The organism is Flavobacterium sp. IB48 (assembly GCF_016405855.1).
GTDB lineage: Bacteria > Bacteroidota > Bacteroidia > Flavobacteriales > Flavobacteriaceae > Flavobacterium > Flavobacterium ginsengisoli.
In genome coordinates, this window is the sequence record NZ_JAEFCA010000005.1 from 288,358 (window position 1) to 346,028 (window position 57,671).

A 57,671-nucleotide genomic window follows, 5' to 3' on the forward strand; every position below is an offset into this window, starting at 1 on the left:
TGGTTTTGATTAAAAAACTAATCGAAAAGGCTGATATTATGACGCATAATTTCAGACCTGGAGTGATGGAAAAAATCGGTTTAGATTTTGAAAATACCCTTTCTATAAATCCACAAATTATTTACGGAACCATTACAGGTTACGGAAATGAAGGACCGTGGGCAAAAAAACCGGGACAAGATTTATTGTTACAATCGCTTTCAGGTTTAAGCTGGTTAAGCGGACGCAAAAGCCAAGGCCCAGTCCCTTTTGGTTTGGCTGTAGCCGATTTAATGTGCGGAAATCATTTTGTACAAGGAATTTTAGCGGCGCTTCTAAAAAGAGCTAAAACCAAAAAAGGCGTTTTGGTAGAAGTGAGTTTATTAGAATCTATTTTGGATGTGCAATTTGAAGCGATTACTTCTTTCTTAAATGATGGCGGTCAATTGCCTGAACGTGGCGATATTAAAGGAAGTGCACATGCTTTTTTAAGTGCTCCGTACGGAGTTTACCAAACACAAGACGGCTTTTTGTCCCTTGCTATGGGCGATTTACTTTTTATTGGAAAAACGCTAGGTTTAGATTTAAGTGCTTTTGCAGATAAACATCTTTGGTTTGAAAAACGCGACGAAATCAGAACGATTTTGAGTGAAAGAATTCAAACCCAAACTTCTGATTATTGGATTGAAATCTTGCAGAAAGAAGGCATTTGGTGTGGAAAAGTTTTCAATTACGAAGAACTCGATAATCAGCCTTTTGTAAATGAATTGCAGCTGAAACAAACGGTAAAAAATACCGAAGGCGAAACTTTGGTTACCACCAGAAGTCCGATTCAGTTAGATGGTGAAATTTTATTAAGTGAAAAAGCAGCTCCAAAAGTAGGTCAAGATAATTTAGCGATACATAAAGAGTTTATTCAAAAATAAGCTAAAATTTATTATTCATCGGCTTAGATTAAAATCTGCCTAATCTGCTTTAATCTAAATAAATCTGCGTGAAAAAATCTATACACAAAAAAGTATTTCACGCAGATTTAAAAAGATTTCAGCAGATCAAATTAGATTTTAATTGTTGAATGAAAACGATTAAACAAATAACCGATTAAACGGTTAAACGAATAAAAAAATGAAACCATTAGAAGATTATTTAATTGTAGATTTCAGTCAGTTTCTTTCGGGTCCGTCGGCGAGTTTGCGCTTGGCAGATTTGGGTGCTCGTGTAATCAAAATTGAAAAACCGGGAACGGGAGATATCTGCCGTACTTTATATACTTCTGATTTGATTATGAACGGCGAATCGTCTGTTTTTCATACCATCAACAGAAACAAAGAATCTTTTGCAATTGATTTTAAACAGCCAGAGGAACTTCAAAAACTAAAAAAATTATTAGCCAAAGCTGATGTTGTCATGCATAATTTCAGACCCGGAGTTATGGAACGCATTGGTTTGAGTTATGACGACGTAAAAAACATCAATCCAAATGTGATTTATGGATCGATTTCAGGTTTTGGAGAACATCCCAATTTGAAAGATTTACCAGGTCAGGATTTGCTTTTACAATCTCTAACCGCTTTAACTTGGTTGAGCGGTAATCAAGAAGATGGACCAGTACCAATGGGATTGTCGATTGTAGATATGCTTGCCGGAGCACATTTGGCGCAAGGAATTTTAGCCGCTTTATACCGAAAAGCAACGCATAATATTGGCGCACAAATTCAAGTCAGTATGTTGGAATCGGCGTTTGATTTTCAATTTGAAACCATTACTACTTATTTTAATGACGGCAGCGAATTGCCTGTTCGAACTAAAACCAATAACGCACACGCTTATTTGGGCGCTCCATACGGAATTTACAAAACCAAAAACGGTTATCTCGCACTAGCAATGGGATCGATTCCTGTTTTGGCTTCATTACTACAATGTGATGCTTTATTGGCTTTTCCTGAAAATAAATTTACACTTAGAGACGAAATCAAAAATATACTTGCCGATCATCTGCAAACGCAGGAAACACAGTTTTGGTTGGATATTTTAGAACCTGCAGACATTTGGTGTGCAGGAGTTTTAAATTATCAACAGTTATTTGCTGAAGACGGATTTAAGGTTTTGAATTTTACCCAGCAAGTCGAAATGCTTGACGGCTATACTTATAAAACAACGCGCTGTCCGATAAAAATCGACGGCGAATATCTGACTTCTGGAAAAGGTTCGCCAAAACTGGGTCAAGACAACGAGAAAATTATTAAAGAATTTATTGACTGCTGATGGAAAAAATTAGAATCGCCGTTCGTAAATTCGATCCTTTCGAAAGTACACTTCGAAAATTATGGGATGCATTTTCACTTCAAAATAATATAAAAATTGAAGCTGAAATCGTTGCCTTAGAACTTCATGATTTGTATGAAACCACGATTTCAGATAAAGGTTTAAAAGAAGGAAAATGGGACATCGCCCATATTAACACCGATTGGATTTATGACGCTGCAAACGAAAATGCGGTTCTTAATTTATTTCCATTAATTGGAGAAAATCCGCCAGAAAATTATCCTTTTGGATGGCATAAATCACTTTTGCATTTGCAGAAACTAAGTAACGGCATTTTCGGACTTCCATTTCACGATGGTCCAGAATGTCTGATTTACCGAAAAGATTTATTCGAAAACGAAACAGAGAAAGAGAATTTTAAAAAACAGTTTGGTTACGAACTTGCTACTCCAAAAACCTGGCAGGAATTCGCAGAAATAGCAACATTTTTTAATCGTCCCGAACAAAATTTGTACGGTGCTGTTTTTGCCAATTATCCAGACGGACATAATATGGTTTTTGACTTCTGTCTGCAATTATGGACGCGCGGTGGTTCTTTATTAAACAATAAAAATCAGATTGACATTCATAACGAAGCAGCAATAAAAGCATTGGATTTTTACAGGAAAATGGTTAATGATGCAACTGCAGTCCATCCAAAATCTAGAGAATTTGGTTCGGTTGAAGCAGGTTTGGCTTTCGCCGAAGGACAAGCGGCAATGGCTATCAACTGGTTCGGATTTGCTTCTATGGCAGAAGTGATTGAAGAATCGAAAGTAAAAGGGAAAATTGATATCACTTCCCTCCCATCCGATCCTGGTCATAAAACGGCTTCTTTAAATGTATATTGGTTGTATACTATTGGATCTGGAAGCAAACACCAAAAGCTGGCTTACGATTTTTTACGTTTTGCCACTACTCCCGAAAGCGATAAACTATTAACTACTGAAGGCGGTATTGGATGCAGAAAATCGACTTGGAAAGATGAGGAAATCAATACTTTAATTCCATTTTATCATAAACTAGAAATGCTTCATGAAAACGCATTAACACTACCTCAAACACCAATTTGGCCAAAAGTAGCCGAACTGATTGACGGCACTGTTTTAAAAGCCATTGAAACAGATATTTCATCAGATATACTTTTAGAGGAAACTCAGAAAAAAATTAGAGAATTAAGTCAAGGAACAACATTACACAGCTCTGTCAAGAATTAAAATTGGCAGGCTTAATTTCAAAATATAGAACAAATGAATATTCCCTATAAACCTTTACTTCCCCAAACAGAACAGCCCATTGTGATTATTGGAGCGAGCGGTATTGTAAAAGATGCGCATCTTCCTGCATACGAAATGGCTGGTTTTAAAGTTTTTGGTATTACAAATAGAACGATTTCAAAAGCATACGATTTACAGAAACAATTCAAAATCGATCATGTTTTTGAAAGTGTTGCCGATGCGGTTAAAAATGCGCCGTCAAACGCTGTTTACGATATTACGGTTTTACCTGATCAGTACATCGAAATTTTAGAACAATTGCCAGACGGAGCTGCAGTTTTGATTCAGAAACCAATGGGAAATGATTTGGCTCAGGCTCGTGAAATTGTCGAAGTCTGCGAAAGAAAAAATCTGGTTGCTGCAATCAATTTCCAATTACGTTTTGCTTCTTTTGTAAGTGCAGCCAGATATTTAATCGATCAGGGAATTATTGGCGAATTATACGATTTAGAATTTAAAGTTACCGTAAATACGCCTTGGGAATTGTTTCCTTTAATTAAAGAACATCCAAGATTGGAAATTCTTTTCCATAGCGTGCATTATATTGACTGTATTCGATCTTTTCTGGGAAATCCGAAAAGTGTATTGGCAAAAACGGCCAAACATCCGCTTAAAAAATTATCATCAAGCCGATCTACGATTATTTTGGATTATGGCGAAGATAAACATGTTGTGATCAATACAAATCACGATCATCATTTTGGTCCAAAACACGAAGAAAGCTACATTAAATGGGAAGGAACAAAGGGAGCAGTTAAAGCAAAAATGGGCTTGTTAATGAACTATCCTGACGGTCTTCCTGATGTTTTTGAGTATGCATTGCCCAAAAAAGATAATGAAAATGAATACGAATGGACAGAAGTAAAATTGGAAGGTTCGTGGTTCCCAGAAGCTTTTATTGGTGCAATGTCTAATCTGATGCGTTACAAAGAAGGTTCTGACTCAACATTGTCTGCAAGTGTCCAAGATGTTTTGGGGACGATGAAAGTTGTAGAAGCTTGTTATGAAAGTAACAAAAACGGCGGAATTTCTTTTGATGAAGTGTAATTAAAACACTATATTTCAAAACCAAAAAACAAAATTTAAGTCCTCTTCAAAACAAACCTGATTTTGAAATCTATTTGAAAGAGCTGGCGAATAAAAAGAATAAATTATGTATTTTAAATCAACTTTTTTCGAAGATTATCAAATCGACGACAAACGAATAACTTTAGGCAGAACCATTACAGAAACCGATTTTGTGGTTCATGCCGGACACACGGGAGATTTCTTTCCTCATCACATGGACGAAGAATGGTGCAAAACTCAGCCATTCGGACAAAGAATTGCGCACGGAACCATGGTTTTTGCGATCGGAATTGGATTAACAGCATCTGAAATAAACCCCGAAGCTTTTTCTAGAGGTTACGACAAAATGCGTTTTGTAAAACCAGTTCATATCGGCGATACTATTCACTCTGAAGTAACTATTTCTGAAAAAGGTGAAGCCAAAAATCCAGAAATGGGAGCTGTTACAGAACACGTGGAAATTATTAACCAAAGAGGTGAAGTAGTTCTTGTTTGTGATCACCTTTTATTTGTAAAAAGAAAATCTTAAATAATAGCTTTATAACAATCTCGCAAAGTCGCAAAGACGCAGAGTTAAAAGTAAAGCAATTTGAAATACTTTGCGATTCTGCGACTTTGCGAGAACCACTAAAAAACAACTTAAAACTATCACACGAATGCAAATTACAAACCAAGCCGGCGATCTACATGAAGTGCCAACAGAAGGAGGAAATCAAAAGCAATATCTTTTGCCTTTTATCCTCGTTACATGCCTATTTTTTCTGTGGGGAATGGCCCACAACTTAGATTCAGTTTTAATTCCGCACTTGAAAAAAGCTTGCGAATTAAATAATCGCCAGTCTACTCTAATTGATACCTCTGTATTCTTTGCTTACTTCATTATGGCGATTCCTGCAGGAATGCTGATTAAAAGATTTGGTTATAAAAACAGTATCATAACTGGATTATTAGTTTTTGCTGTTGGAGCCTTTTTGTTCGTTCCAGCAGCTAATACCAGAACTTACGAATTGTTTCTATTTGCTCTTTTTGTAATTGGATGCGGTTTAACTATCTTAGAAACTAGTGCAAACCCATACGCAGCGATTTTAGGGCCAGCAGAATCTTCTTCAAAAAGATTGAATTTAGCGGCTTCTTTCAACGGATTAGCAGCAATGGTAGCTCCTATTGTAGGTTCGCTATTTATCTTATCTGGAACAAATCATACAAAAGAACAAATGGCGGCAATGCCTGAAGCTGAAAAAGCGGCTTATTTATTGGGCGAAGCTGCTTCTGTAAAAATGCCTTATATTGTTTTGGGGAGCATCTTAGTTTTGGTTGCTGTTATATTTTATTTCGTACAATTACCTTCAATGAAAGCGACTCATGCTGAAGCTGAAATTAAACCAGGATTTTTCTCTGTTTTAAAATTCAGACATTTAAGCTGGGGTGTTGTAGCTCAATTTTTCTATGTTGGTGCGCAGGTTTGTATCACAAGTTTCTTTATCAGAATTGCACAGCAAGGAGCTGGATTAGATGAAAAAACGGCTGGATATTATTTAGGAATCTATGGTTTCCTTTTTATGGCAGGACGTTTTATTGGAACTTTCTTTTTACGTTTCGTAAAAGATTATGTTTTATTGTCAATCTACTGCGTAATGAGTGTTTTATTATGTTTAGTTGCAATTTACGGTTCTGGAATTGCGGTTATTTATGCTCTTGGAGGAATTGGGTTCTTTATGTCAATTATGTTCCCAACAATTTTCTCTTTAGGAATTAAAGGCTTAAAATCGAATACAGAAACGGGTTCTTCTTGGTTAGTAATGTCAATCGTTGGAGGTGCAATTATTCCTTACGGAATGGGAACTTTAATCGATATGAATCACGATGATATTCAGTCAGGATATATTATTCCGCTAGTTTGTTTCTTGATTATTCTTTCTTTTGGGGCTTTTGGCCATAAGGTGAAAGCGGTTTCTGAATAGTTTTTTTGCCACAGATTATTTGGATTAAAAAGGATTTTTTTTAGCCACTAATTTCACGAATTAACACAAATTTATTTTAATAAAAAATTTAAATATCAATTGCCTCCAGCTTTAGCTGGAGGTTTTTTGTTTATCCAAATAAAAGGCTTTAGCCAAACTTTTGCGCCTAGTTTGGCTAAAGCCAATAAATGTAGAATCTAGTAACCTCCAGCTAAAGCTGGAGGCAATTCATTTTAGCTACGAATTAGCATAAATTACACCCTTTTATAAAAATAAAAATTCGTGCTAATTCGTGAAATTAGTGGCTATATAATAATCAAAAACGCCTCCAATTGGAGGCGTTTTCTTTTAGTCATGTTTATTAATGGTGTTTGCCATTACCGTGATCGTGGTTCTTGTCTGACTTATTTTCTTTGTTTTTTCCTTTATCATTTCCGTAATGATTTCCGTTGTTGCCTTTTGGTTTTTCTCCTCTATTTTTTTGAGGTTTTCCGTGGTAACCTTTCGGATATTCAGTTCTGTGTTTTGTGTGATAATAGTACGGAGCATCTCCTCTATAATCTGTCAAAACTACTTTATAACCAGAATACAAATCATAATTTCTATATCTTGACGGAAGTCTTCTTTCACGAACCCATTTTCCGCTGTTGTCGTAAATAAATACGCTTTGATTTACATCATAATATACATCGATGTCTGGCAAATAATAGTATCTGCTGTTGTCGTAACCTAACGGTCCCCAATTTGGAGGTGTACCAATATTTACATTTACTGATACCTGAGCTTGAGCAAAAAATGCACTCATAAAAAGCACTGAGGCGAATATAAACTTTTTCATTTCTTTAGAATTTAAATGTTAATCTTAGTAGATATTAATCGAAAGTAATGCCAAAGATTTACGATTCAAGCATTCATTATACAAAATCATCAAACTAATCGACGGAGAGCGTTTTTTAAACGACGTACTTTTCAAAAAACCGTCTCAGGTTTTGAGACGGTTTTTATCATTATAAACAATTATTTCCAACCACCACCCAACGCTCTGTACAAATTAATAACAGCTTGTAATTTTTGCAGGTTATCATTAACTCCGTTCAATTGTGCTGCTAAAAGATTTTGTTGAGATGTTAATACATCTGTATAGTTAGTTGCCGAACTGTATTCTAAAAGTTCTTGTGTAAAGTCGACTGCTTTTTCTAAAGCTGCAATTTGTTTCGCTCTAGAATCTTCTTTTTCAACAGCCATTTGGTACGCATACAAAGCATTTGAAACTTCCTGACCAGCCACTAAAAGACTTTGTTGGAAATTGTTGTATGCTTGCAATTGTTGTGACTGCGCTGTAGTCAATCTCATTTTATTTAAACCATGATTAAATAAAGGCTGTGTCAATCCTCCAATAATCGAATAAAAAATAGAGTGGCTGAAGAAATCATTCAACTCTAAATTTGAAAATCCTGTACTTGCTGTAAGCGTCAAACTAGGGTAAAAATAAGTTTTAGCCAAATTAGTCGACTCAAAAGCGACTCTGAAATTAAATTCCGCTTGACGGACATCAGGACGATTATTCAATAACTGTGCTGGCATTCCGATTGCGATTTGTTCAGGAATAATTTGTGTTCCCAAAACACCTCTATCAATTGGCCCAGGCCCTTGTCCAAGTAAAATATTTAAAGCATTTTCGGTTTCACGAATGCTTTGTTTCAAATCTGGAATCAAAACTTCAGCAGCGTGCTGATTGGCCTCACTCTGAACAACAGCGGCACCAGTTACAATTGCTCCTTCTTTTAAAGCTTTAATGGTTGCAACGTTTTCGATACGGCTTTTTAAGGTTTCTTCCGTAATTTTTAACGATTCATCATACGATAATAACAAGAAGTAATTATTAGCAATATCTGCAATTAATTGCGTCTGAACGGCTTGTTTTGCAGCATCTGAAGCTAAATAAGTTGCTAAAGCTGCTCTTTTAGAACTGCTTAATTTTCCCCAAACATCAATTTCCCAAGAACTGCTTACGCCTAATTTGTAAGTAGTTGTTAAAGTATTAATATTGATTCCTGCCGGAAAGTTTAATCCTGCCTGAGATTGCTTGTTATGCGTTACGTTTGCATCCAATTGTAAGCTTGGGTAATAAGCCAATTTACTCTGACGCAAAGAAGCTCTTGCCTGAACAATATTCTCAATTGCATTTTTCAGATTCAAGTTTTGTTCTAAACCTTTCTGGATTAATGCATTTAATTTTTCATCTTTAAAAACAGTATTCCAAGGCATGTCTGCAATTGTAGTCGAATCGGTTGTACTCTGATCGCGATACAATTGATCTGTTTTTAAAGTTGTGGGACGTTCGTATTTCTTGGTAACAGAGCACGCACTAATGAGTGCGGCTGTTATTACCAGTAAAATATATTTATTAGAACTATTCGTCATTTTTGTTGTAATTAAATTTTACTCTTTGTGAGCTTCTATTAAATGAATTTCGTCTTCATCATCATCGTCATCATCATAACCATCTTTCGCTGGACCACTTATTCTTTCTTGCAAATTTTGGAAAATGATAAACAGAACTGGAATAACAAATACTCCTAAAATGGTTCCGATTAACATACCTCCAACGGCACCAGTCCCAATAGATTTATTACCAACAGCACCTGCACCTTTGGCAAACATCAACGGAACTAATCCTAAAATAAAGGCAAACGAAGTCATCAGAATTGGACGTAAACGCGCTACTGCTCCTTCAATAGCAGCTTGTACAATTGGAAGTCCTTTTCTTCTTCTATCCAAAGCAAATTCGACAATCAAGATACCGTTCTTCGCTAAAAGTCCGATAAGCATGATTAAGGAAATCTGCAGGTAAATATTACTATTTAATTTAAAAATAATCGAGAATAAATACGCTCCTGCTAATCCAAACGGAATTGATAATAATACTGCAAATGGCAAAATGTAACTTTCGTATTGTGCACTCAGTAAGAAATAAACGAAAACCAAACATAAAAGGAAAATGAATATCGTTTCACTTCCTGAAGCTAATTCCTCACGCGTTAAACCTGAAAACTCATATCCATAACCTGCAGGAAGATTTTCCGCTGCCACTTCCTGAATTGCTTTAATAGCATCTCCAGAACTATAACCTGGTTTTGGTGCTCCTGTAATCGAAATTGAGGTAAATAAGTTAAATCTCGAAATAGATTCTGGTCCAAAAACTCTGGTCATTTTTACAAACTCGGTAATTGGCGCCATGTTTCCTGCGCTGTTTCGAACGAAAATTTTATTCAATCCCTCTGTATTAGCTCTAAATTCAGGAGCTGCTTGAACCATTACACGGTATTGTTTTCCGAATTTATTGAAATTCGAAGCATACAATCCTCCGTAATATCCTTGCATGGTCGACAGAATAGTATTTACAGAAACTCCTGCATCTTTCGCTTTCGCTAAATTAATATCCATCATATACTGAGGGAAACCAGGGTTGAACGGCGTTGTCGCATATTGAATTTCCGGACGTTCCGATAATTTCGCTAAGAATTCATTATTCACTTTATAGAATTCAGAAGTCGTATGTCCTCCTTTATCCTGCAATTGGAATTCGAATCCACCACTTTGTCCAAAACCTTGGATAGTTGGAGGCGAAATGAAGAAAATACTTGCTTCACGAATACCGCTTGTTTTAGCAAAAAGCTGTCCAATAACATCATCAACACTTAAATCACGCTGATCCCAAGGATATAATTTTACAATTACCATACTGTAGGCACTACCTGCTCCAGCCGTAAAGTTCTGTCCGACAATACGAAGTGTATTTTTAACTCCAGGAATGGTTTTCGCAATACTATCTACCCTTTTAGCAATAATATCCGATCGTTCCATAGAAGCTGATGGCGGCAAACTAATATTAGCGAAAACAGTTCCTTGATCTTCCGAAGGTACGAAAGCAGAAGGCGTAGTTTTCATCATATAAACCAACGCAGCACCAGCAATTACAATTGAGGCCAATGCAATCCATTTTTTCGCAGAAAGGAAACTTACAGAACGTTTGTATCGTGCTGTAACATTATCGAATGCCACGTTAAATGAAGTATAAAAACGCTGTAAATAACTTTTATGTTTGTGATCATCTGCATGCGGTTTCAATAAAAGCGCACATAAAGCCGGACTCAAAGTCAAGGCATTTACTGCCGAAAGAATAATCGCAACCGCCAGTGTAATACCAAACTGTTTGTAGAATACCCCAGTTGATCCGTTAATAAAGGTTACTGGAATAAATACCGCAGCCATTACCAAAGTAATCGAAATAATCGCTCCCGAAATTTCGTCCATCGCGTGAATAGTCGCTTTTTTAGCCGACTTATATCCGTGGTCGAGTTTGGCGTGAACAGCCTCGACGACGACAATCGCATCATCGACCACAATACCAATGGCGAGTACCATTGCAAAAAGCGTCAATAAGTTGATCGTAAATCCGAATAAATTCAGGAAGAAGAATGTACCCACAATCGCAACCGGAACCGCAATTGCCGGAATTAAAGTCGATCTAAAATCCTGAAGGAAAATAAATACTACGATGAAAACCAATATAAAGGCTTCAACCAAAGTGTGAATTACTTTTTCAATAGAAGCATCCAAGTTCTCGTTAACATCCACCATAATAGTGTACTTCATTCCTTTTGGGAAACTTTTTGCAGCTTCTTCAATCAGTTTTTTAGAATTGATAATTACATCACGAGCATTAGATCCAGGAGTCTGGCTAATCGCCATTGCTGCCGATTCTACTCCGTTTGTTTTAATCGTTGACGAATAACTTAAAGATCCTAATTCTACTTTAGCTACATCTTTAAGTCTAAGCATCTGTCCATTTCCAACAGATTTTATAACAATGTCTCCAAATTCCTGAGCACTTGTTAAACGTCCTTTGTATTTAATTACATATTGAAATGCCTGATTTCCGTTTTCACCAAATTTACCTGGTGCTGCTTCGATATTTTGTTCTGCTAAAGCTGCCGAAATATCACTTGGAATCAGTTTGTATTGTTGCATTATGTCTGGTTTCAGCCAGATTCTCATCGAGTAATCTTTGGCACCAAAAACCGTTACATCTCCTACCCCAACTACACGCTGAATTTGCGGTACAAGGTTAATCTTTGCATAGTTTTGAAGAAACGTCTGATCGTAAGCTTTATCATCACTATATAAAGAGAAAATCAATAAGTTACTACTCTGACTTTTGGTTACTGTAACCCCAGCCTGAGTTACCTCCACTGGCAATAAACTTGTTGCTCTAGAAACCCTGTTCTGAACGTTTACCGCAGCTAAATCAGGATTTGTTCCTACTTTAAAGAAAACTTTGATCGAAGCATTTCCGTCATTTGTAGCTGTAGAAGTCATGTAAGTCATGTTTTCTACACCATTAATCTGCTCCTCAAGCGGAATCACGATACTTTTAAGTACCACATCTGCATTGGCTCCAGTATAACTTGCCGCAACGTTTACAGTTGGTGGCGCGATATCCGGATATTGGGAAATCGGTAACTCAATTAGGCCTAAAACACCTAAGATGACGATAATAACAGATATTACCGTCGAGAGTACGGGTCTTTGTATAAATTTTTTAAACATTTTTTTTATTTTAAATCGGCGTAAACTGCTTCTTGGCTTTGATTATTAGGTTTAATTTCAGTTCCTTCTTTCAATGAAGCTACTCCTTCTAATACAATTTCATCTCCAGCTTTTAAACCGCTTGTTACCACATAATAGTTTCCTGCAGAGTTGTCCAACACTGTGATATTAGCATTTGTCGTCTTTTTGTCCTTTCCTACAACAACTGCAAACATTTTATCTTGTAATTCGAAAGTGGCACTTTGAGGAATTATAATGGCGTCTTTAACGTAGTTCGGAATTTGCACTGTAGTACTGCTTCCGCTTCTGATAATTCCTTTTGGATTTGGGAAACGAGCTCTAAAATTTACAGTACCTGTTTCTGTATTAATTAATCCGTTTACGGTTTCTATTTTTCCTTTTTGATCATAAGTCGAACCATCAGAAAGTACCAAAGAAACATCTGGCATGCTTTTAATCTTTTGGTTTAATGAACCTCCTGCGTCTTTAGTAAAATTTAGCAGTACTTTTTCATTCATTGCAAAATAAGCGTATACATTACCAATACTTGAAACTGTTGTTAAAGGTTCGGCTGTATTAGAACTTACCAAACTTCCTAATCGGAAAGGAATTGAACCTACAACTCCATTTACCGGACTTGTAACGGTCGTATAACCTAAATTAACTTTAGCATTTACTAAAGCTGCATTTGCTTGTGCTAGAGATGCCAAAGCTGACTCATAAGTATATTGAGCCGACTCTAAATCATATTTGCTAATAATTCCTTTTTCAACCAATGGTTTTACTTTATTCACAGCCAATTTAGCCGAACTAACTTCTGCTTGAGCACTTTTAATGCTTGCTGTCGCAGTACGAACTTGCTGCTCATATTCTGGAGCGCTAATCTTAAATAAAGGCTGTCCTGCTTTAACTACAGCACCTTCATCAACAAAAATTTTATCAATATAGCCTTCAACTCTTGGGCGAATTTCTATATTTTGCTGTCCTTGGATACTAGCAGGAAAATCGCTGTTTAGTGTCGCTGATTTTAGCTGTAATGTCACAGTCTTATATTCTTTAATCTGCGGCGCACCTCCGGCTTGAGCCGATTTATCATTTTTACCGCAAGAAGCGATAATAAGTGATGCTGCGAGGATGCTTAAAAATGATTGCTTAGTCATTGTGAAAAATGTGTAATTATCGATTATATGTGAACAAAAGAAATAAAATATAAGATACGAAATTTTTCAAATAGACGAACAGCAAGAGACAATCGATAAAGGCAAGATGAGAACCGATGGTTTTATTTAAAATATTAAACAAGCGTTTAATTTTCATCTTATCGGCTCTAAAATGCTTTTTAGAGACTCTAAATCCCGTTTTGGCGATTACCCCAAAATTGTATTTGAATAAAATGTAATATTGTCCATAAATATCAAGAATTACAATGGGACCAAGCTTTTTCAGACCTTACTTATTTACCGGATTACACATACTGAGCTGGGTATTATTAGGCTTTATAATGCTATTTTACATACCTTTAACTTGGAATGTAACACTACCTGGTGTCTTCTGGCTCTGGCAAATGGTCTTATTGATTTTATTGATCATCATTTTTTATTCGAATGCAAGAATTATAGTTCCAAGAACCATTTTTAAAGACAATACTTCTCCTTTTCTAGTTTGGGCTTTTATTACGATTTTTGTTATGCAGGTTATTGCATATTTTTATACTTCACAAACTGATCTTCACACCAAAATAAGTTTGATTCTAGGATTCAAAAAATATAAAAATCCTTATTTTGACAATTACGTTTTAATGCTTAGTTTACTTGTTTTAGGAATAAGCACAAGCTGGGCCATGTTGCAATATTGGCAAAAAGCGGCTCAGCATAAGCAAAAATTAGAACAGGATAAAACGGCCGCAGAACTTGCTATGCTTAAGGCACAAATCAATCCGCATTTTTTCTTTAACTCGCTTAATAGCATTTATTCACTTACTTATACTGATATTGAAGATTCTAGGAATGCGCTTCACACTTTGAGCCGTATGATGCGTTATTTGCTTTACAGCACAGAAGAAAAAACAACGTTGCTGAAAGAAGCTGAATTTATGAGAGATTTCATTGCATTAATGAAACTTCGTGCCAACAGCAAATTGACTATTATAACAGATATTCCTGAAAAAATACACGATTACCCAATTGTTCCGATGTTATTACTACCTTTAGTAGAAAATGCTTTTAAACATGGTGTTCATGCCACCGATAAAAGTGAAATTTACATTAAGCTTACGCAAAATGGAAGCGAGCTCGAATTTGAAGTTGAAAACACTTATTTCGAAAAAACAGCAGTTTCTGATGTAGGCGGAATTGGTTTGACCAACACCAAACGAAGACTGCAATTGATTTATCCGAATCAGCATTTTATTTCTTTTGGAGTTACGGATCACGGAACATATAAAATTAAATTGAAGATAAATTTAGAGCAATGACAGTATTAAAATGTATAGCAGTAGATGACGAACCATTGGCTTTAAGACTGGTAGAAACCTTTATAGAGCAGACTCCGTTTTTAGAATTAATTACGACCTGCGACAATGCTGTCGATGCCATGGGACTTATCAGGGAAACAAAACCAGATCTTGTTTTTTTAGACATTAATATGCCTAATTTAAGCGGAATGGAATTGGCAAGATTAATACAAGATCAGCCTGGACCTTTACCAAAAATTATTTTTACTACGGCTTACAATCATTATGCAATTGAAGGTTATAAAGTTAATGCGGTAGATTATCTTTTGAAGCCTTTTAGTTACGAAGAATTTTTGCGTGCTTCAAGCAAAGTTTTACAATTATCTGAAGAAGCCAATAATAACTTTAATACTATTGCTGCCGATGATGAATTTATCTTCTTGAAGGTAGAATATCAATGGGTTAGAATTTCGCTAAAAGATATTACGTACATAGAAAGTTTAAAAGATTATGTAAAAGTACATCTTGAAGATTCGCAGAAAGCCTTAATGTCTCTTATTTCGCTTAAAGCTCTAGAAGAAAAACTTCCTTCTTCAAAATTCATGCGTGTACATCGTTCTTTCATTGTCTCATTAGATAAAATAAGTGCCATCAGTAAAAACTCCATTTTTATTGATAAAATAGAAATAACGGTTGGCGAACAATATAAAGAAGCCTTTAAGACATTAGTCGATAAATGGCTGAAATAAATTTAGAATAAGAATTACAAAATCATGGAAAAAAGATCAAACAAATATTACTTAACATTAAGCCTTAAGGAATATGCAAATGGTGAAACCGAACCAGCAAAAGAACTCGGAATAGAATTTGATAATCACGATGAAATCTTTGGAATTATTGAAAGAATAAAGTCTAAAAACATTTTCGCAAACGAATCTGAAGCTGTTCAGTTTGCTTTAGGATTAAAATTATTCAGCGAAATCAAAATAAAAAATCGCAAAAATCCTCTTTTTGACGAACTAAATGAAGTTTTTCCAGTCTTCATGAAAAAACTAAAAAGCCTTTAAAAATACCTTTAAAGGCAAGACCTCAGCTTAATACTTCTTGAATTTTAGAACGTTAAATTTCTGCTAAGAAAAGAACAAACCCTTGTTTTGTGGCAATATTTTGTAACAATTTTCCGTTCCAATAAGGCATGTCCCACTAAATGCTTTCCAAAAGAAGTTTAATTTCTGTTTTTTGAAATTCATCTGCTTCATAAAAAATGGCGTCAGCATTTAGGCATTCTTAATTGAAAATAAAACGGAGTATTCGCTCGAAATTAACCATTTCGATTTTTAATGAATCTCTATTCTTTCTAGAAATGTTCGGTAATGCAAAAATTTATTTTTAACCACCAAAATGAAAGCATTATGATAATTCGAAAAAGTATATTTCTTCTTGCTGGAGTTCTAGCGTTGAACAGCTGTTCTAATAACGACAATACTGAAGGAGGCACAGATCCAGGACCAACAGGACCTCCAGTAGAAACTGGAACCGCAAACACTACTTATAAACCAGCATTTTCTGGACAAACACGAGCAGGAAGCATTCAAACAACCACCGAGGTTGAATCTAAAGTAATCACCAACGGTTTAAGCGCTCCTTGGGGAGTTGCCTATCTTCCTGACGGACGTCTTTTGGTAACCGAAAAGGCAGGAAAAATAAAAATCGTAACTCAAGCAGGCGTTATCAGCAATGCCTTAACTGGCGTTCCTGCTGTTAATCCAGATAGTCAAGGTGGTTTATTAGGAATATGCCTTGATCCTGCATATACTACTAACCGAATGATTTATTGGGCTTTTTCTGAAGTTGTTGCAGGCGGAAATATTACCGCTGTAGCGAAAGGTAGAATTTCAGACAACGAAACAGCTATCGAAAATGTAACGGTTATTTATCGTTCAAATACACCAAACGCTAGCACATTACACTACGGAGGCCGAGTTTTATTTGACAAAACAGGAAATCTCTTTGTAAGCATTGGCGAAAGATCTGTATTAGAAACACGTCCTTTAGCACAATCTGTTACCAGCAGTTTGGGAAAAGTTGTTCGCATTACAACAAGCGGACAAGCAGCGCCAGGAAATCCTTCTTTTACACAAACGGGAGCTTTACCAGAACTTTATAGCATTGGACACAGAAATCCGCAGGGATTGGCAATTCATCCAACTACGGGCGAATTATGGCAAAGCGAACATGGTCCGAGAGGTGGTGACGAAATTAATAGAATTACAGGCGGAGCAAATTACGGCTGGCCAACAATTACTTACGGAATCGAATATAGTGGTACGAAAATTGGAGAAGGAATTACGCAACAAACTGGAATGGAACAACCTGTCTATTACTGGGATCCTGTAGTGTCACCAAGCGGAATGACTTTCTACGCTGGAAACCGTGTTCCCGAATGGCAAAACAATCTTTTTATTGGTGCTTTGAGCGGTATGCATATTGTGCGTTTAGCTTTTAAAGACAATAAAGTAGCCGGAGAAGAAAGATTATTGGCTGGAGAAGGGCAAAGATTTAGAGATATTACTCAAGGAAAAGATGAAGCATTATACGCCGTTACCGATCAAGGAAGACTTTATAGAATAGATAAAAAGTAAACTTGTTCATTATACATGCCAAAAGAAACGCCCCAAATATGGGGCGTTTGTATTTTATTATTTTTTTGTTTCAGGTTTCAGGTTTCAGGTTTCAGGTTCCAAGTTAAACGCAACGGAATAAAACATGAAACTTGAAACTTGAAACTTGAAACCTGAAACAAAACAATTAAGCTTTAGCTTTTCTTTTTACTGTACAGCCAATTTCTTTAGTTTGTGTAATTGCTGGTTTTTGTCCGCTTTTTAATGATGCAATAACCTCTTCTGCATATTTTGTTTTTTGCGGATTATTTCCTTCTGGATCATTATCAATTGCTCCTACATATTCTACAACATTTCCTTTTGCCGTTTTAGAAACGATAAAGATGTGAGGCGTACGTTTTGCTCCATATTCATCGGTAATTTTTTGCCCTGGATCAAATAAGTATGGGAACGGATATTTCTTGTCTTTTGCCAAATCTTGCATTTTAGCAAAAGTATCTGCTGTAGATGCCTCAGGATCATTTGGATTAATTGCAATTACAGGATACCCTTGCGGTTTGAATTTTTTATCCAAATCGATAATTCTTTGCTCGTATCCTACTGCGTAAGGACAAGTATTGCAAGTAAAAACAACAATATATCCTTTTGCATCTTTAAAAGTTCCAAAAGAAACGTCTTTGTTGTCCACGTTTTTCAGTTTGAAATCTGGTGCTGCGTCGCCCGCTTTTAGTGTTACGCCACTTTGTGCATGCGAAAGAAAAGCAGAAAATGCTAATGCTAGTAATAAGATTATTTTTTTCATAATGGTTTACAGTTTTTTATATTCAGTTAATAATTGTTCGTAGGTAAATTCACTTTCGACAAATTTTCGTTTATCATTTTTAATAAAAAGCGTTGCCGGAATACTTCCAGACCAACTTGGATCTATTCTGTCAATAAATTCTTGAGGATTACTTTCGTTTAAAAGAAAAACTTCATTTTTTAGATTTTTCCTTTTTACAAACGGAATCACATTTGAAGTTAGTTTCGATTTAAAATCTAGGCTAACTAACAAAACAGCCAATTTTTCTGATTTATACTCTGCTCCTAATTTCTCAAAATGTGGCAGTTCTTTTATACAAGGCGCACACCAAGTCGCCCAAAAGTTAACGACGTAAGTACTGTCTTTCCCATTTTTGATTCTCTCATTAAGCTGATTGATATTTATCAGTTTCACATTCTGACTATAAGCCGAAACGGAAATAATACCGAATAAAAATAGATAGAAAAAAGGCTTTATTTTCATGAGAAGAATGCTTTAGAATTAATTTGTTTCCTACAAATATAAAATAATGATAAATTAGTTTTTGTTAATGAAAGTTTAATGAGTGTTCTAAGCTGCTGAGTGACTAAGATTCTAAGATCCTAAGTTCTCTTCAAAATCTTATTCAATTTCGTCACATCCTCTTTATAGCGCGGGTAATCAGTTATATTTCTTACGCTGTGATTTTCGGTATTTGTCAATCCGATATCTTTTATTTCTACAAAAGGAGACTGTATTACTAATCCATTTAAAATACAGTTTGAGATATATTCTGAATGTGCTTCAAACTTTGGAATTGCGTTTAAATGTTTTACAATTATGGGTTTTAAAACAGCTTTTTCATTTTCTTGTATTCCTGTCATTGGAAGAAAAAGAAGAAACAGATTAGGATATTTTTCAAAAGCCAATAATTCATCCAAAGTAAAAAACCAAGCTTCAAAATGTCCTCCTAAATTGCCGATGTAAATATCATTAAGAAAAAAATTGATTTCATATTCGGCAAATTCAATTGCGTAATTTAAATTATCATTTATTTTGCCCGCAACATATCTGGGATTTTCTTCAATATCATTCTGATTAAAAAACTTCCATTCCCATTCATAAGCTTCAGTTTCATTAGTTTCCACAACTTCCAAAACCTCATCAATATTTATTTCTTCTTTTTCATCATAGCCTCTTGACCAACAGAAATAATACTTCCAGAAAAAAGTGTTATTGTTGAGTTCATCGATTTGTATTTGTCTATTCATAATTGCAAATTATCCTGAGGAGTCCACATTCTAAAAAATTTAAACATTTTGGAGTATTCTTCCCGTGGTACAAATGCGATACAAATTTCTCGGTTATCTAATGCAGACTCGGTTAAAATAATATTATCCGGTTCTTTTCCTGCATTTACAAATTCCTTCTCAGAAACTACGCACACCACTTTTTTAAATATTCCGTTTATCCACATCTGCATATTTTCGTTTTGTTCAAATTTTCTAAAACAGGCCAAAGAAGCATGCGCAGTTATTACCGGAACCAATTTGTCCGGAACGTCCTGTTTTACTAAAATGTACATTTTCATACTAAATCTTATTTTCTTTTTGAGTATTATATCAATTCAATGATGTTTCCAACGGCTTCTTTATCTGATAACAGATCATAAACTATTGAATTTATCAGAACAACTTTTCGAATATTATTTTTTGTCTGTCTGATAATTGTTTGGCGATTTTACCATAATCTTTACTTTGTCCAAACGTAGTATACATCACACCTTCCCAGCAATAATCTGCCATTTCCTGAACATTAGTCCCACTTTCTGAATATTCTTTTAAATCTTCTTCTGTAAAATAATACGAAACAAAATTCTCTTTACTATCCAATAATAACTTCAAGCTATTTTCATTTGTAAAATAAGAAATGAAAGCTTTATTATGCGGATGTTCTTGCATGGATAAAACAGCATTGATATAAACTTTTATTGATTTTTCGTTTATTCCGAATTTCTCCAGAAACACTGGTGTAAATTTCTGTTGAATAGACTGATGTTCCCCATCTATTGTTTGATAATAATCGATCAGCGTATCAAAATATTTTTCATCTTGTAATCCTAAAGCAAAAACAGCAAAAGTTGAGGGCATAGCACAATTTTCAGCTTCAAGATTGGTGTACCATTCGTATTTCTTTTTTGTAAGAGCAATATATTCTAAAATGCTTTTATGCAGATTTGGATATTCTACCGCTCCAGCAAAAAAATAATTCTGTCCGCATTTTGGAAGTCCTTTTACAGGAAGTAATTCTTTTGTTTTGGACGAAAAACTAATTTCAAAGCTTTTAGGAAAATCAGATTTTAGAAGATTGTTAACGAAGTTTAATGCTTTTTCGTAACTTTCTTCTGTTTCGGTAATCAGTTTAAGACTTATTTTAGCAAAAACATCATTTGCTTTACCCACAAAATCTTTGTCTTTGTATTCTGTCAGCTCTTTTGAAAGTTTTCCTGTTCCGTACTTTTTAAGTTGTTCTACTTCGTCAGAACCTAATTCCGTTACGACATCAAAATACTCATTTGCTGTAACTGTGGCGTAACTTGGTCCATATTTTATATGAGAAACAGCAATATAACATATAAAGCTCAGAAGTTCTTTTTGTTCTTCTGTCAATATAGGTTTCGGAAGTTCTTCTTTTGTTTTGGGTATAAAAATCTTGTATTTACCTTTTTTTACTCTTTCAAAACTATTAAAAACCAATTCTTCAGCTTGCAACCCTAATGTATAACGGTAGCTATCGAATCCGTTAAGTTTTCTAAGTTTTTCAACAAACGAAATGTAAAACTCTTTTGAAAAAGGTCTCGTCTGGAAAAAATATTCAATTATGGGAGATAACAGAAATTTTTCACCCGAATCTAATACATACGGATTTGGATATGCTTTATCAATTTTAACGGTATTATTATCAATCGCTTCAATGAATTTTTCTAAAAGCGCTTCGTTACCTTCTATTTTTACTAAATAATTTAATTCTCTCATTCTCTATTTTATTGTCACATTTTTAATTTGATTATTCTTCATCCTCCTCATCATATTCTTCATCATCATAAGAAAGATAGGACCAATCTATGCACATATTATCCAAAACAGCATCAAATCGTTCCTGATCGCTTGATCCGATAAAAGCTCCTGTACAATTGTTTTCCTGATCGAATGACAAACTGATCACCTCATAAAAATCATCCGTATATACTTTTTGATTTTCTCTGCTGATGTTAGGAACAAGCGTATAATTCTCTTCTATAAACTTTACAATTTGCAGGTCAATTTCTCCCAAGTAATTTCCATTAAATTGAAGTCCGCCCAAAGTACCGTTGAAAACAGCCATTAGCAAAAAAAAGTCTTCTATTGTCTCCGTTTCAATCTCCCAATCCGATTTTTCTATTGTGTCGTAATTACCATATACTGGTGAATTATCCTGTGATAGATCTTCCTTTTTAATTCCCCAAAAAGCTACGTTTTGATTTTCTTCATAAAAAACCAAAAAATCATCATCAGAAAATCCAATTTCATTTTCAGGTTTCAAAAGTCTGTTAAAGGAGTAATTAAGGTTTTCCTCATTTCCTAGTTCTAAGTAATATTCTTTGAGTTTTGAAGGAAGATTTACATTTAATGTTTTCTCTAAGTTGAGAATTTGATCTTCTGAAAATCCGTAGTTTTCATTTTCAGACAGGTTATAAAGGCGTTTAATTTTTTGAATATAATTCATGTTAGGCTTCTATTTTTAGGAAGTCAAAAATAAACAATTAATTACAAGCCTGCAATTACTTTATAGTGATAATCCTACTTTTCCGAAAAAGCAATTTCCGAAAATTAAGGTGTATTTTCTAGTCATGTTTTTTTGACTAATTGACTCGCTATGATTTTCGGCTCAACTTTGCAACATATTCATAAATCCGAGAGTACCTTTTAAAACTATTATGAAAATACTGTCGATACTATTAATCTCGATTTTCAGTGTAAGCTGTCAATCACAAACCAGCACTAAAATGAGTGAAGAAAAAACAAATCCGTTATTATGTGATCCTGTAAGCGGAATGTGTGAAATGCCTCTTGGCGAAAGTTCAAATGCCAAAACAGCTATTCCGACAGAAAATAAACCTATAAAGATAATTTACTATACCGATCCAATTTGTTCTTCTTGCTGGGGAATTGAACCTCAGCTTAGAAAACTAAAACTAGAATACGGCGATTATTTCGAAATTGATTATCGAATGGGCGGTTTATTGCCAGATTGGAGTTATAATAGCGGCGGAATAAGCAAACCTTCTGATGTGGCGCATCATTGGGATGAAGCCAGTTTGTATTACGAAATGCCAATTGATGGAAATGTTTGGCTTGAAGATCCGTTAGATTCTTCCTATCCTTCCTGTATTGCTGTGAAAGCAGCACAAATGCAGAGTAAAGAAAAAGCGGTTAATTTTATGCGTATTCTTCGCGAAAAACTTTATCTAGATAAAAAGAACATTGCCAAATGGGAAAACATAGCAGAAGCTGCAAAAATCGCAGGTCTAGATGTTCCGAAACTAAAAGCAGATTATGATGATGCCGAAGAACTTTTTCAAGATGACTTAAATTTAGGAAAAACTCTTGGCGTACGAGGTTTTCCAACTTTATTTTTAGCCAATGATGATAATAATCAACTAACTGTTTACGGCTCTAAACCTTATGATGCTTATGAAAATGCTTTAGTGGCTTTATTTCCAGATGCTAAAGCGAAAAAGTTTGAGAATAAAAATTCATTGTCAATTTTTGAAATTTATCCAACATTGGCGCCAAAGGAATATGCTGTTATTTTAGATATTTCAGTTAATGAAGCTACTTCTATTTTAGAGAAATTATATCAGCAAGGTTTATTGAATAAAAAGACGATTAAAAATGGTTCTTTATATATTAAAAAGTAATTAAATGAATGAAAGAATATTCCATTGAAACATCTGATTGCAAGAAATGTGTCGTTTTTTAAAATGATCTTTAGAATTACTGAAGGAGTTCCTTAAAGATATACTCTTTATCATATTCTATTTCAAAAGCATTCAGTTGTTTCTGGTATTCTTCTAAAAAAGTTTCTTTTTTATGATGATGTTCTTGATTTTGAATATATCGAATGACATTCGGAACGTGACTTCTTGAATATGAAAAAGCTCCATAACCTTCTTGCCATGAAAAATCGGATGACAGTTTTTGTTCTTTAATCCATTTACTAGTTTCTGTCTTTACATTTTGAACTAGCGCAGAAATAGATTGTGTTGGACGCATTCCTATAAAAATATGTATATGATCTGGCATGCTATTAACACATAACATTTTGTGATTGTTGGATTGTATTATACCCGTAATATATTGATGCAATTTGTCTTTCCAATCCTGTGCAATTAATGCTTTTCTATATTTGACTGCAAATACAAATTGTATATGCAATTGTGTGTATGTATTTGCCATTACCAACCAAACGTTCCTCTGGAACGAAAAAACATTAATCATTTAAAGTTCTACCGATGAGATGTTCCTAACGGAACATTTTCCTTTTGCTGATACAAATTTTAAAAATGCATATGTTTAGCTTGACTCCCAAAAGTCTAAAGAGTACTAGTTTAGGACAAAAAAAATGTTCCGCTAGGAACATCTCATCGGTAGAAAAAAAATGTTTGTGTGATCATCGTCCCGTAGGGACGTTTGATTGGTTTATTAAATTTCTCTCAAAATCAAATCGGCAACAACACCTAGAAAATATCAATTCAAAACAAAAATGTTCCGCTAGGAACATCTCATCGGTAGACAAAAAAAATGTTTTGTCGAGTTTCGTCGCGTAGGGGCGTTTGATTGGTTTATTAAATTTCTCTCAAAATCAAGTCTGCCACAACATCTATTGCTTGGTTGATAATATTTTCTGGCGTTCCTTTAAATTCATAACGTTTGGCAATTTGTTTTTCTCCAAAAATAATGTGTATAAAAATAGTTCCTACTGGTTTTGAATCACTTTCGCTTCCTCCTGGCGTTGTAAGTCCTGTTAATCCAACACAAATATCAGAATTAACATAACGGTAAAAATTCTGCGCCATTAACTTGGTGACTTCTGCAGATTCGGCACTATGCTGTTCAATTGTCCCCCACGGAATCTGTAATAAATCTTCTTTCATAGACGAATGATAACAAACAATTCCCCCTATTAGAACTCTTCCAGAATTAAAAACCGTAGAAAACTCATAACACATTTTGCCTGCAGACGCGCTTTCTGCAAATGCTATCGTTAAGTTCTTTTCTATTAAAGCCTCACAGCATGCCATTATCTTTTCTGATGCCATATTGATTCAAATTTAATTGCACATTGATTTCATATCAAATGTAAATTGTTCTCTTATAGTAAACTTACATAATTTCTTACAATATTTACATTATAAGTAACTGTTAATTATGCAACTATAATACTTTTTTCTATAAAACCTCCCTTCTATTTACGTGTTAAATTTGTAATTACAGCATTTTAAAAAATGCTATGAAGTACAAGCCTATAATTAAAGTTAAAGCCGAAAAAAATTACATCAACAGAAATGTTGTAGAACGTGAATACAGTAAAACTGTAAAGAATTAGCAAGTCTTCTATGCGAAGATTCAATATTGGAAAAATAACAAATCAAAAAAACACTATTATGGAAAAGCAACACAACCATGATTATGGTCAATTTGATCCTGATTATATCGAACAAAACACGCTTGTTGACGGTTCTTATTCTAATGAGGATGAGTTTAAGCAAGTTCTGAAAAAACACGATAATCGAGAATTCGGCGAAAGCGATCCTGATTATTACGAACAAAACACTCTTATTGATAATGACGATTATGCTCGTGATGAAGATCCGTATCAATATCAAGAAGAGTTTATTCAAGATCCTTCTCATTTACAAGGAGACTTTGAAACCAATATTAAAGCAGAAAATATTCCGAATCAAGAAAGAATTGTCAATGAAGATGATGACATTACGAATGACGGAACTCAAGACGATTTAAATGATGAATATGATGCTGATTTAGATTACGAAAATGACGTAGAAAAAGATAGTGATTTTGATAAAGATGAAAATTTAGATGACTTTGACGCAGAACATTATCCAGAAAATCATCCGAGAGAATAACGAAAAAATATCGTAAATTGTAATGCATTAATCATGACTTTAGCTGATCAAATTGTCTGGCTTTTTATTCTAGCAATTCCAATTGCCTGTATTAGCTGGACTGTAACACACGAGGAGATTTTTAGAGAGCCTCATGAATGGTGTGTCAGGCATTCTAAAAATGACAGACACATTTTATCCAGAAAGTTCTTTTATCTCTTTACCTGTGAATATTGCTTTAGCCATTATGTTACAATTGCCTTTCTGATCATCTGCGATTATAAACTTTTGTTAAATGATTGGAGAGGGTATATTTTGGCAGGGTTTTCTCTGGTTTTTATGGCAAATGCTTATATGAGCCTTTTTGCACTTTTACGCCAAGCTATAAAGAAAGAAAAGGTTGAAATTGAAAAAATTGAAAGCGAAACTGACAGCGACGACAGTAAAAAATAAAAAATAGTAATTAAATAAGTAAGTATAATTAAAATAAGTTGACATCATGGAGAATTTAAATTTTATAGACCCATTATTACACGGAATTAAACCTGAAAGTAAACCGTTAAATCTGTCAGTAAAACAAATGGTATGCGCTGGTGTTGGTTTTCTTTTGGCATCGGCAGTTTTGAAAAAAACGGGGCACAAAAAAGCAAGTGCTGTTGTAGGAAGTCTTGCATTGCCAATTTTAGCATCAGCTTGCTATAAAAAATACAATCAAGTTAGTAAAGATAAAATAGATGCTAAATCGAGCAGTGGTATTGAATACAACCACTAATCGTTTATAAATAAACTATCATAAAAAAAAGAGCGCTTATCTAAGATAAGCGCTCTTTTTTGATTCAATTGAATTAAGAAATATTTCCCTCGACCCAATTTAATGCTTTATTGAAATCTATTTTTTTATAACCACGAAACTCACCTGGAACTATATAACTAAATCCGTTTGTAAAAGAGATAATTTCTTCTGTATCTGTAACAATTGCAGCCCTATTCCACTTTCCTAAATGCTTAAGTCCCATAAGTCCGTCTTGCAACCAAGCTCCCGGCGTAAAATTTTTAATATCGGTATCTAAAACCAGCAAAAAATTAATTTCATTGATTTGTTTTACCAAATGTTCAACAGCTGGAGTTACAGCAGTTACAAAATCTTCTTTTGTCACTTCTGCCAATGCTCTAAAAGCAACAATATTATCTGTGGTGTCAATTTGATGTATCATGATTTTTTACACTTTTTGAGTTATTTAATAGCGTTTTATTCTTAAACATTTTCAGCGTGTTTTTCACTAACTCAAATATACTCATTATCAATCAGATAACACTTACATTTAACTATTCGTTTATTATATTTTTTTAAGGTTCTAAGGTTCTGAGATGCTAAGGTTCTAAGTTTTTTATGCAGAAATGTAATGCTGTGCATCTACTGCAAAATGCATACAGCACATAAAATCTTAGAAGCTCAGAACCTTAAAAGCTTAGCATGTAAATTTTTTAAGCAGAGATGCACTCCAGTGCATCTAACACAAAATGCATACAGTGCATAAAACCTTAGCATCTCAGAACCTTAGAAACTTAGCATCTTTAAAAAAAAAAGCCTGTCTCTACTCGAAACAGGCCTTTTTGAAAAAAAATAAAAAATAAACACACAAGCTTAATTGTATCCTTGGTTTTGTTTGAATTCTTTAGTCACATCTATTGTTGACTGCGGAATTGGGAATACTCTTCTGTATGGCTCTGAAGCTGATTTTGCTGTTCCTGGAAGATCAAATTTCCCGAAACGGATCATTTGTGGTCTTCTGTACAATTCCCAGTATAATTCGAAGCCAATTTCATTATATAAAACCGTTTGATCGATTGAAGTCAAAGCTTTTCCTGCTACGCCTCCGTACAGAGATTCTCTTTTTCTGCTTGTACGCAATTTATTCAAATCTTCCATAGCTTGACCTGTATTCCCTTTTCTGAAATAAGCTTCAGCTCTCATTGTATAAATTCCTCCTAAACGGAATAATGGAATATCAACATTACTGTTTCCGTTTCCTCCTTCTGGATCAAATTCATATTTAAAAATACGCGCTCCTTGATTGATTTCGTTTTGAGCAAAAACAGCTTGAGCTGGATTTTTGAAAGTTAAAGAAGGCGTAAAATCCATTCTTGTTGTTGTGCTTTTTTCCATAACTAACGGAGAAACTTTAATACGTCCGTTTATCATTTCTAATGAACCAGAAGACAATAAGATTGGACCGTATTGAAGTCCGTATTGAATTCCTCTATTAAAGTGAAACCAAGGTAAATTGGCACTTTTTGGTACAATGTCTGTTGCCGGAACACTAATATCTGTTCCATCATTCATAAACCAAGTTCCGTCTCCATATTGGTATTTTTGTTGGAATCTTGGGTCATCGTGATTTCCATCCCAAGTTGCAAAAAACTCAGGAGTTGTACACGCTGCATTTGTTCCTCTATTTGCTGCAGAAGTTCTTTGGTTACGCTCCATACACACATAAGCAAAACTGTTTGAACCGTTTCTGATGTAATCTATCTTTTGAGAAATCGCAAAAATCAATTCTTTTCCTTTCTCATTGTCTCTTGCGAAGTTTTTGAAGTAATCGCTTTCTAAAGAATATTTCCCAGAATTAATTAGCAATGAAGTATAATAGATAACACGATCCATATCTGTTCCTGTACCAGTTACAGCAGCTTCAGTAAAATTAAAGCTTGAAGATGCATTTAAACGATCTTTAAAAACAGCGCGATTCAGATACATCTGCGCTAAGAATCCATACGCGGCTTCTTTTGTAAATCTACCGTGATGCGTTTGCTGTGTTCCCATTTCTGCCAAATCTGGCACTAGAGCTTCAACATCTTTTATCAATTGATCAATTTGTGTATCAGCTTTTAAAATCTGCAAAGGCGCGTTCGGATTCATCGGATCTCTGTATGGAGCTTGTCCGTACAAATCTAAAGTAGTATATAAATAATACGCTAAAAGTCCTTTCGCTTCCGCTAAAAACAATTTTTTCTCTGGAATTGAACTTTCTTCAACTGATTGAATTGCGGTTAATGAACGTGTAATTCCGTTTGTCAATTTATTCCAGTTATCCACTACAATCGCGTTATCCGATTTCCATGTAAACTCGTGCATGTCTCTCCATTTTCCACCGTCTCCCCAGTCACTTCCGCGCGTTGGCAATATTGCTTCATCTGTAGTGTATTCTTGCAAAGAGAAAACACCTCCGTGATCTACAAAAGTTCCGTCTCCTAAACGGTCGTAAGCAGCTGCAAGAGCCCCAGCCGGATTTGAAGTATCTTCTCCTAAAACCTCATCCAAAACAACTTCGTCAAGGTTTGTACAGCTTGCAAAAAGCCATATAAAAGAAAATATCGCTAATGTTTTTATATTAAAAATTGTATTTGTCTTCATAATAATTATAGTTTTAAAGTTGCTCCAAAACTGAATGTTCTAGAAGTTGGATAACTTGCATAATCGATACCGATAGATTGGTTTCCTCCGTTTGATTTCGGACTGTTGATTAACGGATCGTAACCTGTATAATTTGTAATCGTAACTAAGTTCTGACCTGTTATGTAAAGTGTTAATCCGTTGATCCAGTTTAATCCTTTTAAATCAAAATTGTAACCAATACGAGCTGTATTTAATCTAATGAAATCTGATTTTTCTAAGAATAAAGTAGACAAGATTGGTGAGTTTGTTGCATTTGCTCCAGACTCATAATAACCTGTAGCTACGTTACGGTCTGATGCTAAGTTGTTAATGTTTAATGCATTCAAACCTGTATTATTCAATAAATAACCACCTGTTTGTCCGATGATAGAGAACGAGAACGAAAAGTTTTTGTATCTCATGTCACTGTTGAATCCGTAGTAGAAAGTTGGCAATGCTCCTTCAATAATAATTCTGTCGCTATTATCAATTTTACCGTCTCCGTTTTGATCTTTAAAGATATTTGCTCCGTTTGCATCAAAACCAATGTGCTCTAATAAGTAGAATGAACCAGCAGCATATCCACTTTTGTAAATATTAGCATTTACACCAGATTGTCCAGGACCTGAAATTGTTCCTGTTAAGATTTCTGAAACCGGAAGATCTTGAATTTTATTATTCAAAGTCGCACCATTCATATCGATATTCCAAGTAAAGTTTTTAGTATCTACTATTTTAGAACCTAACATAAACTCGATACCTTTATTGATAATCTTACCGTCAATATTAGTCCAAATCGTAGTTGTTGGACTCAACGCTTGAGAAGGAACATTTAAAATTGCATCGGTTGTTGTTTTATTGAAATAATCTAATGTTCCATACAATTTATCGTTCCATAAATTAAAATCTAAACCAACGTTATACTGCGTTACAACTTCCCATTTCAAATTAGGATTTGGCGTTCTATTTACAGAAACTCCGTTTACTAAATTTAAATCATCGTATAAATAATATCCGTCAGCTCCAGCTAAAGAGTAACTTGCCTGAGTAATTTTATTTTCAACTTCTTGATTTCCTGTTTGACCCCAGCTTGCTCTTAGTTTTAAATTATTTAAAGTAGAAGATTCTTTTAAGAAACTTTCGTTAGCAATATTCCATCCTAAAGCAAAAGATGGGAAATAACCATATTTATTGTTTTTACCAAAACGAGTCGATCCGTCGCCTCTCATAGAAGCCGTAACCAAATATCTGTTGTCAAAACTATAATTCAGCCTTCCGAAATAAGACTGTAATTCATTCTCCTGCGCATAACCTGTTGTACCAGATTGTGTTCCTTTAAATCCAGGATTAATTGATGGAGGAACTCCTTCTCCTTGATCAGAGATTCCGTCAATGCTAAAACTTGTTCCTGATCTTTCAAATTTTTGATAAGAGAAACCAGCCAAAGCTTCGATTTTATGCTTGTCTAAATTTAAATTGTAAGTCAAATAATGCTCTACCAAAGAGTTTTTAGAATCTAAATTATTCTGAACATATTTTCCTTTCGGATTCAAATCTGTTAAGTTTGGAAAAATAGTTGTGTTTCTTTCTGCCATCGAACGGTCAATACCAATATTTAATTTGTATTCTAATCCGTCAATAATTCTTAAAGAAGCTTCTAAGTTTCCTAAAACTCTTAATGTTCTCGTTTGATCTTGGTAAATGCTCAACAAATATGCAGGATTGTAATGTGCATTCATGTTGAAATTGGTGTAGTTTCCATTCGCATCAAAAACAGAACGTGTTGGATTTGCCATCAAAGTATGAACGATCAATTGTCCGTTAGAACCACCATCATCACTCGTAGGAACTCCGTCATCTTTAGTTTCACTTGCAGTAAGATTCATTTTTACTTTCAAACGTTTGTTATCTAAAAATGATTCTGCGGCGTTAATTCTTCCAGAAAGACGTTTGAAATTACTGTTACGAACCACACCTTCCTGATCCATTTGTGCAATCGAAGCATAATAATTTCCAGTTTCTGTTTGTTTAGAAAAAGAAAGCGAATTGTTTTTAGTTATAGCACTTCTATAAATTACATCTTGCCAATCTGTATTTCCGCCGTGATCAAATGCTTTGTCTGTAATTGCATTTCTATATTCGCTTGCACTTAAAACATCTAGTTTGTTAGCCACAGTCGAAACTCCCATATAAGAATCAAAAGTTAGTGTTCCTTCACCTTTAGAACCTTTTTTAGTTGTTACCAAAACAACTCCATTAGAACCTCTTGCTCCATAAATTGCAGAAGCCGACGCATCTTTCAAAACCGTAATCGATTCGATATCACTCGTATTCAAAAAGTTCAACGGATTCTTAGCAGAAGAAGTTCCAAAACCTACATTACTTCCAGAAGGGCTTACATCATCATTTGACAAAGGCACACCATCTACAACGAACAAAGGCGTACTTCCGCTTCTGATAGATCCAACTCCACGAATTGTTACATTTACTCCAGCTCCTGGCTCACCGCTTGTATTTACAACACGTACACCAGCCACTTTTCCTTGCATTAAATTATCTACCGAAACGTTTACACCTTGTTTGAAACTTCCTGCTTCTAATTGTGTAACTGCACCAGTAACATCTTTCTTAGATTGTTTACCATAACCTACAACCAAAACCTCGTTTAGTTCAGCTGTATTTGGCTCTAATTGAATATTCATAAAACCAGTCTGTACAGCAACTGTTTTGGTTTTATAACCCATATAAGAAATGTCCAATGTTTTTCCTTCTCCAACCGTAATTTCAAATTCTCCATCAAAATTTGTAACTGTTGAATTTGAAGAACTTGTTTCTGATACTGTTGCACCAGGAATTGGCACTTTAAATTCGTCAACAACTTTTCCTTTTACTTTAATTCTATCAACTGCTTTTGCATTTATTGCTTTTGGCGCAGCTGTTTTTTGAATTAAAATCAGTTTTCCACTAATGTTATAATTGAAATTTGCCTTTTGCGAAAGATCATTCAAAATTGCAGTAATAGACTCATTACTATAATTTACCGTATAAGCTGTATTATCAGCAATTACAGCTTGTCCGTAACTAAATTTGTAGTCGGTTTGTTGCGTTAATTTTGAAAAAATAGAAACCAGAGTAGCTTTTTCTATTTTATTTGCTACTTTTGACTCTTTTAATAAATTAGTTTTACTGTAGCCACTCTGAAAGGCAAGTAAAGCCAGGACTAAAAAGACAAAACTCTTTAGATTTAAATAAGAAGGTTTAAAATACATGATTTAAGTAATTGTTTTTACGATGCTTAGTTATTAATAGCAGTTGTTCCAGCAACTGCTTTTTTTGTTTTTAATCCACTTTTACTACTTCGCCATAGACTTTGAATTTTAGGTTTGTGATATAATTTATTTCTTCCAAAACATTTTCTAATGTCGCGTCCTTCTTAATGAATACCGTTAACGGCGTTGCTAATACGTGTTCGTTGTTATACTGAAATGAAACTCCGTATTTATATTGTAAAATGGCAATAACCTGTTTTAAAGTAGTTTGGTCAAGTGTTACATCTTGATTGTACCAATTCACCAAAAAAGCTTTATCGGCAACTTGTTTGGTTAATTTTTGGCCTTCAAACAAAGCTTCTTGATTTGGCACTAAATCTACACTCTGCCCTTTTCCAGAAACATTTACTTTTCCGGTTACGACAATTACCTTACAGTTTAATTTTGATAATTGAATGTGAAATGAAGTTCCGACAACTCTGGTTTGTATTTCGCCAGAATGAATAATAAATGGGTGTTTTTTGTCTTTGGCCACTTCAAAAAACGCGTTTCCTTTTAGTAAAGAAACCGTTCTTTGATCGCCTTCAAATTTTTCAGGATACTGAAATGATGAGTTTGCTGCCAGATAAATTTTCGAACCGTCACTTAATTGGATAGATTGGGGAATCGATGACGTTTTAAATGTGATTTGTTTTTGGTTTAAAACATTTGGTCTCAAGAAAAATCCTAAACCAAGCAGAAAAAGAATGCTGGCAGCAGCCATATATTTTAAATAAGGATTGAAAGATCTTTTCTTTCCAATTCTTATCTGAATTTCGTCGTAGATGTTTTGAGATTCGATTTCTGGGTTTCCCATAAGATCATTATCCCATTTTGAATTTTGATATTCGTCGAAAGCAAAATCATGCAATAAATTTTCTTCTGCCGATGAAGTTTTTCCTCGCGAACTTTTATCCAGCAGATATTCTAAACTATGTTTAATTCTTTTTATCATAATACTTATTGTTATAGATAAGTACCAGAAACCAGAAATCGTACTATTGCCGAATATTATGAAAACATCAAGCGAAAGTTATTTTAAAATTTTTGATTGAAAATAATGAATGGAGCCAGCCAAACCAAGTCTTTTAAGCCTTCTCGAAGTTGTTTTACAGCTGATGAAATTTGATTTTTTACAGTTTGTTTTGAAATTCCAAGTTCGTCTGCAATTTGATCAATTGTCATGTCTTGAAATTTATACATCAACAAAACCTCTTTTCTTTTTTCTGGAAGTTTGTCTAATAAAGAATAAAGCAAATCCATCACTTCTGGATCAATAGTCGAAAAATTGTCAATAATGTAGTCTTCGAATTTTTCTTCTAAAATCGTCTTATCAAAACGATTGTTCTGATAATGTTTGAAAACCTGATTTTTTACTGCACGAAATAAAAAAGGTTCAATAGCATTAATATTCAGTTCTTCTTTTCTTTCCCATAAATCCACAAAAACATCCTGAACAATGTTCTGCGCCAAGTCTTTATCCTGAGTCATCGTATAAGAAAATGCATTAAGCTTTTTCCAATATTGGTTATACGTTTTTTCAAAAATTTCAGGATTATTCATATACTAATTACAGGCTTTTTAATATCGTAAAATAATAAAATGAAAACCCAATGTTTTTTGCGTCAAGGTTATCTTTAAATTAATAAATAAACACGTTTGTTGTAGAAATACTACTTTTTTAAAGCAAAAGAAAGAATCACTTTGCGATTTCTTTTTTTTAATCTAACACACAAATCGGCTTCAGATTTTAACTTAGTGCCTTTCAAAAAATGCAATTTTCTTTTGATGCGTCCCAGTCAACAGTATCAATTACATTTTAGAATTATGAAACCATTTTTTTTTACTTTATTATTTGCAGGAGCTTTAAGCGCTCAGGCTCAGAACGACAATCTGAAAATTAACCAGATTCAGGTTATCGGATCGCACAACAGTTATCGTCATGCGATTGAAACCGATTTATACAATCTTATCCAAGCTAGAGATACCACTCGTTCTCTTAAAGGCTTGCAATACACTCATATTAGCATTACCGATCAATTAAACAAAGGTTTACGCAATCTAGAAATTGACATTTTTGCAGATGCGAAAGGCGGAAAATATGCACACCCAAAAGGTTTGGATATAGCTAAATCTGAAGAAGTTTACGACCCAAACGGATTAATGAAAAAACCAGGTTTTAAGGTTTTCCATATGCCAGATATCGATTTTAGAACTTCTGCTTATACTTTCGAAATCTGTCTTCAGGAATTAAAAAAATGGTCAGATGCTAATCCGGGACACGTTCCTGTTTTTATTACTTTGGAACCAAAAGACGGAGATGCGAATTTCTTCGGTACAAAACCAGAAGATTTCACAGCCTCAGTTTTTGACGAAATGGACAAAGTAATCCGCAAAGAATTAGGAAAAGACAAACTGATTACGCCAGACATGGTTCGCGGAAAATATAAAACTCTCGAAGAAGCAGTTTTAAATAACAATTGGCCGACTTTAAAAGAAGCCAAAGGACGATTTTTATTCTTATTAGATAACAACGGCGCAAAAAGAGATTTGTACGCATTGAATCATCCGTCCCTTAAGGGACGCGCCGTTTTTATTAACGCAGAACCAGGAAAACCAGAAGCTGCAGCTTTATTCAGAAATAATGCTGAAGATCCGACAATTGAAGATTTAGTGAAAAAAGGTTACATTATAAGAACCAGAGCCGATTCTGATACCAAAGAAGCCCGTGCCAACGATTACTCGCATTTTGAAGCCGCAAAAAATTCTGGAGCACAAATCATTACAACCGATTATTATCTGCCAAGTACTTTCTTTAATTCTCCATACCAAATTAAGTATGATGACGGAAGTTATGTTCGAAATAATCCCGTAATGACACCTTAATTTTTTTTGAGCCGTTTTATTTAACCGCAAAGAGCGCAAAGGTTTACGCAAAGTACGCTAAGATTTTTTCTCTAAGGTTACGCTCATAAACGCAAAGTTCGCAAAGCTAGATTAAAGCTTTGCGAACTTTTTTATTTTATAAAATCTAACTCAAAAATTAAACTTTGCGTAAACCTTTGCGCTCTTTGCGGTTAAAAAAAAAATTACTTCAAACTTTTAACAGCACCACTTTTCAAATCAACAGAAAAATGATCTGCTGGAACTTCGTGTATGAATTTATTGAAGATAATTAAGAACAGCTTCATTTGTTTTTGAAGTGGTGTGTCACTTGAAAGATCAGCTTTACCACCTTCTAAAAACAAATCAGATAATACTTTATATTGTTTTGCTCTTTCAACTCCAACATCGGCAAGAGCCAATTCGTCTGCACTTCTAAAGCGATAAAAATCAATTAAAAGATCATTTCCTGTCCAATTGAAATCTGTTTTTTTAAGTTTATTTTTAATTAAAATCTGTTCCGATTTCGTCTCCGCTTCTTTCCATTCTTTTTGAAACTGCTCTTTATTTTTCAAAATAAAATCAAAATCTTTTGCTGATTTAATGTTCGCTAAAACCAATAAATCTTTCGCTGAAACATTCAAAATAAAATCTTTAAAAGCAGAAGGCCAATCGTCTTTTAAGAAACGAAGACGCACTAATTCCTTCAAATGAAAATCGGTAAAATCATGATAATTTTTAGTCTTTAAAATAGCAGCATTCCAAATATCTTTTGTATTCTGACTTTCTAAAAACTGATATTCCATTTTATACAAATCGAAAAGTTCATCATATCTCGGAACATTATCGATTGTAATAGTCTGAATATCGACCACATTATCTTTCTTTAAAGTCAATAATTTGTAAGCCGGAATGTAGGCCGCAAGCGAAGGAGTTTGAATATTAACTAAGGTATTTCCTTTTGGAGAAGTTCTCACTCCTGTATCGTTAATATGCATATGGCCTCCAAAATGAATCTTCAATCCAGCATCTGCAAAAACCTGTGCCACTTCTTCAACTGGAACTCGGTTTAACTGCCATTTGTTTGGGCCAAGCAATTCTTTTATTTCCGCAGAAGCGTCATCATTAAAATCGATCATCGGAAAGTGGCTAAAAGCAACTAAAGTTTTTCCCTGTTTTTTAGCTTGATCAGAAATAGCAGAAACCCAATTAATTAAATGTTTTTTGTTTGAAAGTACATTATTGTATCCTGTACTAGCCTCAGCATAACTTTTTGAATCTTTAGGGTCGCCATCGGTTTTCTTCGGAATGTAAACGTTTCCATCAATTGCCATTAACCAAAGTCCATCAATAGGTTCAACGACATAACTAACATCTGGAACTTCATAACCTGGTGCAACTTCATATACACGATTGGCTAATTTTGCACTTTCTAAAGCTTTATCGAATGAATAATTTTCGCTTGAATAATTTGAAAAAGGTGTTGCCCAAAATTTATTTTTTTTATTCGGATGAAAACCAAAATCTTTCAGATTATCGGTAATTCCTAAATAACCCATTTTAGCAATATCGGTGGTAACAACTACAGGCTGTTCGATGGTGAGATTTGGCGCATACATACCGTCTTTGCTATAAATGGGTTGACTTTTACCTTCTTTACCTAAAAAATCTTCTTTCCCAGATTCCTGTGCAAAAGGTCCAACTGGGTCATGGTTTCCTGTGGTAATGAAGAATTCTATTCCGTATTTATTTGAATATTGTTCTAAAATTTTAGCTAATCCGCGAATGTGAATTGGCTGTCCGTCGTCGGTATAATCACCTGGAAGTGCGACATATTTGATCTTTCGCTTTGCGATATCATCTAAAGCTGCTAAAAAAGCAAAATAGTTTTCATTAAAAATTCGAGTTGAATGCAATTGCGATGACATGGTTCGCACCAAAGCATATTGATTTGTTCTTGGATTTAGAACGCCTTTGTAATCTGAATCTGAAAATCTGCCAAATAAATCCTGCAAATGAACATCAGATAAAAATGCGATTTGTGTTCCGTTTAAATTCTTTGTTTTTTGTGCCGAAACAGAACTATTAAAAACAACAAAAACAGACACTATAAAAAGTGAAGTAAATTTTAATTTCATAGGTTTTAACTTTAATAAATTGGGGACACTTTATTAGAAGTTTTGGAGCTTTTAATCGAATGCAATTTTATCAATTTAAACCTAGAATCAGTTTATGTTAGTGTTATGGAAATGATAATGTTTTTTTTAACTGCAGTTCTTATAGCTATCAAGGTTGCAGATAAAAAAAGGCTGTCCAAAAAGACAGCCTTCTTAACACATTAAAACCTAAAAAATTTAATGTATCTAAAACCATTATGGCAAATGGGTTATGATTATTTCTTAATAAAACGTCTTACGGTTTTGATTCCGTTTTTCTCAACCGAAATCAAGTAAATACCGGTTTTCAAAGTCGAAACATCTATACTATTGTTATTTACCGTTTGAGATGAAACTGTCGCTCCACCTTCAGTATTAATAATATTTACATTTCCACCTGAAACTTCTGCCGTAAAAAAGATTTCACTTTCTGTTGGGTTTGGATAAATTTCTAAACTTGCAATAGACTGTTCGGTAGCTGGCGCAGCTGTTCTTGCCGTTGAACCTGATTTTGTAATTCTAAACCAATTGATATTAAAACCAGTATTTTGAACATAGATTCCAAAATTATAGGTTCCTGCATTTACGTTTACAGTTTGCGTAATCGTCTGCCAGTTTTGCCATCCTCCTGTATTGGGCACATTTATAGCTCCAAGCTGAATAGTTCCTGCATTTAAATCAGACGATAGTCTTCCGCCTGTTACAGCACTTGCCACACGATATTCTATTTGATACGAACCAGAAGTTGGAAAGTTAATATTATAATACGCCATCCAATCGCCCGTATCACAATATCCAACATTTAATCCACCGCCTGTATCTGTGGTTGCTTCTGTTTGAACACCACTCATCGCGTTATAATTTTCTGCCTGAATTAAAGTTCCTGTTGCTGGCGGATTACTTCCTGTAATAACCTGATTAATGGCAGTAAGCAAAGATTTAGAACCTGTAGCATCTTGAGACAACTCCCAAATCATAACTCCCGCCGCATTTTGAATCGCAAAAGTTGTTTTTTGTTTGATAGTCGGAATTCCGTTGTAATAAATTGTGTTTCCAACTTGATCTAAATTTTCAGCACCCGGATATTGCGCTACGATATTGGCATAAGAAATTCCCTGATTGGCAGAAGCTCCAAAACCATATCCGTAAAAAGGAAGTCCAATTACAGCCTTGCTTGCAGGCAATCCCCTTCCTGTCCAATAATTAAATTGATTAACCGCCATGCTGTAAGGAGAATGCTGTCCTGGGCTGTTTGGTGCCCAAGGCCCCGTTGCATCATAAGCCATAATATTGATCCAGTCGTATGCAGCAAAAGTAGATGAAGGTACATTTGCACCACCATATCCTTCTGAAAGCGCTGCTGAAATCAATTTGCCATTGGCATGCAATTTATTCGCTAAAGCAATCACAAACCCTCCATAATCGCCATTAATAGCTGGCCCTTCTAAATCGACATCGACTCCATCAAAATTGTGAGCAACAACATAATCGTATATTTTTTGAATGAAAGCTGTTCTGTTTGCTGGTGTTATCAGATTAAAATAATTGTCTCTAATTGCTCCTCCTTCAGAAACGGCACCACCTCCAAGAGAAACAAAAACTTTTATATTTTGTGCATGCGCGGCATTTATAATTGTATTGCTTCCTGAATTAAAACTTAAATATCCGTTTGCATCAGGATTTTCAAAAGCAATATTAATATGCGTTAATTTACTGTATTGAATGGTACTTGAAAAAGCATTTAAATCAATCCAATTGGGAATATATGCAATTACTTTTTTTTGGGCTACAGAAAAATTAAAAACACCCAATACTAAAATAAGAATCCATTTTGCCGACATTCTTGTGTAGTTGTCTTTCATAGTGATTTGTTTTAATTTGTAAATTATGGGGATATTGAAAAATTGCAGGTTTCAGATTTTGATCTAAAACCTGCATTCTTAAATTATTTTTTAATAAAACGCTTAACCGTTTTTGTACCATCTTTATGGAAAATAACAAAATAGATTCCAGTTCTAAGACGCGAAACATCAATGCTGTTATTATTGATTTTTTGCTCAGAAACTAGCGTTCCTGTCTGATCTATAATACTTATTTTTTCTCCGCTTACAGATGTGGTCACAAAAAGAGTATTTTCTGCTGGACTTGGATATACATTCAATTCTGTTGCAGTAGGCTCTTCTTCTGCTATCGTTTCAGTTGCAGCCATTTTTGCTGTTCCTGCTACTTTTGTAATTTTAATCCAGTTGATATTCATTCCTGTATTCTGAATGTAGATTCCGAAATTATATGTTCCTGCATTTACGTTTACAGTCTGAGAAACAGTTTGCCAATTTTGCCATCCGCCAGTGTTTGGAATATCAACATTTCCTAAAACTACTGCGCCAGCATTTAAATCAGAAGATAATCTTCCGCCAGTCACAGCGCTTGCTACACGGTATTCAATCAAATAAGAACCAGTTGTTGGGAAATTGATATTATTATACGCTAACCAATCGCCTGTTTCTGTATAACCCACATTTGAACCTCCGCCAGTATCTGTAGTTGCTTCAACTTGAATACCGCTCATTGCTGAATAATCTTCTGCTTGAATTAAAACTGAAGTTTGAGAACTTGTAGCAGGAACTAATTTCCACTGGCCGCAAGTCTGATTGTTATTGTCCCATTGCTGCACAATTGCTCCAGAAGCTGTACTTGCTCCTGCCACTTCAACAATTCTTCCGCTGTGACGGGCAACAATTTTATAATAACCATCACCTGTAGAAACCAAAATAAATTGCTGATTTGTGGTCGCATTATATGGATATTGTTCTACTCTTGCACCATTAGCTTTATTGAAGTTATTAATGTCCATTGACATGCCGCTGTGGTTTGCAATGATTTTATACATTCCGTCTCCTAAATGCGTAAAAGTAAATTTCTGATTGTTTCCAGAATTTAGAGCACCTTGATTAATTCCTGCTCCGTTTGACATACTAGAATTCCAAACATCCATATACAAACCGCTGTTTCTGTTTTGAAGAAAGAAAGTCTGGTTTCCTAAAGTTGTTGTTCCATTAGCAATTACTCTGATCGAACTCACTTTATCATTCCAAGTAGCATTCAAACATGAATTATCAGAATTGATTACGGTTGAAGCTCCGCCGAAATTATCATCTTGATATAAAATCGCTTGATAACCTTGTGTAATTTTTAGCGAAGAAATATCATCATTTAAAACTCCTAAAGAATTTAAACGAGCTAGATTGTAATCTCCAATTGTTAATCCGCCAGAAAATCCAGTGTAATTGCAATCTTTGTAAACTGTGATTACATCTGTTGTAGCTGGAACTGAAGGCGTCGTAAGTCCGTAATAACCTCCAAATGTAGCAATGACTTTTGTTGGCTGTGGCGAATGAAGTGATGGCGATTGATCTGCAACATCATCATACGCAAATCCGTAAGCTAAATTGTCAATATTGATTCCTGGCAAATGCCAGAATTTAGAATAATGATTTGTTGGATTTACTTGATAATATTTCGATGCATCGTACCAATTTTGCTGTCCTGGATTTGTGGTCGTTGTATTGACAACATGACGATTAATCGCAGCTGTTAATTGCGATTGAATTACAAGATCTAAATCTCCGTCGACCAATCTTCTGTCCAAAACGCCTTTGCCTTCAAGAGCTTCTTGCGTTGTTGGCCTATTTTGAACACGTCCTGTTCTTCCAACAAAAGCACCAGATTGTCCAACCATTTCTAGTTGTTCTCCAATAACTCTTCCTTTAAAAACACCAGCATCTCCAGCATAAAAAATCAAGTCTTCATTTTTGTATTTGTTCCAAATCGCATCGATGTACGATTTTAAGTAATTTGCATATGGTCCAGATCCTTCCGCGTAAGCTGCCGTTTTAGAAGGTGCAGTAATTTCGCCAGTTGCATCGTTCACACAACCTTGAAACTCTGCAGGAACATTCGCTTTAAAAGCAGCAACAATATCTGCGTGTTTTTTTAAATCACCCACTTTCTTTTGGTAGCCGTTTGCACCAAATAATTCCAATCCCATTGGATATTTGTATGAATCGACTCTTGTTGGATTTCCGAAGAAACCATACTGATTATTTGTCAATTCGATCATTTCATACAAAATTCCCTGATTGGGATCTGTAGCATTTTGCGGATTTGGCGATGCATATCCTGAAGGAGCTCCGCTTGCGCCAAAAAAGTAAAAATACAATTGTGAACCTTTAGATATAAAAACTCTACATCCTGCAATTAAAGGAAGTGTAAAGGTCTTATTTGGAATTTCGCTCAACTTAGTAAAACAAGCTGCATATTTAGAATTTTGCCCCGGTCCTGTATTTCCTCCATAAGTTGGCCCAGTAACTGTATTGTAAGAAGCGTTCATTGGCAATATCTGACTCGTTTTGGCATTTACCCAAACGTGGTTTCCCGTTGTATAATCGATGCCGACAATTGCAACATATAATTCGCTGTCAGCAAACGTCGAATTATTACTAATCGTAAAAGGTACAGGCCCTTGAGCGTGTATCAGGTTTGAAAACACTAGAAATAGTGTCATCAGAAAAGAAAATCTTTGAAGTCTAATTTTATTCATATCTAAATAATTTTGGGGTTACGCAAATAAGTTTTAAACCAAAGCCATTTTCAAATGAATGACTAAATAAATCCGCCAGGTGCAATTGGTATGCCCTCCTTAAATTGCACCCAACAGATTTAAAATTATTTCTTAATAAGCTTTTTAGTCCAGCTTTTTTGATCTGATTTGAAGTTTAGAATGTAGATTCCTCTACGAAGCTTACTTATGTCAATTACGCTTTCGTTTCCTTGAGGTTTGTTTTCTAAAATCAAAGTTCCAGAATCGTCGTAAATCGTAATGATTTTATTATCTAAGTTCTCAGGAGATGAAACTTGAATATAATTAGTTGTCGGATTTGGGTACATGGCAAAAACAACTTCTTCTGCCTGCGGTTCTTCAACAACATTCATAGCCATTCTAGCTGTAGAAGATGATCCATATGCTTCGATTTCATACAATGAATATCCGTACGGAGGCAAAGCTTTAGCGTTACATAAAATTCGAATGTATCTTCCTGTTCCGCTTACCGCTAAATCATCTGTTCCTCCATCACCGGCAGTTTGATTGCTTACTGTTTCGTTTTCTGTAAAAACATTATCAGTTGAAATCTGCACTTTGTATTGTGTTGCATAAGCCGCTTCCCATTTTAAAACTACTCTGTTAATGTTGTAATTGCTTCCCAAATCAACATAAATCCATTCAGTCGCATTAGCAAAAGAACTCGCCCATCTTGTCGTTGTGCTATCGCCATCTGTTGCTTTATTTGCAGAAAGCGTAGGATTTTCTTCTGTAGAAGCTGTCGCTGTTTTAGCTAAAGCTAAATTCACATTCGGATTTGCAGTTATATTTCGAACTGTTACATTGCTGAAAACTCCTGTTGTTAGAGTTCCGTTTGCGTGAGACGTAACTGCCATTCCTACATAAATAGTGCTAGCCATTGCAATTGTTCTTGGCGTTCCTACTTGTGTCCATGTTGTTCCGTTATCTGAAGAATAAGATGTAAACACATTTCCAGATCTTACCAAACGAACCCATTTTGGAGTCGCTCCTGTTGTAACCTCTGCTGTAGTTACTCCCGAAGCAGTATCACGAGTCAAAAACTCAATTCCTGCTGCTGCGCTTGCATCTGTCATGGCGTGTTTTGATGTTGGCGTAAGCGTTTCACGGAACATTACTCCCGCTTTTGCATAAGTATTTGTATTAGTTAACGAATTTACTTTAGCAATAATTTCTGCATCTCCAGTAATAGATTGATTTACAAATTGAAATTGATCGCTTGTATCCCAAATATCATTTCCTGCTCCTTTGATGGTAAAAGTACCGTTAGAATGTGTCGCTTCACCCGCTGGAGTAACTGCTCCTAAATCGGTGCTAATCCAAGGCGAAGGCAATCCCGCTGGAGTTTCTGTAGAGACTAAATTTAAAGCTCTTAAATTATCAAAATAATACGTGTTTCCAGAATTTGTTCCCGGTTCAAATAAGAAAACAAAACGATTTACTTCACTGTCTGCTGTTGAAGCATCTGGTGAACTTGCATAAGTAAAAGTTACTGTATGCCAAGCGTTGGTTTGTTTTACAACTCCTTGATAAATACTATGTCTTCCAACAGGATAATTTGCTGGAACTGAAGCGCTGCTTTCTGCTTGCCAAGAAATAATAGATCCGACTGGTGCAGAAGTGTAAACGTCCATCGCGAACTTTTTAACTCCACCTTTAAAATCTCCAATATTGGTTATTGTAGTATTAAATGAGAAATTATCATACAGTTCTGTCGATTTGCGAACGTATTTTCCAACATTCGAAGAAGTATTAATTCCGCTTGCATTTGGGTTTGCTGTGTTTGCCGTATACGTTCCAATTGCATCTCTAAATGTAATATTGTGAATCGTCTGGTAATCTTCATAAATTACACCTTGCGTAAATGTATCTGGAAGTTTAGTAGAGCCAATTCGAATATTATCGAAATAGTAGGTATCAGCTGTGTAAGAACCCGAATTAAATAACAAAACCATTTGGTTTACTGCCAAATTTGAAGTTCCTCCATCTGGACTAGAATTGTAATAGAAAGTCAATGTTTCCCATTGATTTTGTTTGGTTGTAATCGCTACGTAGGTACTATTTCTTCCTGTAGGATAATTGGCTGGAAGTGATGTTGCACTGTTTTCTAAATTCAAACTTACCACTGTCCCAATTGGTGCGGAAGTGTACACATCAATCATAATTTTGTTCGTCTGATTTTTCAACAAACCGGCATCCTCAATCGTACTTTGTGTATTGAAGAAAAGCACATCATATTGCTCAGATACATTTCGAACATACTTCGCGACATTTGCAGAAGAATTAACCGAATTTGTCGCTGGATTTGCCACAACAGAATACGTTCCAGTTGTTGTTCCTTTTATGATTTTATTTACTCCGTCGTAATTTTGCAGCACGTCTGTTGCAATAATTGGCTTTTCTGGCGCTGCTTTTGTCAGCAGATTATCGAAATAATAAGTCGCACCAGAATTCGAATTCGATTCAAAAAGAAGTACCACATTATTAATTGATAAAGCACTCGTATTTGGATCAATTATTTTTTCAAATTCAAACTCGATTGTTTCCCATTTGTTCTGAACTGTGGTCGTAGCTTTAAAACCACTATGTCTACCTGACGGATAATTCGTCGCAGTTGTAACATTGCTGTTTTCTAACTGCATCGAAATTTTTGTTCCAACCGGAGCCGAAGTATAAATATCAAACGAAAGTCTTTTTCTTCCGTAAACATAATCATTCGCATTAGTTATGGTTACATTTCTGATGTTCAACACATCATACAATTCGCTTGAATTTCGAACATATTTTCCAACCAAAGCCGAAGTATTAATTCCGGTAGCAGAAGGATTCGCTACAGCTTCGGTCAAAACTCCAGTTTTTACAGGATACAATACATTTCGATTGCTTTGGAAATCATCATGTATTTTTTCAACAGGCAATGCTGGTTCGGTTGTTACTGCCAATTTGTAGTTATTTACATTACAGCCTGAAACTGTCGCCGTTACCGAAACATCTCCTCCAGAAGTTCCCCAATTTACAGTAATAGAATTTGTTCCCTGCCCTGATGTAATTGTTGCTCCTGCTGGAACAGTCCAATTATAAGCTGCACCCGCAATTGCATTTACAGAATACGTTTTACTAGTTTCGTTTTGGTAAACTTTGTTATCGCCAGTTACTGCATATTTAAAACTGCCATCGTAAACACGAACATAATCGACCTGTAATTTTGCTGGAAAATCGGCAGGAATTGGCTCTACTCCTGCACCGTTAACTCTCGTATAAGGTGTTCCGTAGCTTCCAACTGCGAGATTCAAAATAATATAAAAATTGTTGTCATTAAAAGGCCATCCGCCGTTTACAGTTGTGTTTGGTGTTGCCGTATGAAATAGAACATCATCCACAAACCATTTAATAAAATTTGGTCCCCATTCTACAGCATAAACATGAAAATCTGAGGACAAATCTATTGGAGAACTGTAGCTTCTTCCTGTAAACTGATATCCTCCACCATCATAATGAATCGTTCCATCTACCGATTTTGGATTTCTGTGTTTGGCTTCCATAATGTCAATTTCTCCAGTAAAAGGCCAATTGCCATTAACTGGAAGCATCCAGAAAGCCGGCCAAGCACCTTGTGCGTTAGAAAGTTTCATACGAGCTTCTACTCTTCCGTATTTTAAAGAATATTTTCCTTCCGTTGTCAATTTTGAAGAAGCATACGGCTGATCTGGAAATTGTGCGTTAGGCGCATATTTTGCCTCAATGTTTAAGTAACTATTTGTTCCTTCTTTTACAATTGTCGCCTGATTGGGATCGTAACGTTGCGCTTCAGCATTTCCGAATCCGCAGAGCGACGGACATCCGTTTCCAGAAATGCTTTGCCATTTGGTTAAATCTACCGTTGTGCCATTAAATTCATCAGACCAAACGAGCGTATTGCATTGCGCTTGAGTTTTGAGAAATGGCAACAGTAAGAACAAAACTGCTACACAAAATTGTTTTAATAAATAAGAATTGCTTTTCGGTGGTCGGCCGAAAAAAAAGTCATTTTGCTTCATTTTTAAATAGGTTTTTAGTTAGTATTTGTTATTTCTTCAATAAATCTTATTTATAAAAACAGATTGTATTTTCCGACAATAACAGCGCAATATTAACTAAAAAATCAGGCAAGACTTACATTTCTGAGTACGGTTTGACTACGGTACTATCGAAGAAATGTAACAAATCATCGATGAAAAGCATAAAATCACTTCAGATTCTACTTATACGAGAAAAATTAAAAATTAAGAATGAATTCAGTGATATTCGTATCAGACGGAAGCTGTAATTTTTTACGAATTCTATAACGGGTATCTTCCACACCACGAACAGAAATTCCTAAAAGCGGTGCAATTTCTTTTGTATTGAAATTCATTCGCAAATAAGCACACAATCGCATATCGCGTGGAGTCAATTCTGGATAACTCGATTTTAATCGCTGCATAAAATTATCATGCAACTGATTGAAAATTTCTTCAAATTCGTTCCAATGTTTGTCTCCCTGCAATTCGTGATCTATTAATTTATTGATTTTCGTCAGAAGACTAAAGTTTACATTCGGTTCATTTTTCTTGTCAATCTGCGCGATCAATTCTTTTATTGAAAGCAAAATTTCATTTAAATGAATTAAATTGACTGTATTTGAAGCCACTTTAGCATTTTTAAGATTAATTGTCGTTTGAAGATTTTCACGAACAATTGCCATATTTTCTTGTTCTAATGTCAGTTTCTGTTCGTTAAGTTCTGCACGGCTTCGAAGCAATTCTCTTTCCTGATTCTCTATTAATTGAAGACGTTGACGCTCAGCAACAAATTTCTGATATCTAACAATTAAATAAATTACAATACTATAGAGCGCAAAATAAAATAAGTAAGCCCAAAAAGTTCTGTACCAAGGCGGTAAAACTTCAAACTTAAAAACAGCTTCTTCACTAACCACATCGTACATATTTTTTGCGCGTACATGAAAAACATATTCATTTTCTGGCAAGTTGGTATATTCTTTCTCTGTTTGAAGGCTGTAATCTGACCAAGTTGGCTCAAAACCTTCTAGCCAATACTCGTATTTTGTTGCATCTGCATCATCAAAACAAAGCGATGCAAAAGAAAAATGAAGCGCATTATTGGCATAAGATAATACAGTCGAAAACTTATCATTTACTGATCCTGTTTTATTTGGGAGCACATCGTAACGGCTGGAAAACAACAAACTATCTTTCGGAAAAATACATTTTACTTCTGAAATAACTGCTTTGTATTTCGTTTCGTATTTCTTGTTTTTAATTGCACTGTAATGTATCAAACCCTCTTGTGTTCCAAAGAAAACGTCACCACTGTTTGTGGTTTGAATATTTTCGAAACCAGGAACATATATATATCGGAGTTTTCGAAATGGAAGTTCTTCAATCTTAAAACTCCCATTCTTCTGTTTGCTCATTTTTCCGGTATTTTCGCCAGAAACGTACCAAATATTATCCTGATTGTCTGGTTTTAATAATCGAATATGATTTTCTAATCCGAGATATTTCTTGAAAACAGGATCTGGAATCATTTTTTTTGAAGAAACATCTTGCCTGTAAACGCCTTTTGTTGTTCCAAATAATATCTGATCATCTACTTTAAAAGTATTCAAAAACAAACTCGACGGAAATCCACTCTTATCATTATAAAACTGAATATCGGTAACGGAATCAAATGTTGAATTGAATTTAAGTTTATAAATTCCTTTATAACCGTGCGCAATCCAAATGTTTCCTTGTTTATCGGTTTCCATAATTCTACTACTTTCCTCAAAACCTTTTATTCGATGCTGAAAAACCCAAGATCCATTTACTTTTTTCAGCAAATATAATCCTGTGTATCCACCAACTACCAATAAATCTGACCGATTCGGAATTAGAATTCCTTGCCAAGCACCATCTATTTGGGCCAGCGATTTCGCAGAATTTCCATTGATTTCGAATATTCCGTTTTTTTCAAAAGCCAACAAAGAATTACCAAAAACACCAAGATTCCAGACATTTTCAGACATTCCAGAAACATGCTGAAAAGTTACATTTTCTCTTTTTCCGCTTTTATAAGCTTCCCAATTCAGCCAAAACAAACCGTTATCTGTTCCGATATACAATTTATTCTGATAAATCTGACTGCAATAAATTTTGGTTTCAGAATTTGTGCCATCTATGATTTTTGACAAAGGAGACGAAATCTGAATCAGCGAAATTCCACCTTTGAGCGTCACCCATAAATTGCCTTCTTTATCAATTTTAAAATTGGTTACATATTCATTCTGAAGTCCCATTTGCTTATCAATATGTTGAACCAAATGTCCATCACTATCTATAACTATCAATCCTGATTGGCGGGTTCCAATTCCGAAATATCCATCAGAAAGTTCAATTCCTGCTGAAATTTGATTCTGTTTTAGCAAATGATCTACTTCGGTTACAAATGGTTTTATTTGATTTTCATTGAATGTAAAAAGACCATTTTTTTGCGTGAACAACAAAAGTCCTTCTTTCGTTTGGAAAATCTTTCTAACCTGCATTCCAACAAACTTCTCACCATTTTCAACAGAAATTAATGCACCGTCTTTTAGCTTTAATAATCCTTTTCCATTATCCGAGACATAAATTTCTCCTCCAACTTCAAAGAAATCATCAAAAGCAGTTTTAGCGTCTATTACCTTGATTTCTTTGTTTTTATAAATAAAAATCCTTTCATAAGAGAAAAAAATCACTTCGTTATTTCGAATCACCGTATGCAGTACATCACCAAAATTTCGAGCCGATTTTGGAAGCAATTTTACCAAAGAAGTATATTGATATTGTCCATTTGGAAGCTGAATGACAAAGCCAAAATCGCCTTGAGCGCCAACGTACATTTTATCGTTTTTATCTATCGCCATCGAACGCACCATACTTCTGTTTTCCGGCTGTGTGACAATTGCCCAGCGAACACCATCAAATTGCATAATACCAAAATGATTGGCAAAAAACATCATGCCTTTAGAATCCTGCAAAACATCCCAATTTTCTGATGCCGCTTTATATGCTTTCGGACTATAATTGACTATAAAAGGAACTCCAATCTTTTTGATTTGGGAATTGATAATTGGAGAAAATAATAGGAATAGAAGTAAAATTCTAATTTTAAATTTCATCATTCTCTTTGGGTCTGTAGGTTAGTTTTGTGATTTTAAAAATCACAATCTTGAAAAATACTTCTTTGGGAAAAGTCATTTTCTAGATAAAAACATTCTTTTTTTTAAATGTGCCAATAACAATTATTCATTATTATCAAAACAAAAAAGAGAATGTCGAAACTCAAATATATAAAATTTTATTTTAATGCAATAAATTACATTTTAGGAAGAGAATTTGATAATTAGAGAATTGAATACGTTCCGTAAGAACGTTTGATTACGCACATACCATTATTCCGCAAAACAGATGTCCTTACTGGACACTTTGCAAATTCATAAATGTTTTTTTTCTACTGACTAAATATTTCTAACGGAATAATTTATTTGTAAAAATAAATCGAATTAAAAATCTAAATTTTGTTTTCTGATTTTCAGCATTATGTACAGAATTACACCTATTCTGTATTTTCAATTATAATTAGATTTGTACTTTTATATTCTTATCAACTCTAATTTCGAAAATATTAAAACCAAGAATTTTGAAAAAACATCTTTTTATCATAGCCATTCTGACAGCCAATTTTACTGCTTTTTCTCAGAATAAAATCATAACTGTTACCAACAATTTAAAAGTTGACAGAGAGTTTGAAACCATCGAATTAACTAAAAAATCTCTTGGATTACCTGCAAATGTCAAACTCGAAGATTATGCAATAAAAAATGGCAATACCTTTTTAGAAACACAAACCGTAGATAATGATGGAGACGGAAATGCAGATTTGCTTTTATTTCAGCCCAAAATTAAAGCTTCTTCAAAACAGGATTTTGAGGTTTTGATTGGAACAAATCCTTCGGCTTCAAAAGTAATGAGCTGTTATTCTCGATTTGTTCCAGAACGCACCGACGATTATGCATGGGAAAACAATAAAGTAGCGTTTAGAACTTACGGACCTGTAGCGCAAAAAATGGTTGAAGATAATATTCCTGGCGGAACGTTAACCAGCGGAATTGATGCTTGGCTAAAAAGAGTCGATTATCCTATCATTAATAAATGGTACGAAAAAACAACAACCGGAACTGGAACATACCATAAAGATACTGGCGAAGGTCTGGATAATTTTCAAGTTGGAGACAGTCGCGGCGTGGGCGGAATTGCAGTTAATGTTGATGGAAAATATTATTTCTCCAAGAATTTCATTAGCTGGAAAACGATTACAACTGGTCCAATTAGAACAAGTTTTATTTTAACTTATGCCGATTGGGATGCCAAAGGAAATAAAATAACCGAATCGAAATTAATTAGTTTAGATTATGGAAGTCAGCTTTCTCGTTTTGAAATCAATATTACTGGAACAAAAACTATTGCAGCCGGTTTAACGCTTCATGACAAAAAAGGAACAATTGGCACCAATTTAAAAGAAGGCTGGTTAAGTTATTGGGAACCTATTGATGATTCTGAAATTGGTATGGGTTTAGTTGCGCCAAAAGGTTCGTTAATTAGTTTTGATAATCATGTTACTGACGAAAAAGAATTAAGCAACTTATACGGAAATATTTCAGTAAAAAACAACAAAGCTATTTATTATGTTGGTTTTGGATGGAAAAAAGGAAGTCCGTTTCAAACCAAACAAGAATGGGAAAAGTATTTGAGTTCTTTTGCTGAGAAGGTAAATAATCCTTTGATTGTGAAGGTTAAAAAGTGATTTTTTTTGCCGCTAAGGCTCAACGTTTTTTTTAACATAGCCCCTGGTTTTAACCACGGGAACACAATGTATAATATCAATTCGTTTCCCGTGGTTAAAACCACGGGCTATGTTTAAATTGCGTTTTGTCATTTCGAGGAACGAGAAATCGCACTAGAAACTCTACAAAGATTGGCTTTACTAGATGGAATTCTTTGTGTGATTTATTTCATCAGTTCACTAACGTCCGAGTCTCGTTCCTCGAAATCACAAAACTATATTCAAAATTTATTTACATCTGCTTAATCTGCGAAAAAATATATTTATCTTCTAACAGGAAAATAATTTTCCTTCAAAATAATCTCCAACGGAATATAATGTGTCTTTTCTGTTTCTTCCTGTAGAACCAGCTTTTTATACAAATAATTTATTCCCATATAACCTTGATCTTCGGGTCTTTGGTTGATTAAAAAATCTATTACGCCTTTATTTAAATATTCGATGTTTTCTTTTAGTAAATCAAAACCAATAATTCGAACACCTTTTATATTATTTTTTTCTAAAAACTCAGCAACAATATAAGCTCTAGAATTTGGTACAAAAACACTGTTTACGCCAGAAAACATTTCCAAATTCAACTGATCGATTCCTGAATCTTTTAAGGCAAATTCGGAAAACTTGAAATTGGTTAATTCGTCATGATCTTCAAAATATGAATAAAAACCTTTTATGCGTTGCTGATACACAGAAGTGCTTTCGATTTCTCTAGTAATCTTAAAAATTAGAACTTGTCTTTCATTTTTTACAGCAAAACTGATTAATCTTCCAGCTAAATATCCACTCTGAAAAGCATCTTGACCGACATATGCATGTTCGTTTTCTTCAGAAATATTCGAATCGATCATTACAATCGGAATATTTTTCTTTTCATATTCCTTTAAAAACTCAACAGAATCTTTGTAGAAAATCGGTGCAAATAAAAGTCCATCACAATCAAATTCTAGTACTCTCTGAGCAGATTCTTTGAACGATACTAGATTATAATCATAAAAAAAATAATCCAAAACAATTCCGAATTTGCTAAATTCCAAAGCAGCTTTTTCTATTCCATCGACCTGACTTTTCCAATACTCCAAAGTTTCTGATTTTGGAAGGAAAACAGCAAAATGAAACTTTTTGTTTAAAGCCAGATTACTCGCCAAAATATTTCGGGTATATCCAAATTCTTCAATTATTGCATTTACCTTATCAACGGTTTCCTGCGCCACTTGCCCGCGTTTATGTATAATTCTGTCGACAGTTCCGGCAGAAACATTAGCTAGTTCGGCAATTTTTTTTATTGTTATGATATTGATTCTTTTTAAGTTAAAAAAATAAAAGCAGTTCGGTAAAATTAATTTATTTTATCAAAAATAAGTTGTTTTACATCACATTTTGCATACATTTGTAAAATACCGTGTACGCACACGCAAATATACACATAACATCAAAAAACAAAAATAAAACGACTAAAAATGATACTAGATTCATTACATAATGCTCAGAAATACTATGGTTTACATCCAAATTTCAAGAAAGCATTTGATTATGTAAATCAAAATGACATTGCCAATCTTGAAGAAGGTGCTTTTGAAATTGGCGAAGGTTTAAAACTAATTGTAATTGTCGGACAAGGAAATACAAAAGAAGAAGCAGTTAAAGGTTTTGAATGTCATGATAAAAACATAGATATCCAGATTTCGATTAAAGGACCAGAAACTTTTGCATGGAAACCAAGAGAAAAATGTGTGAATCCGAATGGTGAATATAGTGACGAAAGAGATGTTCGATTTTTTCATGATGCACCAGATACCTTTTTTGAAATGCAGGAAAAACAATTTGCAATCTTGTTTCCAGAAGATGTCCATACTGCAATGATTGGTGAAGGAACGTTGAAAAAGATTGTTATTAAAGTAAAAATATAACTTATGAGTACAATTCAGAATTCTATTGACGTCATTATCAAACAAGGAATGCTTCCGTTGTATTTCAATGCCGACGAAAATAAAAGCATTTCTGTTTTAAGAACGTTATATAATATCGGTATTAGAGCAGTTGAATATACAAGCCGTGGCCCAGAAGCGCTTTCAAACTTCAAAAAAATGGTTGAAGTAAGAAATGCTGAAATGCCAGAAATGCTTCTTGGAATTGGTACGATCAAAAATTTAGTGCAAGCAGAAACTTATTATTTAACTGGTGCTGATTTTTTTATAAGTCCAGGATTTGTTCCTGAAGTCGCTTCATTTTTAATTCCTAAAGATGTTCTCTATGCTCCAGGCTGTATGACTCCAACTGAAATTATTGCTGCTGAAAATGCTGGTGTAAAATTCATTAAACTTTTTCCTGGAAATATCTTAGGACCAGATTTTATGAGCGGTATTAAGGACATTTTCCCAGATTTAATTTTCATGTCTACAGGTGGTGTTGACACCACAAGACAAAGTATTGAAACTTGGTTTAATGCTGGAGTTTCTGCGGTTGGAATGGGAAGCAAATTAATCAGTAAAGAAGTAATGCAATTTGATGCTTACGAAACAATCGAAAAAGAAACGAAAAGGGTTTTAGATTTGATTGCAACGATTAGAAGTTAAGAAGTCAAAAAAATAATCAATTATAAAAATTACATGAATTCAATATTCAACTTAGAAGGAAAAATTGCACTGATTACGGGAGGTGCCGGAGTTTTAGGAAGCAATTTTGCAAATGTATTGGCAAAACAAGGCGTTATTGTCGGAATCGTTTCTCAGTCACTTGAAAAAGCTGAAAGCACTGTAAAAGCTATCGAAGCAAATGGCGGAAAAGGTTTTGCGGTTCAGGCCAATGTTTTAAATAAAGAAGAATTAGAAAAAATTAAAGATTTTATCGTTGAAAAATACGGACGTCTTGATATCTTGATTAACGCCGCTGGCGGAAATATGCCAGGTGCAACGATTCAGCCAGATCAAGCGATTTATGATATGAAAAGCGATGATTTGCAAAAGGTTATTGATTTGAATATTATTGGGACAATGCTTCCTTCTCAGGTCTTTGCTGAACTTTTTGCGAAACAGAAATCAGGAAATATTATCAATATTTCTTCTGCATCGGCACAAAGACCTTTAACGAGAGTTGTGGGTTATTCTGCTTCAAAAGCGGCAATCGACAACTTTACACAATGGATGGCTGTTGAATTAGCTCAAAAATACGGCGAAGGAATTCGTGTAAATGCAATTTCTCCAGGCTTTTTCATTGGAGAACAAAATCGCGCTTTACTGCTTACTCCAGAAGGAAAACTAACGCCAAGAGGCGAAAAAATCATCGATCATACCCCAATGGGAAGATTTGGAACTCCTGAAGATATTGACGGTGCGCTTTTATTTTTATGCAGCGACATGTCGAAATTCGTAACAGGAATTACATTAAAAGTAGACGGCGGATTTGCTGCAACGAGTATTTAAAACATCAATCTCTCTCCTGCAAGGTTTTTAAAACCTTGTAGGTTTAAATTGTAGATTATTATAAATTAAAAATACCTACAAGGTTTTAAAAACCTTGTAGGAAATAAAAAATATAAAACATGGAACAAACATTAAGATGGTTCGGACCAAATGATCCTGTTTCTTTACAAGACATCAAACAAACTGGAGCAACTGGAATTGTAACGGCTTTACACCATATTCCGAACGGGCAAGTTTGGAGCATTGATGAAATCATTAAACGAAAAGTTGAAATTGAGCACGAAAACGGAGATCCTAAAAAAGGCGCTTCTGGATTAACTTGGTCGGTTGTAGAAAGTATTCCTGTTCACGAAGACATTAAAAAACAAACTGGAAATTACCTGCAATACATTGAAAATTATAAAGAAAGCATTCGCAATTTAGCTTTATGCGGTATTAAATGTGTTTGTTATAATTTCATGCCTGTTTTAGACTGGTCAAGAACAGATTTGTCTTATACGGTTGAAGACGGTTCAAAAGCTTTGCGTTTTGACATCAACGCTTTTGCTGCTTTTGAATTGCATATTTTAAAAAGACCAGGAGCAGAAAATGAATATTCTGAAGAACAAAAACAAAAAGCAAAAAGCTATTTTGAAGCCATGACTTCAGAAGACAAAGTTAAATTGCAGCAGAACATTTTGGCTGGACTTCCTGGTGCTGAAGAAGCTTATTCTGTTGAAGATTTCTTGGTTACTTTAAGTGCTTATAATCATATTGACAGACAAGCTTTAAAGAATAATCTTTTTCACTTTTTAAAAGAAATTATTCCAGTTGCAGAAAGCAAAGGTGTTGTAATGGCAATTCACCCAGACGATCCTCCTTATCCAATTTTAGGTTTACCGAGAGTCGTAAGTACAGAAGAAGATTTGATCGAATTAATGAACGCTGCTCCTTCTCCATCAAACGGATTTACCATGTGTACAGGTTCTTATGGGGTTCGTGCTGATAATGATTTACCGGGAATTGTAAGACGTCATGGCGATAAAATGAATTTCATTCATTTAAGAAGCACGCAACGCGACGAAGAAGGAAGTTTCTACGAAGCAAATCATCTAGAAGGCGACGTTGACATGTACGAAGTTGTAAAAGCAATTCTGGAAGTTGAAAAAAGAAATAATAGCCAATTACCAATGCGTCCAGATCACGGACATCAAATGTTGGATGATTTAAAGAAAAAAACAAATCCGGGATATTCTGCAATTGGCCGTTTAAGAGGCTTGGCAGAATTGCGAGGACTTGAATTAGGGATCAAACGATCTTTATAATTTGTTTGCTGCGAAGGCACTAAGACGCGAGGTTTTTTTTATGTTTCACGCAGATTTAAAAAAATTTAGGCAGATGAACGCAGATAATTTATACATAATAAAATCTGCTATAATCTGCCAAATCTGTGTAAAAAAAAATCTTTTTAATCCTTTTAATCTGTGGCTAAAAAAACTTAGAGCCTTAGTGCCTTAGCGGCAAAACAAAAAAAAAACTAACTAACCACAAACAACCACAAAACCATGATCCGCCAAACCATTCTTATATCCTGCGGTCTTTTCATGAATACTTTACTGGCGCAGGAATTACCTAAAATCATTACATCAAAAACCAACTATCTTCCTGATTTTAGTTATGCAGGATATCATTTCGGCGAAAGCCAAATTCCTGAAACTAATGGAAAAGTAATTAATGCTACTGATTTTGGTGTAAAAGCAAATGATAATCTAGACGATTCAAAAGCACTCTTAAAAGCTTTTAAAGCGGCAAATGCCGTTGAAGGAAATGTAATTCTGCAATTGCCTGCCGGACGAATTATTCTAAGCGATATTTTGTATATCGAAAGAAGCAATTTTGTACTTCGAGGTGCAGGTTCAAACGAAAACGGAACTGAGATTTACTGCCCAAGACCGATGATGTATCTTAAAGATTCTGAAGTTTTGGCTGAACTTCGCGAATACTTAACCACTTTTGATAAAAGACAACGTGAACCAGAAAATAATATTGATTTACCTTTTTCTCAATACGCTTGGTCCGGAGGATTTATTTGGACACAGGTTCCGGGCGAACGTGTAAAGTCCTATTTGGATAAATACGAACCTGAGTCTAATCCGTTGGCGAAAGTCAATTCGGGGAAAATGGGCGAACATGTTATTACGGTCTCTGACGCAAAAGGTTTAAAAGTTGGTGATGTTGTCGAATTGCAATTGTTTAATAAAGATGGCGAAAACGGCGAAATCATCAAAGATTTATATCAAGGCGCCAAAGTAAAACCTGGTTCGCATCATTGGAAATTTCCAAAACTTCCCATTGTAAGACAGCAGGTTGAAATTGCTAAAATTTCTGGTTCTAAAATCACTTTAAAAACGCCTTTAACTATTTCAATAAAAACAAGTTATCAGGCGCAATTAGTAGAATGGAAACATTTAAATGAAGTTGGAATCGAACATCTTCGTTTTACTTTTCCTGATATTCCGAGAGTCGCACATCACGTAGAACCTGGTAATAACGGGATTTTCTTAACTCGTCTTTTTAATAGTTGGGTTAAAGATATCAAAATCACCAATGCAGACAGCGGTATTTTAGCCGAAGAAGTTTCTAATGTAACCATTCAAGATGTTACAACCGACGGACCGCATTTGGCTCATTATACGGTAACTTTAGGCGGCGTTCATAATGTTTTGGTTAAAGATCTAAAAATCTATAATTCTGCTGTTCATCCTTTAAGTTTCAACACATTTGCAACAAAAAACGTATATCAGAACTGTGAAATTTTTACAGATCCTGTTTTAGATCAGCATTCTGGGGCAAATCATCAAAATCTATTTGACAATATTACGGTTCATTTAAAAGCCGATAAAAACAATAGTTACGCTTTATTTGGCGGCGGTGGAGCCGATTACTGGAAACCTTCACACGGGCCTTTCAGTACGTTTTGGAATCTAAATGTTCAAGTTGAAAATCCAGATCCATCGAAAACTGTTTTATTGTACGGGATGAAAGATGGTGCTTTAGCCAGAATTATTGGTGTTCACGGCAATACGAAATTTGAAATCAAATACGACATTGATCCTTATATTGAATTTTTAAATACGCCAATTGAAAAAATTCCGTCTATTTACGATTATCAATTAAAAAAGAGATTGAAGTAAAGTTCTTTTTTTTAATCTCGCAAAGTCGCTAAAAAGCAAAGCTTTATGAGTTCATTTTTAATAATATTAAGTATAGTTTGTCATTTCGACGAAGGAGAAATCTTCGTAAGTAGCTCCGTATAGAACTTCGTCAATCTTTGTAGAGTTACTCGTGGAGATTTCTCCTTCGTCGAAATGACAAAAATGAGAAAAACCTTGAACCTCTGCTCCTTTGCAACTTTGAACCTAAAAAATTAACCGCTATGAAATACAAAATAGTCTTTCTGGTTTTGCTTTTTATTTCAGGAAACCTGTTTTCCCAAAATAAATACCGCCTTAAAAATTTCTCTACCACCGATGGACTTTCGCAGAGTTCTGTCATTGCCATTCATCAGGATAAATTTGGGCAGATGTGGTTCGGAACACGCGATGGTTTAAACAAATATGATGGAAGCCGATTTACCATTTTCAGAAATGATACTGCTGATAAATATTCGATTAGCAACAATGATATATTAGCAATTGAAGAAGACAATTCAGGAAAAATCTGGGT

At 34.6% G+C, this 57,671-nt stretch carries 45 protein-coding genes (2 of these 45 only partly in view); 22 read left to right on the forward strand and 23 right to left on the reverse strand.

Annotated features, from left to right (window positions below; translation table 11 throughout):
• The 6 genes from JC605_RS17305 to fucP all read left to right on the forward strand — a co-directional run.
• Nucleotides 1–905 carry the 3' portion of a CaiB/BaiF CoA-transferase family protein gene (locus JC605_RS17305; RefSeq protein WP_198857399.1) on the forward strand. It extends 241 nt beyond the left edge of the window, so only the last 905 of its 1,146 coding nucleotides appear in the window; the start codon falls outside the window, past its left edge; the stop codon is at nt 903–905.
• A gap of 199 nt (nt 906–1,104) precedes the next feature.
• Complete coding sequence (locus tag JC605_RS17310) at nt 1,105–2,244, forward strand: CaiB/BaiF CoA-transferase family protein (protein WP_198857400.1); 1,140 nt, start codon at nt 1,105–1,107, stop codon at nt 2,242–2,244.
• The gene (locus tag JC605_RS17315) at nt 2,244–3,500 is read left to right on the forward strand and encodes an extracellular solute-binding protein (RefSeq protein WP_198857401.1); all 1,257 of its coding nucleotides are present in this window, start codon (nt 2,244–2,246) and stop codon (nt 3,498–3,500) included. Before JC605_RS17310 ends, JC605_RS17315 begins: the two co-directional genes overlap by 1 nt.
• 33 nt (nt 3,501–3,533) lie before the next feature.
• Entirely contained in the window at nt 3,534–4,607 is a 1,074-nt protein-coding gene (locus tag JC605_RS17320) for a Gfo/Idh/MocA family protein (RefSeq protein WP_198857402.1), read from the forward strand.
• A gap of 106 nt (nt 4,608–4,713) precedes the next feature.
• Nucleotides 4,714–5,157, forward strand: a complete 444-nt coding sequence (locus tag JC605_RS17325; RefSeq protein ID WP_198857403.1) for a MaoC/PaaZ C-terminal domain-containing protein — start codon at nt 4,714–4,716, stop codon at nt 5,155–5,157.
• A 127-nt stretch (nt 5,158–5,284) separates the two neighbouring features.
• Nucleotides 5,285–6,589 carry an L-fucose:H+ symporter permease gene (gene fucP / locus JC605_RS17330; protein ID WP_198857404.1) on the forward strand — a complete coding sequence of 435 codons (1,305 nt, stop codon included), beginning with the start codon at nt 5,285–5,287 and terminating at the stop codon, nt 6,587–6,589.
• Between the two features lie 361 nt (nt 6,590–6,950).
• Here fucP and JC605_RS17335 read toward each other — a convergent pair whose 3' ends face one another.
• The 4 genes from JC605_RS17335 to JC605_RS17350 form a co-directional block, all read right to left on the reverse strand.
• Nucleotides 6,951–7,427, reverse strand: a complete 477-nt coding sequence (locus JC605_RS17335; protein WP_198857405.1) for a hypothetical protein — start codon at nt 7,425–7,427, stop codon at nt 6,951–6,953.
• A gap of 179 nt (nt 7,428–7,606) precedes the next feature.
• Nucleotides 7,607–9,013: an efflux transporter outer membrane subunit gene (locus JC605_RS17340; protein ID WP_198857406.1), complete on the reverse strand. Its 1,407-nt coding sequence runs from the start codon at nt 9,011–9,013 to the stop codon at nt 7,607–7,609.
• A gap of 18 nt (nt 9,014–9,031) precedes the next feature.
• Nucleotides 9,032–12,202 (reverse strand): efflux RND transporter permease subunit, encoded by a 3,171-nt coding sequence (locus JC605_RS17345; protein ID WP_198857407.1) that lies wholly within the window; start codon nt 12,200–12,202, stop codon nt 9,032–9,034.
• 5 nt (nt 12,203–12,207) lie between these two features.
• Nucleotides 12,208–13,362, reverse strand: a complete 1,155-nt coding sequence (locus tag JC605_RS17350; protein WP_198857408.1) for an efflux RND transporter periplasmic adaptor subunit — start codon at nt 13,360–13,362, stop codon at nt 12,208–12,210.
• Nucleotides 13,363–13,628: 266 nt separating this feature from the next.
• On the opposite strand from JC605_RS17350, the gene JC605_RS17355 reads away from it, so the two are divergent.
• The 4 genes from JC605_RS17355 to JC605_RS17370 all read left to right on the forward strand — a co-directional run bounded on the left by JC605_RS17355 (nt 13,629) and on the right by JC605_RS17370 (nt 17,296).
• Nucleotides 13,629–14,675 (forward strand): sensor histidine kinase, encoded by a 1,047-nt coding sequence (locus JC605_RS17355; protein ID WP_198857409.1) that lies wholly within the window; start codon nt 13,629–13,631, stop codon nt 14,673–14,675.
• Nucleotides 14,672–15,403 carry a LytTR family DNA-binding domain-containing protein gene (locus JC605_RS17360; protein WP_198857410.1) on the forward strand — a complete coding sequence of 244 codons (732 nt, stop codon included), beginning with the start codon at nt 14,672–14,674 and terminating at the stop codon, nt 15,401–15,403. Before JC605_RS17355 ends, JC605_RS17360 begins: the two co-directional genes overlap by 4 nt.
• Nucleotides 15,404–15,427: 24 nt before the next feature.
• Nucleotides 15,428–15,721, forward strand: a complete 294-nt coding sequence (locus tag JC605_RS17365; protein ID WP_198857411.1) for a DUF3861 domain-containing protein — start codon at nt 15,428–15,430, stop codon at nt 15,719–15,721.
• Nucleotides 15,722–16,066: 345 nt separating this feature from the next.
• Entirely contained in the window at nt 16,067–17,296 is a 1,230-nt protein-coding gene (locus JC605_RS17370; protein WP_198857412.1) for a PQQ-dependent sugar dehydrogenase, read from the forward strand.
• A 166-nt stretch (nt 17,297–17,462) separates the two neighbouring features.
• Here JC605_RS17370 and JC605_RS17375 read toward each other — a convergent pair whose 3' ends face one another.
• From JC605_RS17375 to JC605_RS17400, 6 genes are all read right to left on the reverse strand, one after another.
• Complete coding sequence (locus JC605_RS17375; protein ID WP_198857413.1) at nt 17,463–18,077, reverse strand: thioredoxin family protein; 615 nt, start codon at nt 18,075–18,077, stop codon at nt 17,463–17,465.
• 6 nt (nt 18,078–18,083) lie between these two features.
• Nucleotides 18,084–18,560: a TlpA family protein disulfide reductase gene (locus JC605_RS17380; protein WP_198857414.1), complete on the reverse strand. Its 477-nt coding sequence runs from the start codon at nt 18,558–18,560 to the stop codon at nt 18,084–18,086.
• Nucleotides 18,561–18,679: 119 nt separating this feature from the next.
• Nucleotides 18,680–19,327, reverse strand: coding sequence for an Imm19 family immunity protein (locus JC605_RS17385; protein WP_198857415.1), 648 nt, complete (start codon nt 19,325–19,327; stop codon nt 18,680–18,682).
• On the reverse strand, nt 19,324–19,647 hold the full coding sequence (locus JC605_RS17390; RefSeq protein WP_198857416.1) for a peptidyl-tRNA hydrolase: 324 nt from the start codon (nt 19,645–19,647) through the stop codon (nt 19,324–19,326). Before JC605_RS17390 ends, JC605_RS17385 begins: the two co-directional genes overlap by 4 nt.
• A gap of 94 nt (nt 19,648–19,741) precedes the next feature.
• The gene (locus JC605_RS17395) at nt 19,742–21,091 is read right to left on the reverse strand and encodes a DUF6138 family protein (protein ID WP_198857417.1); all 1,350 of its coding nucleotides are present in this window, start codon (nt 21,089–21,091) and stop codon (nt 19,742–19,744) included.
• A 31-nt stretch (nt 21,092–21,122) separates the two neighbouring features.
• A complete protein-coding gene (locus tag JC605_RS17400; protein ID WP_198857418.1) occupies nt 21,123–21,821 on the reverse strand; it encodes an SMI1/KNR4 family protein in 699 nt (232 codons plus the stop codon).
• A gap of 280 nt (nt 21,822–22,101) precedes the next feature.
• On the opposite strand from JC605_RS17400, the gene JC605_RS17405 reads away from it, so the two are divergent.
• Nucleotides 22,102–23,016, forward strand: coding sequence for a DsbA family protein (locus JC605_RS17405; RefSeq protein WP_198857419.1), 915 nt, complete (start codon nt 22,102–22,104; stop codon nt 23,014–23,016).
• A 76-nt stretch (nt 23,017–23,092) separates the two neighbouring features.
• On the opposite strand, the gene tnpA is transcribed toward JC605_RS17405, so the two are convergent.
• Together tnpA and JC605_RS17415 are read right to left on the reverse strand one after the other, a co-directional pair.
• Complete coding sequence (gene tnpA, locus JC605_RS17410; RefSeq protein WP_198857420.1) at nt 23,093–23,554, reverse strand: IS200/IS605 family transposase; 462 nt, start codon at nt 23,552–23,554, stop codon at nt 23,093–23,095.
• Nucleotides 23,555–23,943: 389 nt separating this feature from the next.
• Entirely contained in the window at nt 23,944–24,417 is a 474-nt protein-coding gene (locus tag JC605_RS17415) for a CinA family protein (RefSeq protein ID WP_198857421.1), read from the reverse strand.
• Nucleotides 24,418–24,762: 345 nt separating this feature from the next.
• Here JC605_RS17415 and JC605_RS17420 point away from each other — a divergent pair, with 345 nt between their 5' ends.
• From JC605_RS17420 to JC605_RS17430, 3 genes are read left to right on the forward strand one after another with little or no spacing between them, the layout of a single operon-like run.
• The gene (locus tag JC605_RS17420) at nt 24,763–25,245 is read left to right on the forward strand and encodes a hypothetical protein (RefSeq protein ID WP_198857422.1); all 483 of its coding nucleotides are present in this window, start codon (nt 24,763–24,765) and stop codon (nt 25,243–25,245) included.
• 33 nt (nt 25,246–25,278) lie between these two features.
• A complete protein-coding gene (locus JC605_RS17425; RefSeq protein ID WP_198857423.1) occupies nt 25,279–25,677 on the forward strand; it encodes a hypothetical protein in 399 nt (132 codons plus the stop codon).
• A 46-nt stretch (nt 25,678–25,723) separates the two neighbouring features.
• Entirely contained in the window at nt 25,724–25,996 is a 273-nt protein-coding gene (locus tag JC605_RS17430; protein WP_198857424.1) for a PrgI family protein, read from the forward strand.
• A gap of 73 nt (nt 25,997–26,069) precedes the next feature.
• On the opposite strand, the gene JC605_RS17435 is transcribed toward JC605_RS17430, so the two are convergent.
• From JC605_RS17435 to JC605_RS17455, 5 genes are all read right to left on the reverse strand, one after another.
• Nucleotides 26,070–26,438, reverse strand: a complete 369-nt coding sequence (locus JC605_RS17435; RefSeq protein ID WP_198857425.1) for an STAS/SEC14 domain-containing protein — start codon at nt 26,436–26,438, stop codon at nt 26,070–26,072.
• 431 nt (nt 26,439–26,869) lie between these two features.
• Nucleotides 26,870–28,639 carry a RagB/SusD family nutrient uptake outer membrane protein gene (locus JC605_RS17440; RefSeq protein ID WP_198857426.1) on the reverse strand — a complete coding sequence of 590 codons (1,770 nt, stop codon included), beginning with the start codon at nt 28,637–28,639 and terminating at the stop codon, nt 26,870–26,872.
• 5 nt (nt 28,640–28,644) lie between these two features.
• The gene (locus tag JC605_RS17445) at nt 28,645–31,929 is read right to left on the reverse strand and encodes a TonB-dependent receptor (protein WP_198857427.1); all 3,285 of its coding nucleotides are present in this window, start codon (nt 31,927–31,929) and stop codon (nt 28,645–28,647) included.
• 70 nt (nt 31,930–31,999) lie between these two features.
• A complete protein-coding gene (locus JC605_RS17450) occupies nt 32,000–32,923 on the reverse strand; it encodes a FecR family protein (protein ID WP_198857428.1) in 924 nt (307 codons plus the stop codon).
• Nucleotides 32,924–33,006: 83 nt separating this feature from the next.
• On the reverse strand, nt 33,007–33,531 hold the full coding sequence (locus tag JC605_RS17455) for an RNA polymerase sigma-70 factor (RefSeq protein ID WP_198857429.1): 525 nt from the start codon (nt 33,529–33,531) through the stop codon (nt 33,007–33,009).
• Nucleotides 33,532–33,795: 264 nt separating this feature from the next.
• Here JC605_RS17455 and JC605_RS17460 point away from each other — a divergent pair, with 264 nt between their 5' ends.
• Nucleotides 33,796–34,854 carry a phosphatidylinositol-specific phospholipase C1-like protein gene (locus JC605_RS17460; RefSeq protein ID WP_198857430.1) on the forward strand — a complete coding sequence of 353 codons (1,059 nt, stop codon included), beginning with the start codon at nt 33,796–33,798 and terminating at the stop codon, nt 34,852–34,854.
• Nucleotides 34,855–35,057: 203 nt separating this feature from the next.
• On the opposite strand, the gene JC605_RS17465 is transcribed toward JC605_RS17460, so the two are convergent.
• The 5 genes from JC605_RS17465 to JC605_RS17485 form a co-directional block, all read right to left on the reverse strand.
• A complete protein-coding gene (locus tag JC605_RS17465; protein WP_198857431.1) occupies nt 35,058–36,989 on the reverse strand; it encodes a metallophosphoesterase in 1,932 nt (643 codons plus the stop codon).
• 254 nt (nt 36,990–37,243) lie between these two features.
• Complete coding sequence (locus tag JC605_RS17470) at nt 37,244–38,869, reverse strand: glycosyl hydrolase family 18 protein (protein ID WP_198857432.1); 1,626 nt, start codon at nt 38,867–38,869, stop codon at nt 37,244–37,246.
• An 83-nt stretch (nt 38,870–38,952) separates the two neighbouring features.
• Nucleotides 38,953–41,607, reverse strand: a complete 2,655-nt coding sequence (locus tag JC605_RS17475) for a beta-1,3-glucanase family protein (protein WP_198857433.1) — start codon at nt 41,605–41,607, stop codon at nt 38,953–38,955.
• Nucleotides 41,608–41,732: 125 nt separating this feature from the next.
• On the reverse strand, nt 41,733–45,683 hold the full coding sequence (locus JC605_RS17480) for a family 16 glycosylhydrolase (protein ID WP_198857434.1): 3,951 nt from the start codon (nt 45,681–45,683) through the stop codon (nt 41,733–41,735).
• A gap of 218 nt (nt 45,684–45,901) precedes the next feature.
• Nucleotides 45,902–48,829, reverse strand: a complete 2,928-nt coding sequence (locus JC605_RS17485) for a triple tyrosine motif-containing protein (RefSeq protein WP_233074150.1) — start codon at nt 48,827–48,829, stop codon at nt 45,902–45,904.
• A gap of 518 nt (nt 48,830–49,347) precedes the next feature.
• Here JC605_RS17485 and JC605_RS17490 point away from each other — a divergent pair.
• Nucleotides 49,348–50,511, forward strand: a complete 1,164-nt coding sequence (locus tag JC605_RS17490; protein ID WP_198857435.1) for a DUF4861 family protein — start codon at nt 49,348–49,350, stop codon at nt 50,509–50,511.
• A gap of 302 nt (nt 50,512–50,813) precedes the next feature.
• Here the strand turns inward: JC605_RS17490 and JC605_RS17495 are convergent, their stop codons facing one another.
• Entirely contained in the window at nt 50,814–51,884 is a 1,071-nt protein-coding gene (locus JC605_RS17495) for a substrate-binding domain-containing protein (protein ID WP_370569063.1), read from the reverse strand.
• A gap of 120 nt (nt 51,885–52,004) precedes the next feature.
• On the opposite strand from JC605_RS17495, the gene JC605_RS17500 reads away from it, so the two are divergent.
• The 6 genes from JC605_RS17500 to JC605_RS17525 all read left to right on the forward strand — a co-directional run.
• A complete protein-coding gene (locus JC605_RS17500; protein ID WP_198857436.1) occupies nt 52,005–52,454 on the forward strand; it encodes a YhcH/YjgK/YiaL family protein in 450 nt (149 codons plus the stop codon).
• Nucleotides 52,455–52,457: 3 nt separating this feature from the next.
• On the forward strand, nt 52,458–53,120 hold the full coding sequence (locus JC605_RS17505) for a bifunctional 4-hydroxy-2-oxoglutarate aldolase/2-dehydro-3-deoxy-phosphogluconate aldolase (RefSeq protein WP_198857437.1): 663 nt from the start codon (nt 52,458–52,460) through the stop codon (nt 53,118–53,120).
• A gap of 33 nt (nt 53,121–53,153) precedes the next feature.
• Nucleotides 53,154–53,966: an SDR family oxidoreductase gene (locus tag JC605_RS17510; protein WP_198857438.1), complete on the forward strand. Its 813-nt coding sequence runs from the start codon at nt 53,154–53,156 to the stop codon at nt 53,964–53,966.
• A gap of 119 nt (nt 53,967–54,085) precedes the next feature.
• Nucleotides 54,086–55,270 (forward strand): mannonate dehydratase, encoded by a 1,185-nt coding sequence (gene uxuA, locus JC605_RS17515; RefSeq protein ID WP_198857439.1) that lies wholly within the window; start codon nt 54,086–54,088, stop codon nt 55,268–55,270.
• 240 nt (nt 55,271–55,510) lie between these two features.
• Complete coding sequence (locus JC605_RS17520) at nt 55,511–57,139, forward strand: hypothetical protein (RefSeq protein ID WP_198857440.1); 1,629 nt, start codon at nt 55,511–55,513, stop codon at nt 57,137–57,139.
• A gap of 242 nt (nt 57,140–57,381) precedes the next feature.
• On the forward strand, nt 57,382–57,671 hold the 5' end (the start) of the coding sequence (locus JC605_RS17525; protein ID WP_198857441.1) for a two-component regulator propeller domain-containing protein. The gene runs 3,805 nt beyond the window's last position; only the first 290 of its 4,095 coding nucleotides appear in the window; the start codon lies at nt 57,382–57,384; its stop codon lies off the right edge, out of view.

Excerpts from the sequence above, each read along its gene's own strand:
- JC605_RS17310 (WP_198857400.1), top strand. The coding sequence starts at position 1,105 with ATGAAACCATTAGAAGATTATTTAATTGTAGATTTCAGTCAGTTTCTT.
- JC605_RS17315 (WP_198857401.1), top strand. The coding sequence starts at position 2,244 with ATGGAAAAAATTAGAATCGCCGTTCGTAAATTCGATCCTTTCGAAAGT.
- JC605_RS17320 (WP_198857402.1), top strand. The coding sequence starts at position 3,534 with ATGAATATTCCCTATAAACCTTTACTTCCCCAAACAGAACAGCCCATT.
- JC605_RS17325 (WP_198857403.1), top strand. The coding sequence starts at position 4,714 with ATGTATTTTAAATCAACTTTTTTCGAAGATTATCAAATCGACGACAAA.
- fucP (WP_198857404.1), top strand. The coding sequence starts at position 5,285 with ATGCAAATTACAAACCAAGCCGGCGATCTACATGAAGTGCCAACAGAA.
- JC605_RS17335 (WP_198857405.1), bottom strand. The coding sequence starts at position 7,427 with ATGAAAAAGTTTATATTCGCCTCAGTGCTTTTTATGAGTGCATTTTTT.
- JC605_RS17340 (WP_198857406.1), bottom strand. The coding sequence starts at position 9,013 with ATGACGAATAGTTCTAATAAATATATTTTACTGGTAATAACAGCCGCA.
- JC605_RS17345 (WP_198857407.1), bottom strand. The coding sequence starts at position 12,202 with ATGTTTAAAAAATTTATACAAAGACCCGTACTCTCGACGGTAATATCT.
- JC605_RS17350 (WP_198857408.1), bottom strand. The coding sequence starts at position 13,362 with ATGACTAAGCAATCATTTTTAAGCATCCTCGCAGCATCACTTATTATC.
- JC605_RS17355 (WP_198857409.1), top strand. The coding sequence starts at position 13,629 with ATGGGACCAAGCTTTTTCAGACCTTACTTATTTACCGGATTACACATA.
- JC605_RS17360 (WP_198857410.1), top strand. The coding sequence starts at position 14,672 with ATGACAGTATTAAAATGTATAGCAGTAGATGACGAACCATTGGCTTTA.
- JC605_RS17365 (WP_198857411.1), top strand. The coding sequence starts at position 15,428 with ATGGAAAAAAGATCAAACAAATATTACTTAACATTAAGCCTTAAGGAA.
- JC605_RS17370 (WP_198857412.1), top strand. The coding sequence starts at position 16,067 with ATGATAATTCGAAAAAGTATATTTCTTCTTGCTGGAGTTCTAGCGTTG.
- JC605_RS17375 (WP_198857413.1), bottom strand. The coding sequence starts at position 18,077 with ATGAAAAAAATAATCTTATTACTAGCATTAGCATTTTCTGCTTTTCTT.
- JC605_RS17380 (WP_198857414.1), bottom strand. The coding sequence starts at position 18,560 with ATGAAAATAAAGCCTTTTTTCTATCTATTTTTATTCGGTATTATTTCC.
- JC605_RS17385 (WP_198857415.1), bottom strand. The coding sequence starts at position 19,327 with ATGAATAGACAAATACAAATCGATGAACTCAACAATAACACTTTTTTC.
- JC605_RS17390 (WP_198857416.1), bottom strand. The coding sequence starts at position 19,647 with ATGAAAATGTACATTTTAGTAAAACAGGACGTTCCGGACAAATTGGTT.
- JC605_RS17395 (WP_198857417.1), bottom strand. The coding sequence starts at position 21,091 with ATGAGAGAATTAAATTATTTAGTAAAAATAGAAGGTAACGAAGCGCTT.
- JC605_RS17400 (WP_198857418.1), bottom strand. The coding sequence starts at position 21,821 with ATGAATTATATTCAAAAAATTAAACGCCTTTATAACCTGTCTGAAAAT.
- JC605_RS17405 (WP_198857419.1), top strand. The coding sequence starts at position 22,102 with ATGAGTGAAGAAAAAACAAATCCGTTATTATGTGATCCTGTAAGCGGA.
- tnpA (WP_198857420.1), bottom strand. The coding sequence starts at position 23,554 with ATGGCAAATACATACACACAATTGCATATACAATTTGTATTTGCAGTC.
- JC605_RS17415 (WP_198857421.1), bottom strand. The coding sequence starts at position 24,417 with ATGGCATCAGAAAAGATAATGGCATGCTGTGAGGCTTTAATAGAAAAG.
- JC605_RS17420 (WP_198857422.1), top strand. The coding sequence starts at position 24,763 with ATGGAAAAGCAACACAACCATGATTATGGTCAATTTGATCCTGATTAT.
- JC605_RS17425 (WP_198857423.1), top strand. The coding sequence starts at position 25,279 with ATGACTTTAGCTGATCAAATTGTCTGGCTTTTTATTCTAGCAATTCCA.
- JC605_RS17430 (WP_198857424.1), top strand. The coding sequence starts at position 25,724 with ATGGAGAATTTAAATTTTATAGACCCATTATTACACGGAATTAAACCT.
- JC605_RS17435 (WP_198857425.1), bottom strand. The coding sequence starts at position 26,438 with ATGATACATCAAATTGACACCACAGATAATATTGTTGCTTTTAGAGCA.
- JC605_RS17440 (WP_198857426.1), bottom strand. The coding sequence starts at position 28,639 with ATGAAGACAAATACAATTTTTAATATAAAAACATTAGCGATATTTTCT.
- JC605_RS17445 (WP_198857427.1), bottom strand. The coding sequence starts at position 31,929 with ATGTATTTTAAACCTTCTTATTTAAATCTAAAGAGTTTTGTCTTTTTA.
- JC605_RS17450 (WP_198857428.1), bottom strand. The coding sequence starts at position 32,923 with ATGATAAAAAGAATTAAACATAGTTTAGAATATCTGCTGGATAAAAGT.
- JC605_RS17455 (WP_198857429.1), bottom strand. The coding sequence starts at position 33,531 with ATGAATAATCCTGAAATTTTTGAAAAAACGTATAACCAATATTGGAAA.
- JC605_RS17460 (WP_198857430.1), top strand. The coding sequence starts at position 33,796 with ATGAAACCATTTTTTTTTACTTTATTATTTGCAGGAGCTTTAAGCGCT.
- JC605_RS17465 (WP_198857431.1), bottom strand. The coding sequence starts at position 36,989 with ATGAAATTAAAATTTACTTCACTTTTTATAGTGTCTGTTTTTGTTGTT.
- JC605_RS17470 (WP_198857432.1), bottom strand. The coding sequence starts at position 38,869 with ATGAAAGACAACTACACAAGAATGTCGGCAAAATGGATTCTTATTTTA.
- JC605_RS17475 (WP_198857433.1), bottom strand. The coding sequence starts at position 41,607 with ATGAATAAAATTAGACTTCAAAGATTTTCTTTTCTGATGACACTATTT.
- JC605_RS17480 (WP_198857434.1), bottom strand. The coding sequence starts at position 45,683 with ATGAAGCAAAATGACTTTTTTTTCGGCCGACCACCGAAAAGCAATTCT.
- JC605_RS17485 (WP_233074150.1), bottom strand. The coding sequence starts at position 48,829 with ATGATGAAATTTAAAATTAGAATTTTACTTCTATTCCTATTATTTTCT.
- JC605_RS17500 (WP_198857436.1), top strand. The coding sequence starts at position 52,005 with ATGATACTAGATTCATTACATAATGCTCAGAAATACTATGGTTTACAT.
- JC605_RS17505 (WP_198857437.1), top strand. The coding sequence starts at position 52,458 with ATGAGTACAATTCAGAATTCTATTGACGTCATTATCAAACAAGGAATG.
- JC605_RS17510 (WP_198857438.1), top strand. The coding sequence starts at position 53,154 with ATGAATTCAATATTCAACTTAGAAGGAAAAATTGCACTGATTACGGGA.
- uxuA (WP_198857439.1), top strand. The coding sequence starts at position 54,086 with ATGGAACAAACATTAAGATGGTTCGGACCAAATGATCCTGTTTCTTTA.
- JC605_RS17520 (WP_198857440.1), top strand. The coding sequence starts at position 55,511 with ATGATCCGCCAAACCATTCTTATATCCTGCGGTCTTTTCATGAATACT.